The organism is Aquimarina latercula DSM 2041 (assembly GCF_000430645.1).
GTDB lineage: Bacteria > Bacteroidota > Bacteroidia > Flavobacteriales > Flavobacteriaceae > Aquimarina > Aquimarina latercula.
Genome location: NZ_AUMK01000011.1, coordinates 173,014 through 230,684, shown reverse-complemented (window position 1 = coordinate 230,684; position 57,671 = coordinate 173,014). Strand labels below are relative to the sequence as shown.

The window sequence follows — 57,671 nt, the reverse complement described above, 5'->3', positions numbered from 1 at the left end:
TTTTCTGTAGGTTCTATTTCCCATAGTTATATAAAATTTAATTGATGAATCTGAATATTTTTTCCCAATACAAGCCCGTGAAAAGCCGTTGTTAGTTTTGGAATCCCCACTGCTGTAACTTCCTTGCTGCACTTTGTAAACACCCCTAATCTGGAATCGCCATCCCCAGTATCACACTGCTCGCTACGCTTTATTTCCTGTACTTTTTTTCTTAAAAAATGCTGCAATTTCCTGTTGAAATATTTTTTTTGAGCCTTTTTAAACCAGTCTTTTGTACCTCTAAAACCATCGGGGTTTTCCAGATCAAAATAGATGGATGGAATCGGAATGAAACGGTTTTGACGATCCCTTTTTACATAGCTGCTTACCATCTTGATTCGCTTCACGAACTGGGTATGGGCTTTTTCAAGGTGAGGTGTTTTTACAGCTTTGTAATACTGGTAAATTAGATCCACAGCGATCCGGTGTTGATTTTTAACCAGTCGTTTGTCTGGATAGAGTTCTTTTTGAGCCAGTTCCCACAGTTTTTTTGCATAGGATACAAGGAAAGAGTGGCGGTCTGGGTCGCGCTCAGGGCTAGTTATCAACAATGTAACGGATTTTTCTGCGCCCGGTGTACTGGGTTTGCTTGAAAATCCGCCCCTGTTTACTTCCACATTCCGCCGGGGCTCTTTCAACTGTGTATCTTTTTTTTGTGGGTCTTTCAACTGTGTGTCTCCAGTAACGTCGCCTGTGACGTCGCCAGTCTTATAAAAGGCCGTTTGCGGTAGCAAACTCCTTATTGTTTTAATCGATTCTGTAAAACCTGTATCCTTTAATGCTTCGCTTTTCCACAATTTTCTGTACTTATCAACAGCTATTACTTTATTCTTTTTGTTTCTAGTCAAGTCTCCAGTATCCGATTGAGGACAGTTTGTCTTTTTTGTTTTTTTAACCACTTGTTTTTCAAGGGATAAACTTTTTTTCAATACCTTGTCAAAATCAGGCTCTTTATAGGTTATAAACCGACTTATCCACAAAATTTTTGAGGTTATCCACAATTCATAATTTCTCTTACGACCATGGGTCACCTTTTTAGTAATGATCCCTGCTGCTTTTAGTTTAATAATATGACGTTGTATGGTTCGTCCACTGGTTTTGGTAAGCGTTGCCAGTTGTATATTATTGGTGCGTAAAGAAGGAATCGTCTCTGGTGTAAAAGGCTGTCTTTTATATGCCTTTGAAAGAGAAACTGCATAGATACGCATGATCTCTTTTAGGGTATGCAGCAAAGGACCTCTTAGTTGGCTGCCCAGCGCTTTCTGATCTTTGTTGTAGTGTGCTGCATACCCATCGATTTGCTTTAAGGTAAGACTATAATTAACTAACATACTGATTGTTTTTTGATATAGGATTGATGATAAAAGTGATCGATAAGAAATAGTGACAAGGCATCTCTGGTAAGTAGTACGCCAATCAATGCCAATAGCCCCCATAAATAATCTAGGATGAATTGTTTCGTTTTTTGATAATACCTTTCAATGAAACCCGATGCCGATGCATTCCGAGTCGATAGGCTACACTGGGCGAGTGACCATCTTTACTTTTAATAAAGTGATCGCAAATAGTAGTAGCCCGCTGGTTTTTAATAAGTGTGATTTTCATGCTATTTCCCCAAATTAGCTGTGTGATACATCCTATTTTTGATGCTTTACGCTCTCAAATTCCAATTGCGTTTGTAAAATTCGTGTACTTTCTTTTTTTAAGTACAATTGACGCTTCTGATGCGCATCGAGAAGCTCCAGACAGCTTGCAAAAATGATATCTGCAGTATCCTGCCGAACAGGCGTTCCTGAAAAATAACGATGGATCGTACTTCTACTAAGTCCTGTTTGTTGCCTGATTTTTTGTAAAGGATTGGCAAAATTCTGCCGAACCCTATGAAGCACCCTCTGAATATCGTCTTCGCTATACATAGTTCGTTTTTTAAGGATTGATGATTCCTGTTTGTGAAAAGCAATATTGCAAGAGCATAGTGTACCAGAAAGGTGTCTTACTGGGTTACTTTAGGGTTAAATTTTAACTTATTTTAAAATACTTTTTTGACGAATACAAAAAAATTAGTTACTTTTGACATCGAAATAAAAGTTTAAAATACTTTTTATTTATCCCTAAACTCATAAAATATGTGATCCTCTTTTTGTTTAGGTCAAATTTATAGAATAATAATTGAATTACACTAATAAAAAGAAGTAAAAAATACTTTTATTTTGTAATTTACAGATTTACAACAAACTAACTTTAATAAAAAAAGTAAAAAATACTTTAATTATGAAAAATCATCCCGCTTTAGACTGTATTGATCATCAATTTATTCTTGCTGTGGATCAGATTAAGGCAGCTTATAAAGAGAATAAGAACACAAAACATATTAGTGACCACGGAATAGGAGGGATTATTTATCCAACTAATAAAACGATTGTAAAGAATGTAAGAGATCGAGAAAAACACCTGCCGCATTTAGTCATGATTGCTTTTGCAGAACACTTCAATATAGAGATCGGATATTTTTATGACAAAAACAAAACCTTTACCTTTTCCTTTGAGCAACATGACCCGAATAATTTTTTATCCAATATCAATGAAAATGGAATCGATACTTTTATCACAAATAAAATTACCTTCTTTTTAGAAGAGTTAAAAGAACAAGGATACACCACCTGTGATCAAATTAGTGAGAAGCTAAACGAATTTAAAAAGACAACCATTGAACGCTTAATAGGAATTCCCTACGAAAAAGCGCTGGGAGCTTTAGACTCCTTTTTTGATTTAGCTTTTACCGAGATTAGAAAAAATTACAAACCCACCGCTAATAAAGAAATACAGCCCACCGATAACCACAACACAAATGCAGCAATGCACCATGTGAAAATTGATCTATTAGAAGATTTATTAAAAGCTACCAAAGCAACTATTGCTGCTAAGGACAGTGAAATAGAAACCCTAAAACGCTATAACACAACACTGGAAGGGCTTGCTAAAACAGTACACAATAGCTAACCTATGGTAGAAAACTACTATAATTAAATTCTTTTTTGTTAAAAAAATAAAATAAGTTACAATATTGTAACTTATTTTATTTATATTCGCTGTGTTGGATTATAAAAACACAGATATGGATACAGAACAACATTCTCTGGATTACCGCATGTATCATTTATTATTAAATGAAAAACAGTTCGGAATTAAAGAGGTGGGAGACATTAGTAAACGAGTCTTAGTACATTGGAGAAAAACAGGACTCTTAGAAGATCATCGCGAAAATCAAAAATCCGGACACCGAAATTACTTTAGCGTGGTGGATCTTATCTGGATTAGCATCATCGGTGATTTAAGAAAGATGCAGATTGAAGCCAATCGGATCAAAAAATGTAAAAAGGGGATTTTCGCTATGGTAAAAGCAGAAAATGGGATTTCTTATCCTGCCCTAGAATATTATATAGCCCACGTCATTCAAACCAATGTGCCCGTGTATATTATACTTACCGATACTGAAGAATTATTAATAGTAAATGATTTAGTATATCTGGATAAATTAAAATCAGCAGAAATCCAGAATCATACGGCAATATCCCTAAACAAGCAAATAAAGGATACCTTATCCGATGTGTATGAAGTTCCGGATTTCGATGAATTTGCAGGATTATCCATAGAGGAAATACAAGTATTACATATCATCCGCTCCAAAACCTATAAGTATATCAATATTACGCAACAGGACGGTAAAATCACCCGATTAGAAGGTGTAGAAGAAATAGATGGGAAATTTAGTATTGATGATGTAAAGGCACTCCTTAAAAGCGGGAAATACCAAAATTTTGAGATCAAGCAACACAATGGGCAAATCGTTTGTGTTCAGCGAAGAGAACGAAGAAAAGTAGTAAAATAGAAATATAAATAACGTATCGTGGCCAATGAAAGCCAACCCAATACACACCCGTGTTATGACTGCCAGTGAAGCAGAATACCACGAATTGTATATAAAATGTTATCAATTGAACATTGCAGAAAAAAATTAGAGAAATACGGAAAAAAATATACAGATAAGGAGATCGTAGCTATCAGGGAGCAATTGTATCTTCTTGTAGATGTAGAGTTAAATCACACTATAAAAAAAGCTAAAAAATGAACAACGTAATTATTTATACAAGGGTTTCAACAGATGATCAAGCTGATCATGGATTTAGTCTTCCTTATCAAAAAGAAGTACTCGAGCGTTACTCTCAAATTAAGAACAAAAATATTATACAACACTTCCAAGAGGATTACTCTGCCAAAACGTTTAATCGACCAGAGTGGATTAAATTAATGGAATACTGCAAAGTGAACAGAAAACTGGTGGATGAAATTATTTTTACCAAATGGGATCGATTTTCTCGAAATACTGGAGAAGCATACCAGGTAATAGCTATGCTTAGAAAAATGGGGATCAAGGTGAACTCTATTGAGCAACCCTTGGATTTTGATCAACCAGACAATAAGATTATGTTAGCTATATATCTGGCTGTTCCAGAGGTAGAGAACGACAAAATATCCATTCGAACAACAGAAGGTTCAAGAAGAGCAAATAAGGAAGGGTGCTGGACTTCAACCGCTCCAATTGGATTTAAAAATCAACGGACTCCACTTGGAAAAGCATCTCTTATTCATTCGGAAAAAGCGCCATTAATTGAAGAAGCCTTTACATTAATGACCAAAGGTCTTCCAGCTGATGAAGTCCGCAGGATGATGTATAAAAAAGGGTTAAAAATATCCCGATCACGTTTTCATTTGTTAATAAGGAATCAAGTCTATATTGGTAAAGTGAAGGTGCCTGCTTATAAAGATGAAGATGAATTTTTTGCAGAAGGATTACACGATGCAATTGTTTCTCCCGATCTTTTCTGGAGAGTGCAGGATATATTAAAAGGCAGGAAAAGAAAAACAAAGGAATGGTCTACAAAAGATGAAAATCTGCCATTACGAGGGCATATTACTTGTTCTAAATGTGGTAGACCTTTAACAGGTAGCGCCTCAACTGGAAGGCACGGAGGTAAATATTATTATTACCACTGTAGGCTAGGTTGCAGAGAAAGATTGAAAGTAAAAGATGCCCATCAAATGTTTGATAAGATGATGGAGAAGTGCACCATAGATAAAGGAATGAGTGAGCTATACTACGATGTGTTTGAAGAGAAATTTGGAGAGGACAAAAAAGTGAGAACACGGAAAATGAATAAATTAAAAGAAGAAATTCAAGGATTAAAGGAGATAATAGATAATGCAGAAGACAAACTTTTTCAAGGTACTATCGATTTGGTAACTTTTGAAAAAGGAAAAGCTAGATATGTAAAAAAAATAGCTGATTTAGAATATGAATATAATGAGCTAAAAAGTTTTGGAGCCGGATTTATGAAGCGAATTAAAATAGCGCTAAAAGTTTTTGAGAACCTCAAAGAACTCTACGACAGGGCGACTTGGGAAGGAAAACAAATGATACTTGGTTCGACATTTTCAGAAAAACTAATTTTTTCAAAAAATGAGTGTCGAACCCCTAAACTAAACATAGTTCTTGAAGATATATTATTGAAAAATAACATCTTAGACAAAATAAAAACAGGACAAAATTCGATAATTTCGAACTTGTCCTGTCGAGTGACCCAGGAGGGATTCAAACCCCCAACCCTCAGAGCCGAAATCTGATGCGCTATTCAGTTGCGCCACTGGGCCCATTATTTTTTTAAGACAACTTAGCTTTTACAATAGTAGAGATCGTTTTTCCATCAGCTTTACCAGTTAATTGTCCGGACGCCATTCCCATCACTTTTCCCATATCTTTCATACCAGAAGCACCAGTTTTAGCAATTATATCTACAATTACCTTTTCTATTTCTTCCTCGCTCATTTGCTCAGGTAAAAACTGCTCGATTACTTGTGCTTGATCAATTTCTGGTTGCGCAAGATCATCTCTTCCTTGTTCGGTAAAAATACTTGCACTATCCTTACGTTGTTTTACTAATTTCTGTAGTAGTTTTAACTCTTGATCTTCTGTTAATTCCTCTTTTGCTCCACTTTCGGTTTGAGCTAGTAAAATAGCAGATTTAATAGCGCGCAATGATGTTAAAGCATTAGTATCTTTGGCTTTCATCGCTTCTTTCATGGCTGTCATTACTTTGGCCTGTAAACTCATAACTAGTGGTTTTAATCTTTTGGATTGCGAAGATAAAAAATAAACCGATAATCCATTTTAGATTATCGGTTTATCTTAAAAACTATTTCTTTAATTCTTAGTCTACATTATCATGTAAAAAGGAATTGTTTTTTCGTAATTGAATATCATCATTGCTATCTGTACCTAATGAAGTTCTAGACAATTCAGACGACCCAGGCTTAGAATCTACATCTAATCCGGCACGTTTATAAGCAGGTTCTTTTTCGATATCATCAATATTAGAAGCATTATTTCTAAACTTATAATTAAACTCCTTCATTTTAGCTCTGCGTTCTGCAGCTCTAGCTTTTAGAGTTTCTGAAATCGGTTGATCTACAGGATCAGCGTTTTCTGAAGGTTCTTGTTCTGGAGTTGGAGCAACAGTCTTCTTTTCAAAAGCTACTTCCTTATCCTCCTCTATTACCTCAGCTGCAGGTTTAGCATCAGTAAGTCTTTTCTCTTCTTCCATGTACTCTTCAAGACTATACTTACGAACTCCTCCCGCTACTGTTTCGCTTACTGGAACTACTTCTATAGGTTCATTTACCTCAACTTCTAAAATATCATCTGTTAGATCGAAAACAATTGGTTTTTCTTCTTCTTCCTGTTTTACAACAGGAGGTGTAGGATCAATCGCTTCTATATTTTGCTCTTCATTTCCACTTACAGGCATATCAAAAGCCAATGTAAATTGGTCTTCCTCCTTCTCCTGTTCTTCCTTAGCTAATGCTATTTCATTTGCGTCATTAACCTCTATTTGATTAATAATATCTTGAGCATTAATAATCACAAAATCACTATCTACGGAGAAAGGGCTTACCTCTTCATGATCTACAACATCTATATTCTTTAAAAATTCTGTTGTCGGTAATAACAAAGATTCATTAATGTCCTCTTCCTCTTCTTCTATTAACTCATGTTTAATAATTATCGGTTCTTCCTTAACCGCTTCTTTTTGTGGTACAGGAGTTATCTCAGGAGTACTTTTAGAAGTTGATTTAGGTGTTAAATCTTGGGTTGTTGCTCTTTGTTCTTCTTCTAATGTATGAATTATTCTTTTTGTTTCAGTATTAACAATTTCATCTTGTTGTTCTACATCAAAACCAGTCGCAATAACAGTTACAGAAATTGCATCTTCTAATGACTCATCTTCTCCAACTCCCATAATGATGTTGGCACCATGACCAGCTTCTTGTTGAATATGATCATTAATTTCTCCAATTTCATCAATAGTAATTTCTTCTTTTCCAGAAACAATTAGCAATAATACATTTTTAGCTCCTGTAATTTTATTATCATTAAGTAATGGCGAATCCAATGCTTTTACAATAGCATCGTGAGCACGTTTAGCTCCTGAGGCATTAGCAGACCCCATTATTGCTGTACCACTATTACTAAGTACTGTTTTTGCATCACGTAAATCTATATTCTGCGTATAGTGATGTGTTATTACTTCTGCAATTCCTCTAGATGCTGTAGCTAATACCTCATCTGCTTTAGAGAAACCTGCTTTAAAACCTAAGTTACCATATACTTCTCGTAGTTTATTATTATTAATAACAACTAAAGAATCTACGTGCGCACGAAGTTTTTCTACACCTAACTGTGCTTGTTCATTACGCATTTTTCCTTCGAACTGAAACGGAATAGTAACAATCCCTACCGTTAGAATATCTAACTCTCTTGCCATTTTAGCAATAATAGGCGCCGCACCTGTTCCTGTTCCTCCACCCATACCAGCAGTGATAAAAATCATTTTGGTATTAGTGTCTAACATTCGTTTTATCTCTTCATAACTCTCTACAGCTGATTGCTCACCCACTTCTGGATTTGCACCAGCTCCTAATCCTTCTGTAAGAGACACTCCCAACTGTATCTTATTCGGAATAGGACTATTTTCTAATGCTTGCGCATCTGTATTACAAATAACGAAATCAACTCCTTTGATCCCCTGCTGGAACATATGATTAATGGCATTACTACCACCTCCTCCAACTCCAATAACTTTAATTACATTTGATTGATTCTTGGGTAAATCAAAAGAAATGTTTTCGAACTCCTCGTTGTCACTCATAATTGCTAATTTTCTTGTTCTCTTACTTTTATTTTTAAATATCTTAATTTTTTATTCTAAAAAGAGGCTTACTTATCTACATCTTCAACGCTCGGTTTTACTCTGCGTTATCAAGAAACTCCTTGAACTTTTCCGTCCATTTCTCCAGAATATTTTTTCTAGGTCTGCTATCAACTACTGGCTTTTCTTCCTCGATACCTTCTCCCTCAATAGTTGCTGTTTCTTTTTTCTGCTCCTCTTCTACTACAGCTTCTTTTACCGCTGCTTTTTTCTGTTTACTAATATGTACAAGACTATCCATAACCAAACCAACTGCTGTCGCATACATTGGACTTGTAGTTTCTGGATCACTATTACCTGCTAAATGCTCATTTGGATATCCAATTCTGGTATCCATACCTGTTATATATTCTACTAGTTGTTTTAGATGTTTTAATTGTGATCCTCCACCTGTTAATACAATTCCTGCAATTAACTTTTTCTTTGGTGACTCATGACCATAATTTTTTATTTCTAAAAAAACCTGTTCTATAATCTCCACTACACGGGCATGAATAATTTTAGATAAATTTTTTAACGTAATCTCTTTTGGTTCTCTTCCTCTTAATCCTGGAATGGAAACTATTTCATTGTCCTTATTTTCTCCTGGCCAAGCAGATCCAAATTTAATTTTAAGCAGTTCTGCTTGTTTTTCTATAATGGAACAACCTTCTTTTATATCCTCGGTTATTACGTTCCCTCCAAACGGTATAACCGCTGTATGACGTATAATTCCATCTTTAAAAATTGCTAGATCTGTAGTTCCACCTCCTATATCAATTAATGCTACACCTGCTTCTTTTTCTTCTTGACTTAACACAGCGTTTGCAGAAGCTAGCGGCTCTAACGTAACATCCGATAATTCTAATCCAGAACTTTTGACACACCTTCCGATATTACGAATAGAAGTTACCTGACCAACTACCACGTGGAAATTAGCCTCTAAACGCCCACCATACATTCCAACAGGTTCTTTTATTTCTGCCTGCCCATCGACTTTATATTCTTGCGGAAGTACATGCAATATTTCTTCTCCTGGTAGCATTACCAGTTTATGAACCTGATTACAAAGTGTATCAATATCATCTTCATCAATAACCGCATCTGCATTAGGACGTGTGATATAATCACTATGCTGTAAACTTCTTATGTGTTGACCAGCTATTCCTACTGTTACTTCACTTATTTTTACTCCAGAAACACTTTCTGCTTCCTGAACCGCTTGTTGTATAGATTGTATTGTTTGTGTAATATTATTTACTACACCACGATGTACCCCAAGGCTTTTGGACTTACCAACACCTAAAACTTCCATCTTTCCATACTCATTATACCGCCCGACCATAGCAACAATCTTAGTTGTTCCTATATCTAATCCTACCGCTATTTCATGTTCTTCTCTTGCCATATTGGTATCATTTTATTGTACACACAACTTGATTCCTAAACTGTAAACTAACTTTCTTATATTTTTCTAAGCTTTTATCTTTTAAAGCTTTTTGATAAAAGGCTTTAAAATTTCTAACCTTACTACCTAAATTTTCAATTTTTCCAAAAACTACGTCGAAATCATAAACACGCAATCCTAATTCATAATGTCCGCTTACATTTCGATAAACACTCACTACGTGTTTTTTTAAAAACTCATCTTTCTGAATTTTTCGTAATAATGGAAAAACTTCTGAAACTTCTCGTTCTGAAACATTGCTTACTAGAGGAACATGAGCTGAATAATTATCCGATAATGGCATCGTATTTCCAGTAACATCAACATAAAAAGGAATAACCGCATTTACCCTAGCTATTGGAGTACGCTGTTTAATTCTCGCCTTAAGTTGCCCGTTTACTGTAAGATACACATCTGAATCTTCTATCATTTTGTGTGTATCCAGCCCCTTCTCTACAATATTCAAAACTAAAATTTCTTTACCTACATCCGTCACCCCTACCTGATTTTGTATTAACAATTTATTAACCGTTAATTCATTTATGTAAGGATTCTGTTCTTCAACGAATTCTATTTCTACTTCTTTTATCTTTCTTTTCTCGTTTCTACCCCCTGTAAAAGCAAAAAGAAATATGATCAATCCAACGAGACCAATAAACTTTGCGTATGTCAAAATCTTCTTCATACCGTCAACAATGCTTCTTTTATAACACTTACTTCTTCTCCTATATCTCCTGCTCCAATTGTGGTAATCACCTGAGCATTACTTTTCAAAATTTCATCTACTAAATGATTCTTTTTTACTAATTTTTTATCGTCGAGATGTATCATTTCCAATAACCATTCTGAAGTCACCCCCTCTATTGGCAATTCTCTAGCAGGGTATATATCTAACAATAATAATTGATCAAATTGCCCTAAGCTTTCTGCAAACTCTAATCCAAAATCTTTTGTTCTGGTAAACAAATGTGGTTGAAAAATTGCCAAAACTTTTTTTCCAGGATGCATTTCTCTTATCGCTTGATGTAGTGCATTAATCTCTGTAGGATGATGTGCATAATCGTCTACAAATACAAGATCATCGGATTTAATTTGATAACTAAAACGTCTTTGAACTCCTTTAAATGAAAATAAAGCCTTTGCTAAGGCAGCGGTCGGGGAGCCGTAAAGCATTGCCATAGCAAAGGCTGTGATAGCATTTAACAAGTTATGTTTACCTGGCAGGTTTAAATGCAAATCCTTAATAACTTGAGTTGGTGTTTTTAAGTCAAAAATATAGGTTCCATTATCAATCTTAATATTTTGAGCACAATAATCAGCTCCATCTTCTACCCCAAATGTACTGCCCGATAAAGGCAAACCATTACAGACTAAAAGATGATCCTTAGCTCTAGAAGAAAACTCAATAAAGGATTCTTCTAATGCATTTGCTTCTTTATAAATATCAAGATGATCAGCATCCATAGAGGTAACAGCTACAACATCTGGATACAACTGTAAAAATGACCTATCAAATTCATCTGCTTCTACCACTACCACATCATTTCCTTCTAGAACTAGGTTCGAATTATAGTTCTCACTTATGCCGCCTAAAAAAGCGGTAACTTTTGCTCCACTCTCTTTTAATAAATGTGCTAAAATAGCAGTGGTTGTTGTTTTTCCGTGAGTTCCAGCCACTGCTAACGTATACGTTCCTTGCGTAATAACACCTAAAACTTCTGCTCTCTTTTTAATTACAAAATCATTACTCTTTAGATAATTTAATTCTGAATGAGTAATAGGAATTGCAGGAGTATAGACAACCAATGTTTCCTTAACATTTAAAAATGAGTCTGGAATTGCCTTGATATCATCTTCGAAATGAATAGAAATTCCTAGATCTTCTAAATCTGATGTTATTTGTGTGGAGGTTTTATCATACCCTGCCACATTTTTTCCTAAAAACTTAAAATATCGAGCAAGCGCACTCATACCGATACCACCGATACCGATAAAATATATATTCTTTATATCTTTTAGTTCTTTACTCATTATTCAACCTAACCATTATCTTTTCTAATTAGTTGCTCTATTTCATCAACTATATCTTTCGTAGCATTTGGTAATGCCATTTTTTTTATTGCGTGTGTTAACTTAATTTGCATTGCCTCTGATGACAGTAATTGAGAAACAGTTTTCTGAAACTTTTCATCTAGCTCAATTTCTTTTAACATCTTAGCCCCATTTTTACTTACGATTGCATCAGCATTTTTAGTCTGATGATCCTCAGCTACGTTTGGAGAAGGAATAAACAAAGTTGGTTTTGCTACAATACATAATTCTGAAACAGAACTAGCTCCGGCTCTAGAAACAATTACATCAGCTGCCGCATATGCCAAGTCCATGGTATCTAGAAATTGGTGAACCTGAACATCTTTATTACCATCGTATTTTCTATATTCATCGTAGTACAACTTTCCACATTGCCAAAGTATTTGAACTCCTTTTTCCTCAAAAAACATCAATTCTTTCTCTACTAATTGATTCACCCTCCTAGCTCCAAGACTTCCTCCGATCACCAAAATTGTTTTCTTTTCAGAATCTAAATTATATTTAACAATCGCATTCTCTCTTTTACTTTTAATTTCTAACAAATCTTGCCGAACGGGATTGCCTGTTTTCACTATTTTATCTTTAGGAAAAAAGCGATCCATATTATCGTAAGCAACACATATTTTATTAGCCCCTTTTGCTAACCATTTATTCGTAATACCTGGATAAGAATTTTGTTCCTGAAGCACTGTTGGGATTTTTGCTGAATTTGCTTTCTTTAACAAAGGTCCACTTGCAAATCCACCTGTACCTATTACTACATCAGGAGCAAACTTTTTAATAATCTTTTTTGATTTCCAAAGACTACTCAACAACTTAAAAGGAAACAACAAATTACTCAATGATAATTTACGTTGGATACCACTTATCCACAATCCCTCTATCTCATAACCCGCTTCTGGAACCTTTTGCATTTCCATACGATCCTTAGCTCCTACAAATAATATAGCCGCTTCTGGGTACCTAGCCTTTAATTCATTAGCTATAGAAATTGCAGGATAAATATGTCCTCCTGTTCCTCCACCTGATAATATGATTCTTGGTTGTTGTTTCATATTGCTTCGCTCAACACCTCTAACGGGTTTTGTTCTTTAGTATCTAGATTATCTTTTACAGTATCATCAGTAGTTCCTTCTTCTTCTGACACACTTCTTTTACTACTTATACTTAACACCATACCTATTGCCATACAAGTCATCCAAATTGATGTCCCTCCGCTACTAACCAAAGGAAGGGTCTGACCTGTAACTGGAAATAATTCTACAGCAACGGCCATATTAATTAATGCTTGAAATACGATGGGCAATCCTACACCTATTACTAATAATTTCCCAAAAACATCTTCACTTTTATGGGCGACAATAACCAATCTAAACAACAACATTAAGTAAAGAAACATTAGAAAAACTCCTCCAACTAATCCCCACTCTTCTATAATAATTGCATAAATAAAATCCGAAGAAGATTGTGGCAAAAAATTTCTTTGCACACTTTTGCCAGGACCTTGACCTATTACTCCGCCTCTTGCAATAGCTATTTTTGCTCGTTCTATCTGATAATCTTCTGGCGTATCCTTATCATTAAAAAAGTTTTCTGCTCTACTTACCCAAGTATCAACCCTATTAGGAAAAGCATCCGGAAACGCTTTTGCGGTAAGAATAAAGAATGTTAGTGCTAACAAACCTGTTCCTAATACAACCACAATATGTTTCATTGGATATCCTCCCAAAAAAACCAACATGATTACCATAGAAAAAATAATGGCAGCAGTAGAAAAATTAGCAGGTAAAATCAACATCAAAATGACAAATACAGGCAACCAAAGCGGTATTAACGACTCTTTAAAAGTTATTTTTTTATCTCTTATTTTAGATAAATATCTCGCCACATAAGCCATCAACACAACCGCAGCTAAGGTGGAAGTTTGAAAAGTAACACCAACAAATGGCAAACGAATCCATCTACTTGCATTAGCACCTCCGATAGTATTATTCTGAGCCATAGTAAACAACAACAAGACTACAACAACTGGCAACATAATAATCGAAAGTCCTTTAAAATAATGATATGGGATCTTATGGACCCAATACATAATTCCAAACCCTAAAAGCAAATGTGCAAAATGCTTTACCAAAAACACAAAGGTGTTTCCATTCCCATATAAATATGCTAAGTTACTACTCGCACTATAAACAGGTAGAAACGAAAATAATGCCAACAGAGCAACGATTGCCCATATTACCTTATCCCCTTTTATATTTCTTAAAACCTTTGTCACTTTATATTTCTATTATTTTAATATTACAATTCTCGAACTGCCTCTTTAAACTGTCTACCACGTTCTTCATAGTTTTTAAAAAGATCAAAACTTGCGCAAGCAGGCGATAATAAAACATTTTCGTTTCGTTCCGCAATCTTATACGCCATATTCACAGCTTCTTTCATAGACTGCGTCTCTACAATATTATCTACGCAATTACCAAAAGCATTAATTATTTTAGAATTATCTACTCCAAGACAAATAATTGCTTTTACTTTTTCGTTAACCAAAGGATACAACTCTGTATAATCATTTCCTTTATCAACACCTCCAACTATCCAAACTGTCGCAGACTTCATGGCATCTAATGCATAAAAAGTAGCATTAACATTTGTGGCCTTCGAATCATTCACGTATTGAACATTATTAATTTTCAATACATTCTCTAATCGATGCTCTACTCCATGAAAATTCTCAAGACATTCTCGTATAGTAGTCTTTCTTATTTTCAATAATTGTGATACAGTGGCAGCAGCCATAGCATTTTTCACATTGTGATTTCCTTTTAATGCTAAATCTTTTGTTGGCATAGTAAATTCGTTGTTGTCTATTGTTATTGTTATTTTTTCTCCTTCCAAATACGCTCCATTTTCTACTTTATTTCTTAAAGAAAATGGTAGCAATCTTGAACGAACAGGATGTTTTTCTATATACTTTTTGATTACTTCATCATCTCCATCATAAATAAAATAATCCCGCTCTGTTTGATTCATCGTAATCCTAAATTTTGAAGCGATATAATTCTCAAATTTATAATCATATCTATCCAAATGATCAGGAGTTATATTAGTCAGTACAGCAATATGAGGCGCAAAATCTTTAATACCATCAAGCTGAAAACTACTTAGTTCTAGCACATAACATGGAGCATCATGTTCTACAACTTGTTTAGCAAAACTATCTCCAATATTTCCTGCTATATTCACATCTATCCCTCCATTTTTAAGCACATGATGTGTAAGCATTGTGGTGGTAGTTTTTCCATTACTTCCAGTTATACCTACAATTTTTGCAGATGTAAATTCTGAAGCAAATTCAATCTCTGAAATTACTGGAACTCCATTTTGATGTAGTTTTTTTATCAACTCTACCTTATCCGGGATTCCAGGGCTTTTCATGACTACATCGGCAGTAAGAATTTTATCTTCTGTATGCTTTTGCTCTTCCCATTCAATTTCAAAACTTCTAAGAACGTTTTTATAATGATCTGTAATTATTCCTTTATCAGAAACAAATACCGTAAACCCTTCTTTTTTACCAAGAATAGCCGTTCCAACCCCACTTTCTCCTGCTCCCAATACAACTAGTCTTTTCACCTTATCTAACTTTTAAAGTAATCACCGCTATAATTGCCAGAAAGATTCCAATAATCCAAAATCTAGCTACAATCTTACTTTCATGAATTCCTTTTTTCTGATAGTGATGATGCAATGGTGACATTAGAAATATTCTACGTCCCTCCCCATATTTTTTTCTTGTATACTTAAACCAACTCACTTGCATCATTACAGATACGACTTCTATAAAAAAGATTCCACATACAATAGGGATCAAAAACTCTTTTCTGATAGCAATCGCGATCACAGCTATTATTCCTCCTATTGTTAAACTCCCCGTATCGCCCATGAAGACCTGAGCTGGATATGTATTATACCATAAGAAACCTACTAAAGCACCGGCAAATGCAGCAATATAAATGGTCATTTCACCAGAATTTGGTATATACATAACATTTAAATAATCCGAAAAGACGATATTACCAGATACCCAAGCAAACAATGCTAGTGTGAGCACAATAATTGCAGATGACCCCGCTGCTAACCCATCAATTCCGTCGGTTAGATTAGCGCCATTAGACACTGCTGTCACAATAATAATTACGATTGGTATAAACACCAACCAAGCATACTTACCTAAATCAGGGCTAATCCAAGTAATTAAACTTGAGTAATCAAATTCATTATTCTTAAAAAAAGGAATTGTAGTTTTTGTAGATTTAAATGCAGGATTAAAATCCGATTCTCCATCTACATTAGTAATTTGTGCAATATCTGCTCCAGGTTTCTCTTCTTTAATAGTGATATCTTCGTGGAAATACATTGTACAGCCTACGATAAGACCTAGACCGACTTGACCGATAACTTTAAACCTACCTGCTAAACCTTCTTTATCCTTCTTTTTAATTTTTAAATAATCATCAGTAAACCCTATAACACCCATCCATAAAGTTGTAATAATCAACAAAATGATATAGATATTATCCAGCTTAGCAAAAAGTAATGCAGGAACAAGTGTGGCTAAAATTATTATTATCCCACCCATTGTTGGCGTACCTGCTTTTTCTGCTTGCCCTTCTAACCCAAGCTCTCTGATACTTTCCCCCATTTGTTTTTTTCTCAAAAAATCAATGATACGTTTACCATATATAGTAGAGATCAATAGCGATAAAATAATTGCCATGGCAGCTCTAAATGTGATAAACTGAAACAAAGATGCTCCAGGAAACTGGTACTCATTTTCTAAATATTGAAATAAATAATATAACATATGTATCTTTACCTTTTACCCTAATTCAAATCAGACTTAATGCAAAGGATTTATTTATTTTCCTATTTTTTTTAGTTCTTCTTTTACTATTTCGAAATCATTAAAATCTATCCGTTCTCCATTAGTTTCCTGATAGGTTTCATGACCTTTTCCTGCTATTAAAATAATATCATTCTCTTCGGCAAACTGACAAGCAGTTCTTATTGCTTGTTTTCTATCGGAAATAGATATTATTTTTTTATAATTCTGCGGCTCAACTCCCTTTTCTATATCTTCTATAATCTGCTCAGGATTCTCCGTTCTAGGATTATCACTAGTAAAAACAACCTTATTACTTAATGTTGTAGCGATATTACCCATTACTGGTCTCTTTCCTTTATCTCTATCTCCTCCACAACCTACTACCGTAATCAAAGTTTCGTTATTAGTACGGATGTCATTGATAGTCTCCAAAACATTTTTAAGCGCATCTGGAGTATGAGCATAATCTACTATAGCTGTAATTTTTTTACTAGAAATCAAATATTGAAATCTACCACTAACACTCTCTAGATCACTTAATAACTGTAGAGTCTCCAATGTTTCTAACCCTAGCAATTCTGCTGTTCCAAAAATTGCAAGAAGATTATATGCATTAAAGCTTCCTATTAGTTTCGTCCAAACATCATTATCATTTATTTTTAACAACAATCCTCCAAGACTATTTTCAAGAATCTGCCCTCTAAAATCCGCATAGGATTTAAGAGCATAAGTATATTGTTTTGCTTTTGTGTTTTGAAGCATGAAGCTTCCATTCTTATCATCCTTATTAGTTAAAGCAAATGCTTTGTTACTTAACTCATCAAAAAATACTTTCTTCACATCTCTATATTCTTTGAAAGTATTGTGGTAATCCAGGTGATCATGTGAAAGGTTTGTAAATACTCCTCCTTCGAAAACCAATCCAGATGTACGTTTTTGATCAATTCCATGAGAACTTACCTCCATAAAACAATACTCAACTCCAGTATCATTCATTTCCTTTAAATATTTATTGATAGTCAAAGAATCCGGCGTAGTATGTGTCGCTTTATATGGGGTATCATCTACTAAAATTTTTACCGTAGACAAGAGACCAACTTTATAACCTGCTTTCTTAAAAAGCTGATACAATAATGTAGCAATAGTTGTTTTTCCATTAGTTCCCGTTACTCCAACAAGTTTTAAATTTTCTGAAGGAGATCCATAATAATTAGCAGCAATAATAGCAAGTGCCTTTTGAGCGTCTTCTACTTGAACATACACCAAACCATCTACCAAAAATTCCGGCATGGTTTCGCATACAATAGCAATAGCTCCTTGATTGATTGCTTTCTCTATATAATCATGACCATCTAAAACAGTTCCTTTAATTGCTACAAAAACATCGTCATGTTCAATTCTTCTAGAATCAAATTCTACCTTATTAATACTCGTTGCTGTGTTTCCAACAACGGCATTCATAGAAACTTTATATAAAATATCTTTTAATTCGATCACGATAATTCTACCCTAATAGTTTGATTTATTTTTACTTTAGTGCCTGGTTCAATTGATTGACTTTTCACTTTACCAGAGCCTTTTACCTCTACTTTTAATCCCATATTTTCTAAAAGAGAAATTACATCCATCGCCGGCATTCCTTTTAAATTTGGCATTATGGTTTTATACTTTCTTGCTTTCTGAAAGTACTCCTCATAACTCTCAGATATCTCTTCACTTTCTACGATATTAGCAGAAACTTCATCAATTACAGGTATATCATTATACACTTTTAAAGCAATGGTTTTAAATACAGGCGCTGCCACTATATTTCCGTAATACCCTTTTTCTTTATTTGGTTTATGAATAACCACAATACAAGAATATCTAGGATCATCTGCTGGAAAATATCCAGCGAAAGAAGATATATATTCTCTTTCCTTATCTTTTCCATAATTACCCCAACAAGTCCCTGTTTTTCCAGCTATCTGAAAACTCTCTGTATGTATATTATCAGCAGTTCCTCTCACTACAACATTCCTCATCATCTCCTGAACAATCTTTGCTGTTTCTTTAGAACATATTGCTGAGTTAAGAACTTCCTTATCAAATCTTTCTTTGGTTTTATCCCAAGCTTTTACTTCTTTTATAAACCTAGGTTTCACCATCTCTCCGTCATTTGCAATAGCATTATAAAAAGCTAATGTTTGCAGAGGAGTTACAGCTACTCCATATCCATGAGCCATCCAAGGCAATGTAGTACCGTACCAATCTTTATCACCTGGATATGGAATCTTTGGCTTACCTTCTCCTTTAATAGATAGTCCCAATGTTTTATGTAATCCCATATTCATTAATCGGTTTACAAATTTCTTTGGATCATCTTTATAATTTGCATCTATAATCTTAGCAAAAGCTGTATTGGATGATAATTCAAATGCTTTTGCAGCTGATATCTTACCATACCCTCCCCATTTAGAATCTTTTACAACTCTATCATAAAACTTAACACGACCATTCTCTGTATCTACTATATAACTAGAATCAATAACCTTATCCTCTAAGGCTGCTACCATTGCCATCAACTTAAAGGTAGAACCTGGTTCGTGTGATTCTCCAACCGCATAATTCAGCTTCTCATAGTACTTCCCAGATTTTGTTCGTCCGAGATTAGAGATTGCTTTAATCTCTCCTGTTCTTGTTTCCATAACAACTACAGTTCCATGCTCCGCTTCGAATTTCTCTAATTGAGCCAACAAGGCATGGTGAGTAATATCCTGAACATTAACATCAATTGTCGAAATCACATCATACCCATCTTGAGGTTCCACTTCATTAGCATCACCAATAGGTTTCCATTGATTTTTTGCTATTTTTTGCTTTTTACGCTTCCCTTCTTTCCCTCTTAAAAACGGACCGTATGCACCCTCTAATCCAACTCTAGTATAATACCCTTGCTCATCTTGGCGCTCATAACCTACCGTTCGTTCTGCTATTTTTCCAATCGGATGTTCACGAATCGTGCGTTGTTCTACAATAAGCCCTCCTCTATTAGCCCCATATTTAAAGAGAGGAAAACCTTTAACTCTTATGTATTGAGAATATCCTAAATTTCTTTTTATTAAAAAATATCTATTCTTATTATCTCTTGCTCTTCTTAATTTATCATCATAATATTCTGATGATCTTCCAAACTCTTTTGCTAATGCTATAGACAACTCCTTAATATTCTCTCTAAAATCCTTATCCGTAACCGTTACAGCATCAAATCTAATATCATACTTAGGTACTGATGTAGCTAATAAATTACCTTTACTATCATATAAGTTACCGCGATTAGCAGGTATATCAAATGTTCTAAAAACACGCTCCTCTGCTTTTGCACGATACATATCCCCTTCTACAAATTGTGTTTTCACAAGCTTTACCAAAACCAAAATTGCGAAGATGAACATACACCCCGAAATGAAGTATAATCTATTTAATATGTTCTTATCCTTTACTGCCAAAACAACTTACTTTTTTACTATTATTTTTTGTGGTGGTTTCGTTGGTCTTTTAATTCCTTTTTTTGTCATTTTTTCGATTACAGAAGATTCCATTTTTAACTGCATCAATTCTGTTCGTCCATCTACAAATTGCGTTCTTAACTCCCTAACTTCATTATTAAGTTTTGCAATCTCATGAACTTTACTTTCTGCATTATGCGAACTAGCAATCATAATAATTGCCAAAAACGACAAAAAGAGTAGCATACGCCAATTCTTCATCGCATCATCAGCAATAAGAAATTTTCCTTTTAATATATCGTATACCGTTTGCTTCAAATCTTTTCTGCTATTCTTAGTTTAGCACTTCGCGCTCTATTATTTATTTTAATTTCTTCTTCATTTGGAACAATCAAACCTCCTACTTTCTTAAAAGGAACTGACACATTACCATACAAATCCTTTTCTGGTTCTCCCTCAAATAATCCGCTTCTGATATACCTCTTTACTAATCTATCTTCTAAAGAATGATATGATATCAAACTTATTCTTCCTCCTTTACCTAATACTTCTTCCGTTTGTATAAGAAACTCCTTAAGAACCTCTATTTCTTGATTTACTTCTATTCTTATAGCCTGATATATCTGTGCTAAAATCTTATGTTCTTTATGTCTAACCATAAAAGGTTTCAACACCTCTTTTAGCTCCGCACTAGTTTTAATCGGTTTATCGTTCCTAGAATTAACAATTGCTCTAGCTAGTTTAGGAGCATTTCTTAATTCTCCATACTGCAAAAACATTTTTCTTAAGTCTGATTCATCATATTCATTAATCACATGATAAGCCGATAATTCGCCATCTTGATTCATCCTCATATCCAAGTCAGCTTCAAATCTGGTAGAAAATCCTCTTTCTGCAACATCAAACTGATGAGAGGAAACTCCAAAATCCCCTAAGATTCCATCTGCTTTTTTAACCCCATAAAAACGCAGAAAACGTTTAATGAACCTGAAATTCTCATTAATTAAAACAAATCTATCATCATCGATTGCATTTAGTAACGCATCTTTATCTTGATCAAAAGCATATAATTTACCATTTACTCCTAATCTCTTTAAAATCTCTCTAGAATGTCCTCCTCCCCCAAAGGTGACATCCACATATACACCATCTGGTTTTATCGCAAGACCATCAACGGTTTCTTTTAGTAAAACCGGGTTATGATATTCCATCTGTTTCATCATCTAATCCCATTACTTCTTCTGCGAGATCTGCAAAATCAACAGCGGTATCATCTATCACTTTTTCATATTGAGTTTTATCCCATATCTCAATAATATTGACAGCAGATGACAACACTAACTCCTTAGTAATCCCAGCAAAACTGACTAAATCCTTTGGTATCAAAAGGCGCCCTGTTGAATCTATTTCAACAACTTTAACTCCTGCCGTAAACCTTCGGATGAAATCATTATTTTTCTTTTTGAAGCGGTTTAACTTATTCATCTTTTGCATCAGAAGATTCCATTCTTCCATCGGATACAATTCTAAGCAAGGCTGAAAAACAGCTCTTTTTAGCACAAACCCCTCCTGCAAAACAGGTGAAAGTTGTTTTTTAAAAGCTGCAGGTATCATCAGACGCCCCTTAGCATCTGCTTTACATTCGTATGTACCTATAAGATTTACCACTTTTTCTTTCTTACCTCTATAATTAGTCAAATATATTGAAAAATTTACCACTTTTTACCACAATCTACCACATTGTTAATAAGTTGTCATCAAAAACCAGTCAAAGAAGCATGGATCAACATTAATATTTTGTTAATCAACAGAATATTCTTTTAGCTATAAAATCTTGGTTTTGACGTATTCAGGATCAAAAAAAATGACCGATTAAAAAAAACTAAAAAAATCATATCGCACTATTGATAAAAAATCTTCAAACTAATTATGAAAATGCTATATTTGCTTTTAATTCTTGTAAGAACTATTAATGAAGCACGAATTAAAAAAAGACGGAAAATTTAGTTATCTGGAACTCGGAGAAGGCACGCCAATAGTTATTTTACATGGACTTATGGGCGGTTTAAGTAACTTTGATGGTGTAAGTAATTATTTTCCAGAAAATGGATACAAAGTATTGATACCAGAACTTCCTTTGTATGAAATGCCGTTGATAAAAACCAGCGTAGGTACTTTTGCTAAATACCTTAAAGATTTTATCGATCAACTTGGATACAAAGAAGTAATTCTTTTAGGAAATTCTCTTGGGGGACATATAGGATTATTATGTACTAAGATGTTTCCTGAAAAAGTTAAAGCTTTGGTAATTACAGGGAGCTCAGGTCTATATGAAAGTGCCATGGGAGAAAGTTATCCTAAGCGTGGTGACTATGAATACATTAAAGCTAAGGCAGAAAATGTTTTTTATGACCCTGCAATCGCTACCAAAGAAATTGTTGATGAAGTGTACGCAACAGTTAATGATAGAAATAAGTTAATTAGAACACTTGCTATTGCAAAAAGTGCTATTAGACACAATATGGCTAAAGATCTTCCTAATATGAAGACGCCAACATGTATCATATGGGGTAAAAACGATAATGTTACTCCTCCAGAAGTTGCAGACGATTTCAATAGACTATTACCAGATTCTGACCTTTACTGGATTGACAAGTGTGGACATGCCGCTATGATGGAACACCCTGAGGAATTTAACACTCTATTACATTCCTGGCTTAAAGAACGTAATTTCTAAGCAACAAAATTTATGAAGATTAGCAGTGCTGAATTTGTAATGAGTAACAGCGATGTAGCGAAATGTCCTAAAAACAATTTGCCAGAGTATGCCTTTATAGGAAGATCAAATGTTGGTAAATCCTCTTTAATTAACATGCTAACCAGTCGAAAAAGTCTAGCAAAAACTTCTGGTCGACCCGGAAAAACTCAATTAATAAATCATTTTCTAATTAATAAAAATTGGTTTTTGGTAGATTTACCAGGATATGGCTACGCAAGAGTTTCTAAATCATCTAAAAAAGTATTTCAGAAGTTTATTACTGCATATTTTTCTAAAAGAACGCAACTAGTATCTGCATTCGTATTAATAGATTCGAGACATGAGCCACAAAAAATTGATTTAGAATTTATGCAGTGGCTTGGAGAGAATCAAATTCCTTTTTCCATAATTTTTACTAAAGCTGATAAACTCACAAAAACTAAGTTACCAAGCAATATTGAAGCGTACAAAAATGAAATGTTACAATATTGGGAAGAAATGCCTAATTATTTTATCACCTCCTCTTCATCTGGACTTGGCAAAGAAGAAGTACTAAATTACATAGAAGAAATCAATCAGCAAGTCGCTAAATCTTAGATTAGCTTAACACTAAGAATTTCTATTAGATCTTCTACCGATTTAATAGATTTTAATTCTTCGGATTTAACCAGAATTTCTAATCCACTCTTTTTTTGCTCTAAGATTACCGGAAATATAAGCTCTTGGTATTTAGGTTTTTTATGCTTTTTCAAAAATTCATTTTTATATGAAAAAATCATTGTATTTGAAGATTTCTCTCTAAATACTTTCCAGACTTTCTTTTCCAAAAAATTCCCATGAGTCAAATTACAAAGGTCACAAGAATACGTGGATGGGCTTATTATCTTATGAGCAAAATCCAAATATTTATTCCAACTACTGGAATCCGCATTATAAACGAATAAAATTGTCCTTTTCAAAATCAATATTTCATCTATTCATGATAGCAGCAGGCCAATCAAACTCACTGAACACACAAAAATTACTTTTGTTTAAGCTCTAGTTTCTCTGCAAAATAATCACAGAAATCTTTCATTGTAGCTGACATTTTTTCGTCTTGTGTCGCTCTATTAAAAGTTTCACTCATAGAAACTAATGTCTGATGAAAAAATACTTTCATTTCATCCACAGGCATATCTTTTGTCCACAAATCAATACGAAGACTTTCTTTATTTTTATTATCCCATACTGATAATAACATAGCCTTAGTTTCTTCATTCTCTATCCCTCCATCCTTTGCGGTCCAATTTAGTTTTTCCGGAACTTTATTCTCATCAAGTTCTATTTCAATTTTGATTTCGGATTTATGCGTGTTTGCCATTATCTTGCAGGTTTATATTTAGAAGCGTTAAAAATTGTTTCGGCGTCTGTTAGTAATAATTGACGCAAAGATACATTGTTATTTTTCATATATGAACTAACAATCTTCCAACCTATATACTGACCAACCCTATCTGGTGCTTCTTGATCAATTTCCTCCAAATAAAACTTAGAAAAAGGTCCTGGATATAGAAATCGAGGTAGAAGATCTGCCTCTGTACTATATAATAATTGACGATCAATAAAGTACCTCCAAATTTCTTCTTCATTTGCTTCTATCCAAGCAAACTGATCATCTTTATACGCCATTTTCTCGCTATCCTCAAAATCCGGCAAAAACAGGTCTTTCAGATACATTTCTTTCCCATAATATATCATATTTGCTAAAAAAGTTCTGTTTCTAGGAAATTCTACTAATTGTCGAGCATAGATTGTAGCCACATCAGGTAAAATCTGAATTCTAACAAAACGATCCTTTAAATATGCCTGAATACCGCTATAAAAATAATGATCTGATCCTAAATAAGTATCAAGAGAAATAATCAATAAATTATCTGACAATATTACTTTACGCTGGTAATCTACATTAGAGGTAACAGTAATAACCCTAGGCACTGTAACTTCTGGGAAATAATATTTTATATGCTGCAATAGCGATTTTAGTTCCTCTTGCTCATTTGTGAAGTTACTGAACTTCTTTTCTACTTCTCGATTAATCTCTAATTGCAACGTATCCTTAGTCTTCTGTATCCAAATACTATCGTCATATTTTTCTGGAAATAAAAAGGGATATTTAGACTTTACATCTGCTAAATTCTCAGGTGTTACATCCGCAAAAACTCTGTCAAAACGTTCAATTCCAATTTCTACAGGTATTTTTGCTATCTCTTCTTCTATTTTATTTTCATCAGCACAAGACCATATTATGCAAAAAATCACTATTATTTTTAAAAATTTACTATACTTCATTCAAATATTATAATATCTATATAAATAATTACTCTTACTCTTTAACGCTAGCTTTTTTTATTAATTTTATAACCACAAATGTACTATTATCAAATTAGGTTTTATACACTAGTAATAGTTTAAAGACATATCATCTTAATAAAGAATTAAAAAATATAAAATATGCAAACTGAAAAAGTAATTGATCACATTGTAAATTGGCTTAAGGATTATGCTACGAATGCAAATATCAATGGTTTTGTTGTAGGAATAAGTGGTGGAATTGACAGCGCAGTTACCTCTTCTTTATGCGCCAAAACGGGTCTTAATGTATTATGTGTAGAAATGCCTATACACCAGGCTCAAAGTCAAGTAAATCGTGCACAGGAACACATTTCTCAGTTAAAAACTCGTTTTAATAAAGTATCCGATACACGAGTTGACCTTACACCCGTATTTGAAGGGTTTAAAAAATCTGTTCCGGAAGGTGATTCTGAAAGCCGGTTAAACCTTTCTTTAGCTAACACCAGAGCCAGATTAAGAATGACCACATTATACTATTTAGCAGGTCTAAATAGCTACTTGGTTGCGGGTACTGGAAATAAAGTTGAAGATTTTGGTGTTGGTTTTTATACTAAATATGGTGATGGTGGCGTTGATATAAGTCCAATAGCAGATTTATTAAAGAGCGAAGTTTATGAATTAGCAAAGGTATTAGAAGTACCGGAATCGATACAAACTGCTACTCCTACAGATGGTTTATTTGGAGATAGTAGAAGTGATGAAGATCAGATTGGAGCAAGTTACGACGAACTGGAATGGGCTATGAAAATGAAGGATTTAGGTAAGAAAAGTGATGATTTTTCTGACCGAGAGCAAGAAGTTTTCAAGATTTATTCTCGTCTAAATACGGTAAATCAACATAAAATGATACCGATTCCTGTCTGTGAAATACCCGTTAATCTGATTTAATTAACGCTTTATCGATAACTTCATAAAAACAAGTTTACGACTGGTAGTTCTTATTAATTTTGCATGGAAAACAAATATCAGAATTACCCCTAGAGATGTTAACCCTTTAAAACAAAAAATTAACATTTATCAATTGTAAACAAGAATGACAAACGTACTAATCGCAGATCATCATCCTATTACTAGAAAAGGGATCGTTTCTTTACTTAGGAACTCTGAAGATTTTGAAATCATCGGAAAAGTAAGTAATGGAAATGAAATGTATGATATTTTGAAATCTAATACTCCAGATATTTTAATCATGGAATTAGACTTGCCGCAGATCAATGGCATTATGGCATTGCGAACCATAAAAAAAGAATTCACAGGAATTAAAGTTATAATTTTTAGCTCTCACCCTGAAGAAATGTACGCACTAAGTGTGCTATTAAAGCAGGTGCTTCTGCATATTTATCAAAAACCGTTGCTACAAAAACGCTTAAAAAAGCTATCGAACGTGTAGCGCGTGGTGGTATTTATCTTAATGACAACTTAACTCAGCAGTTGGCGAATGGGAACACCAACGAAAATAACATGGTTGTTAAATACAAAAAGCTTTCTTCTCGAGAAATAGAAGTTTTAAATCTATTATCCTCAGGAAAGCGTAATAAGGATATTGCCAGTACTTTATCTATTAATGAAAAAACGGTAAGTACATACAAAACAAGATTATTAAAGAAACTTAAAGTAGACAATCTAGCTGATTTAATCCATCAATCTAGATTACTACATATCAATTAGATAACTCTATTAAGTTTTCGGTATAATAGTCTTCTTAGAGTATAATAATTATTTATATCCTCTAGGATGTTCCTATTATCTTCAAAATTTTGAGCTTTCACTTCTTGTGAAAGCTCATTTATTTTTTTATTTATTAAGTATCTGCGTAAATTCAGGATTGTATCTGACACATATTGAGAAACAGAATGTTCTTTTTTCTTAACATGTATCTCCATATCCGACCATCTATGAAGTGCATGGCGTTCTTCGTCCATCATAATCTCCGTAATTTCATAAGCTACTTCTGGAGGTATTTGATTTATAAAATGATCAATCTTAAAATTTTCTTGCTGATTTAATTGATCTATTAATATTCTATACACTTCTTTAAAAGTGCTTTGAGTAAACTCAATTTCATCTTCTTGAAGATCCAAGTATATTTTCTCAAAAACTTTGGTAGTGTATAATTCTGGTTCTAAAAACAACTCTCCCTCATCATTTTCTTTCATCACTAAATCCTCAAATTCCTCTTCATTAGTGCCATATAATAGTAGGATTTCAATAATTTTTTTCTCTAAACCATTTTGCTCATTAATCTTAGGTTGTTGCTGAGTTTGCTGTTTTACAACTTCTAAAGGTTTCTCGGACTGCTTCTGCTGTTTTCGTTGATCTTTGATATCAACATTTCTGAGTTGAGCTAAAGTATCAAATAACACATCTTCTGAGATATCCATAATGCGAGAACACTCTTGCACATAAATTTCTCTTTTAATTACGTCAGGAATTTTAGAAATACTAACAACCATATCCCTTACCAATTCTGCTTTCTTAATCGGATCTGTTTTAGATTCTTCCTGAAGCAATGAAGCTTTAAACCTAATAAAATCTTGAGCATTTTCCTGAAGATAAATAGTCAACTCCTCCAAAGTATTCTGTTTCGCAAAACTATCAGGATCCTCGCCATCAGGAAAGCTACAAACTTTCACATTCATCCCTTGTTCTAGAATCAAATCGATACCTCTGATTGATGCACGCATACCAGCAGCATCACCATCAAATAAAACTGTAATATTTTTAGTAAGTCTATTTATTAATCTGATTTGATCCGAAGTCAGGGCTGTTCCAGATGAAGAAACAACATTCTTCACTCCTGTTTGATGAAACTGAATTACATCAGTATACCCTTCTACAAGAAAACAATTATCTTCTTTTGCTATCGATTGTTTTGCATGGTAGATACCATAAAGCACCTTACTTTTATGATAAATATCACTCTCAGGAGAATTTAAATATTTTGCGGCTTTTTTCTCGTTGGTTAAGATCCGCCCTCCAAAACCTAATACTCGACCAGACATAGACTGAATAGGAAACATAACTCTTCCCTTAAATCGATCAAATTGTTTTTCTTCCTTAATTATAGTGAGCCCAGTTTTTTCCAAAAACTCGAGCTTATATCCTTTTCTTATAGCTTCAGAAGTAAAAGCATCCCAGGTATCAGGAGAATATCCTAGGCCAAACTTTTGTATAGTTTCAGTCGTAAATCCTCTTTCTTTAAAATAAGATAATCCTATAGCCTTACCTTGTTCTGATTTATGTAAAATATTCTGGAAGAAAGTATTAGCAAATTCACTAACAAGATACATACTTTCTCTTTCATTAGCTTGTTCTTTTTGCTCATCAGTTTGCTCTGTCTCCTCTATTTCTATATTATATTTTTTAGCCAAGTATTTTATAGCTTCAGGGTAGGTAAAATGCTCATGTTCCATAAGAAATGCAACGACATTACCACCTTTTCCACTCGAAAAATCCTTCCATATTTGTTTAACAGGCGATACCATAAAAGAAGGTGTTCGCTCTTCACTAAAAGGACTCAATCCTTTAAAGTTACTACCCGATTTTTTTAGCTGAACAAAATCCCCTATCACTTCTTCTAATCGTGCAGTTTCAAATACAGCATCTATGGTTGATTTATGAATCATTAAGTAAAAAACATAACGTTATATAGCCAACAAAAATAACATAATTAATAGATTCATTCCTTTCTAATAATATAAACAAAGAGGCTGCCTTAAAAAAGACAGCCTCCTTGTGGCTAAATTATATTTTTAAATAATTTATTATTCAGCAACAACAAACTTTCTAGTTATCTCTAATTCTTCTTTATTAGAAACAAAACGAATAAAATATGTCCCTGAAGCTAAGTTACTTATATCAATTTGCTTTTGAGTTCCTTGGTTAGAAATTTCTTTCACCAATTGACCATACATAGAAAATATCTTAACATTATCGATTGATCTATTCCCTGTAGCTACATTAAGAGTTCCTGTAGCAGGAATAGGATAAATTTTGAAAGCATCAGCGTCTTCTGATCTAAGATCACTTAATGGATAAGTATCTATTCTAGCTCCTGATCCTTCTACACAGAAATCAGTAGCCTCTGAAGCTGCAAATTCTCCTCCACTTACAATAGTACCAGCATCACTAGATAGTGTATATGAACCGTTTCCAAATCCACAGCAAATTCCATCACCAAATGAATCAGAAATTGTAAATGTGTAGGTACCATTTCCTAAGTCAGAAATAGTCTCAGTAACAGTAGATCCGTCAGGATTAGCAGTAGAATAACTCTCAGAAGCAACCACACTTCCTTCAGAATCTGTTAACGTCCAAGAAGTTTCTTGTGGATAGTTATCAAAAGTAATACTTAAGGTAACATCTCCAGAAACACAATCTCCACCGCCTGTTCCACCATCAGCTGTTACTTGCACATTATCTATTGCTGCATCAGCTCTCCAAGTACCACCAGTAACTCTATTAAATCTTAATTGCACACCTGTACCTGCATAATCAGCTAAATCAATACTAGCAGTTTGCCAAGAATTACCTTGGTTTCCACTTCTTGTCCAAATACTAGCCCAAGTTACACCTTCATCATTACTTGCTTCTACACTAAGAGATCCAAAGTCATTTGCACCAAACATATGATACTGGAATGAGAAAGAAGCAGAAGTAGCTCCTGTAAGATCAAAACAAGGAGATGTTAAAATTGCTTGCTTATTAGGGAACCCTGTACCACTACCTGAAGCTTCTACATATATATAATTAGATCCATCCACAGCACTAGAAGGACCTGTTCTATTTGATGGAGTTCCATTAGCATCTACAGTCCAATCAAGATCATCACCTGAATTTTGTGTCCAATCTCCAAGACCAGCCTCAAAACTTTCTGCGTATGGAGGCAATACACCACCTAAACATCCTGAAGCCGCTGGTGTTGTTACACTCGTTGCATCACTTGCTACAGATTCATTTCCTGCCGCATCTTTTGCTATAACAGTAAATTCATAGGTAGTTTCTGCAGTTAACCCTGTAATTACAACAGTAGTATCAGAAACTGTAGCTACTACTACACCATCTTGTAATACATCATACTCTGCTACACCAACATTATCGGTTGAAGCATCCCAACTAAGCGTTGTTTGACCTGCAGTAGTATTCGAAGCAGTCAAATTCGCAGGAGCAGTTGGAGCTTCCGTATCAGGAGCTTCTGTAGTTACTGATAGCGCTGCACTAGCTGCAGATTCATTTCCTGCAGCATCTTTAGCTACAACAGTAAAGTCATAAGATGTAGATGGTGTTAATCCAGTTATATCTGCAGAAGCCGTAGCAACTGTAGTTACTAAAGTTCCATCTTGAAATACATCATATGCTGTAACTCCGATATTATCTGTAGAAGCATCCCAACTAATTGTTGTAGAAACATCTGTAGTATTAGAAGCCACTAAGTTCGTCGGAACTGTTGGAGCTTCTGTATCTGGAGTGTCTGGTTCTAGCTTAAAGGCAACTACATGACTTCTTCTAACATTAGGAGCTGGCCCTTTCATATATTCACCAATATGCCAGAAGGTCATATCATCCGTAGGATCTATTGTCATTTGAGCATAATCCCCATAACGTCCATCACCTCTGTTATTTTGAGCATCCCCATCAACAACACTTTGTTCCACTAGTGTCATTGTTCCTGAAGGATCACTTGCTAATCGTCCAGTATATCGTATCGATGTAAATACAGTACTACTTACTACTGTATAAGCAAGACCTATATTACCCTGTGCATCTTGTGCTATACTACCACAAAAAGCACTCAAACCATCTGGTTGCACATAAGTACCTTCTTGGAAAATAGTCCATGGTTGACCATCACCAGTTTGTCTTAATTCATACCAACGAATACCTGCAAGACTATCCGTACCATCTAAATCTACTACAAAATTTAGTACAATAGAGTTATGCGTTCCAAAACGTCTATAATTTGTCATATACATCATAGTAGCTTGTAATGCATCTATATCAGGTCCATTGCCTGGTTCATCCAAATTCTGGAAAGACCCACCATCAAATACACTATCAAAAGGTGTAGTATCAATTTCTTGAGGTTGAGAAATAGTTGAATTAGCAATATTTGTCCAATCTACGTCGGTTGTCCATACTTTTATATGATCCTGAGATACTCCTGCCCATGCATCATCTTGTAAATATAAAATTGAATGCCCTACTCCCACTGGTGGTAAGTTAGGACCTGTAGAGTTTGATCCACCTGGGCTATAAAAACCGCTCGTTGAAACGCCTGGCAAAGGAAAACCTACAAATTGAGCATTTGGATCTCCAGCTAACATTAAATCTCTTTCTAAAGCATATACCACTTGACTAGTATCAGCCGAGTTTTGATCTTTATTAGCTGTGATATAATATCCATCACTCCAAATAGATAATTTTTCATAATCCGGAAACGATCCTGTATTAAATCGATAAGTAAACCATCCGTCATTCACTGGATCAGGTCCTTGTCCTATCGCTAGTAAAATACCATTTGGAGTATTACTAAATTCCATAATGATAAATCTATCAGCATAGTTATCATATACCACTATAGGATCTCCTAAAGTTTCGCCAGGAAATAAAGTACCTAAAGATGCTTCTGGCACTAATACATTACCTGATCTATCCAAAATACCAAAACCTGAGTTAAATGCATACACATAATGATTTGGTCCAATAGCACCTGTAGGATCATTTAGTACTGTTCCAATATGAGCATCAAAAGAAGCAACTTGAGTACTAGTAGCGGTTCTGGTAGTGTTATTTTTTTGTCTAGCCATTAAAGGATCATTCTGACCAACGGCCGGTACTCCTTTTCCTGGAACAAAAGTATTAGAGCCTAACCTTTTTGGTGGAGCGGTATGTTCCATTCCTTTCGCAGCAATGATATTATCCATTTTTGACAATGCAGGTACGCTTCTCACGTATTCAGCTTTACCTAACAAGCTGGCTTTTTGGGGGTTTTGTTGAGCTATAAGCCCAAGACTACAAAGCATAAAAAATGCTACATAATAGAATTGTGTTTTCATATCTAAAATTTGGTTAACAGTTACATAGTTATACACCAATTTTTAGCATAAGTAGTATTTCAAAAACTTGTACTTGGGCAAATACAAGCCTGACTGGACTATTAAAAAAACCTTTATAATTTGACTATCAAAAGGGATTCTAAATATATACTATTTAGATTAAGAATAAAAAAAAATACATGTCATAAAATACTTACAATCAATAACTTACTTTAAAACCGTAACGTTTTTAAGGTATATATCTTCATTTTTATATTTAACAGTTAACGATTTATTGTTTATTATTTAACAAAAATAAAACTACTCTACTTTTCATAGTATTTTAATAGAGTATTCTTGACACCCTGCTAAATCTCAATAAAATAACTCACATATTTTTTTAAAAACAAAAAAGAGTTGTGATTACACACAACTCTTTTCCCCATAAAAAACGGTTAACACTTAAAAAATAAATTATAATAAAATTTGCTCTCGTTCTAATTCCAAAATAAAAATTGAATAGAGAACCTTACCGATTATGGTTATTATCAAAGGTCAAAACGCAACCCCAACGACACATTGTTCTGATCAACGGTCGCATTTTTGAATATTGGAGATAAATCATACTTAGCATATATAGACATATCACCAAAACCAATATAGGTACTTAATCCATATATTAAATCGCTAGTATTATAATCTCTTTTTATTTTATCTTTAATTCTATCTCCATCTTCCTTATATTTTAATTTTTGTCTTGTACTAATGTTCGCTCCTACATATCCTCCCAATCCAATTCTAAATTTTCCATGTGTTTCGAACCTTAATTTTTCTTCAGTTTCTACTTTTTTTGAAGCACCAAACTCTAAATGTAAAGGCACTACGATATTATCCATTCTAAATTTAGATTTATCCAACTCCACTCTAAACTCTTCTAATTCCGTTTGATCTCCGTTTTGCACAAAGTATCTATTATCTGTAGGCTTTAACCCGTTAGATTGATATGAAATCCCGTATTTAACCCTCATAAAGTTTGAATTCTTAAAAACCCTTGTTTTCCAAGCTAATCCTATCTCAAAAAACCTACTACCGGCTATTTTATAGTCAGAATCATCCAACGATTGCCCATCGACTATTGCATTATTTAGTCCAAAAGCTACTACTAAATCTGAATATGTTCTTCTATCATATCGTACCTTGGTCTTCTTTCCATTTTTTACATTAATCCCAAATAAAATGTCTCCATCATCTCTATCTTTTGCCCCTATACCAATGGACAATTTGGTTTTACCATTTAAATAATTAGTATCATTTCGTTCTAATAATGCTATTTGATTATCAACAATTACCAATCTATTTTCGATATTTAAAGCATGTTTTTGAGCTGCAATTTCTTTTAACTCTTGCGCTTCTGCTGTAGTTAACTCTCCTTTTACCAATCGCTCGTTAATAGCTTCTACTTCTTTCTTTAAACTCTCTTTTTCCGATAATACTATTTCTTCTTTTTGCTGTTTTAATATTTCTATTTCTTCTGAATTATTTACATCCTGCGCATTTAAAAAATGGACACTAAGTGACATGGTCGTTAACACGACATACATTATTATTGTTCTCATAAAAAATTTGATTTCCACTTACTTTCCCCTCTCAAATTAGAGAGGGAATTAGTAAGAATTGATTGATGAATGTTTATTAATTATCTCTCTCAGCAACGGTTGTTTTTAATTTTTCAAAACCTGTTTTAAGTGCTTCAAAAACACGATTTTTAAAAGACTCATCTAGTTCTGATTCTACGTCTAGAAGCAGAGCTGATGCACTTACCGTATTTGATTTTAAAATTTGTTGTGTTGTGATTTCGAGTTGAGCTTTTCGGAGTAATGCTTCTATCTCTTGATCAGTAACTTTTTTATTATTTTTTTCAAGTTCTTTTATTTGAGCTACCAAACTAGAAACCTTACTTTCTATAAGCTCTGTAGTTATATCCAGCGAATTGCTTTCTTCAGTTAATTTACTATCAATTGTATCTGTTCGCAAGGTTATAGCTTCATTTGTTTTTTCATCAAACATATTTTCTGGAATTACTATTTGGTCACTCTTAGGAGTTTCCTTTTTAACATTCTCATGTTTTTCCGTTCTCTTAGTTTCTTCCTTGTTTAGATCTGCTACAACAATTTCGGTTACTTCTTTTTTAGTTTCTTGTTTATTCTCAATAATATTAGATACTTGTTCGGACTCTATAATCTCCTCTACTACGGCATCTTTTAACATATCTTGGTTAAAATCCTCTTCTGTAACATTAACAAATTGAGGGTTTGATGGTTTTATTTTATTATTAGATCGAATTAGAAATGTGGTTACAATTAATAATCCTACAAAACTAGCTGCAATACCAACCCACCAATATTTTTTAATTTTTTTTTGACCTAGTTGATTATCTAACTTATCCTCTAATTTATCCCAAGACCCGTGAGACGGACGTATTGAACGCTGCTCCAACTTCTCTCGTATACTATCTTCAAATTTTAATGGCGCCATTACTAATCTTATTTTGTTGGTTTAACTTTTGCTGTAACATTTTCCTTGCTTTAAAAAGTTGCGACTTTGATGTACCTTCACTAATTTCAAGCATTTTGGCAATCTCGTTATGTTTATATCCTTCTACAGCATACAATACAAACACCATTTTATATCCTTCTGGCAGACTATCTATCAAATCCTGAATTTGTTCTACTCCTAACTCTATATTTATATTATTCCAAGATTCTTCAGTATGATAAGCAATATCTTCTGTGAAAACTACTTGCTTTTGTTTCCTTAAAAACGATATTGATTCATTTACCATTATCCTTCTTATCCACCCTTCAAAACTTCCTTCGAAATTAAACTGTTTTAAGTTTGTAAATACTTTTAAAAAGCCACTTAACATTACTTCTTCTGCGTGATGAATATCTCTTACATAACGACGACATACTCCCAACATTTTTGCCGAATGTTTTTCATACAACTGATGTTGAGCATCTCTATGCTTATTTGCAGCCTTTTTTATCAGCTGTGTTTCGTTTTTATAAAACTGAATAACTTTCAAAGTAAAATCAATTATTTAAGACTCTCTATTTACATAGACGCAATTAAATTCAAAAAGGTTGTCTGGCTCTAGAAAAAAAATATTTTTTCTAATCAAGCTTTTCGATATCATCTATAATCCACTGTAATTCCTCGTCTTTATCATTTAAAGTTTTTTTGATAGAGATATCCGGCTTAATCCCATAACCATCAGGCTCTATTTGATAAGGTGCATTTATTTTCATTAACCCTACTCTCATATTAATCCTGGAATTAGGCAATTCCACTTTTGCATAAACCCCTGCCACTGTTCCATTATAAGCTCCTCCGGTTTCTTCTCCAACAAACGTAGCTCGCTTAGTTGCTTTTAAATGAGTAGAAAGAATACTACTTGCCGAAAAACTTTCTCCATCAATTAAAACATATACCTTACCACTAAAAGAATTTGGCTTAGGCTTTCTTAATTTACTATACTTAAATTTAAAATAAGCTTCACCATTTTCCTGCTTTACTTTAAACATTTGATATATCCCTAATATAGGTGATAGTATTGTAGCCATGGTTTTTGTTCCCCAAGACTTTGTATGAAAATATGGATATAAAAAACTTAAACGTCCAGTCATTTTGGATTTTTCTATAAACACATATTCTTTATCTGTTAAATAAGAATATAAATCATCAATTTCCGTAAGTCTACCTCCAAGATTACCTCTTAAATCAAGTACTAAATTTCTACATTTCGCAGAATCAATTTTAGCAAAACTCTCTTTATAAAAATCTTTATATCCTCCATTGGTAAAACTTCTAATATTCATATATCCAATTAGTGTATCGGATTCTAAAAACGAAAAATTTCTATTATAATCTTTTGTTTTTTTGTTATATCCATATTTGAAATTTTTCTTCCGCGTCTTCTTTTTAAGTTCTTTAGCTATTCTCCTATCTACTTTACTCCATTTTTCATTTTGAACACTAGTAGAATCTTTTTTGGTTGAAGCTTTAAGTTTATCATAATCCGCATATATATATTTAGAATATAAACTATCTCTTAATTTTAAATGTAACAATATGCTATCATTCTGTTTATGAGTATTTGAATAAAAAAAACCGAAACGACTGCCTACAAACTCCGGCATAAATGTCTTATTAAAACCATCACTGGCGTGTAATTTATTAAAAGAATCAAGCAAATCACTTACATTTTCATTCTCTACTTTAACAACTTCTGACCCTTCTATTATAGTGGTATCACCTTTAAAAAATTTTCTTATAAATAGTTTTTTATCGGATGCTTGAAATGATAAAGAATGAAAAGGTGAAGACCTTTTACCTTTTTCTTTTATCTGTTCTTTAGTTTGTTTTATAGATGGAACATGTATTGATAAATGACCTTGCTTTATGCTGGTAAAAACTGGCGCAAATGAATTATAAAACTCTTTTGTAGTTAGTGGCTCGGTAAACTCACTTTTTAATCTATTTATACTTTCTTCCAACTCTTCTTTAGGCACATACCAATAAACATCTGGGTGTAACTTTACCAGTTTTTTATATGCATAATCAACATCTTCTCTTAAATCAGTAGGGTTGTGAGTTTTATTTATTTGTTGGTTGTATTTCTCTACAGATGCACAACTGGACAATAATAAAATTGAGAGGTATAAAAATAGTTTTTTTTTCATAGATGTTTTTATTTAAAGACAAAGGAACTTTATTCTAAATGATAGACGTCTAAAAGAATAAAAAGGTTGTCCTATTACAAAAAAATGATTAATTGTTAGTATCAAAACCAATACCATAGTCATATTTTTTGGATAAAAAATACGGTAATTACTTGATTTTGGATACTGGAAATTCCGTTTGGATTATTTCTTACGGTCAATAACGTAATTAACCATTAATTGTAAAGAGGATTTATATTCGGATTCTGGATATTCTGAAAGTATAGTCAAAGCCTCTTCTTTAAACTTGTGCATTATTTTTGTAGCATATTCTAATCCTCCACTTATTTTCACAAAATCAATAACTTCTTTTACCCGTTTTTTATTCTTATTATGATTTTTAACAGAGTTAATTAGCCATTTCTTTTTTTCTTTGGAGCAATGATTTAAAGTATAGATTAAAGGCAACGTCATTTTTTGTTCTTTAATATCTATTCCCGTAGGTTTACCTATTGCTGTATCTCCATAATCAAATAAATCGTCTTTTATCTGAAACGCCATACCAATAAGCTCTCCGAACTTTCTCATCTTTTCTACTGAATCAGAATCTGGTTCCACAGAACAAGCACCGACACTACAACATGCTGCGATTAAAGTAGCTGTTTTCTGACGAATAATCTCGTAGTAGATTTCCTCTGTAATATCAAGATTTCTTGCTTTTTCTATTTGTAACAACTCCCCTTCTACAATCTCTCTAACCGCAACAGAAATAATTTTTAGTAAATCAAAATCATCGTTATCAATACAAACTAGCATCCCTTTTGAGAGTAGATAATCACCAATTAGTACAGCTATCTTATTTTTCCAAAGTGCATTTACTGAAAAAAAACCTCTTCTACGATTAGAATCATCAACTACATCATCATGAACAAGACTTGCTGTATGTATAAGTTCTATAACTGAAGCTCCTCGATAAGTCCGTTCTTTAACTTCTCCTCCAGATACCATCTTAGCAACGAGAAAAACAAACATAGGACGCATCTGCTTCCCTTTTCTGTTTACTATATAATGAGTAATTCTATTAAGTAAAGCAACTTTGGAATACATTGATTGAGAAAACTTTTGTTCAAAAAGCTCCATTTCATCAATTATAGGTAATTTTATTTGCTCAACAACTTTCAATCCAAAGTAGATTATTTTGTTTTCTAACTAGTTGCGAAGATAGTACAATCCATAATGAGGGTCAAAACAGTTGATAAATAATTTACAAGGAAGATATATTCTAAGATTTATTTGCCAATTGTCCACAAGCCGCATCAATATCTTTACCTCTACTTCTTCTAACATTTACCACAAAACCCCTAGATTCTAAGGCATTAATATATTGCTCTATAGCAGAATCAGAAGCTTGCTGAAACTCTCCATCATCAATTGGATTATATTCTATCAAATTAACCTTACAAGGGACATAAGAACAGAATTTTAATAAAGCGTTTATATCTTCTTTCCTATCATTTATACCCTTCCAAACAACGTATTCATATGTAATCCTACTTTTCGTTTTCTCATACCAGTACTCTAGTGCTTCTCTTAAATCTGTAAGCGGAAAATTCTCATTAAACGGCATAATAGCAGTTCTAACTTCATCTATAGCCGAGTGCAACGAAACAGCTAACTTAAACCTCACTTCGTCATCAGCCATTTTTTTTATCATTTTTGGCACTCCCGATGTGGAAACAGTAATTCTTTTCGGAGACATTCCTAGTCCTTCTGAAGAAGTAATTTTATCAATTGCCTTAATAACATTATTATAGTTCATCAACGGTTCACCCATCCCCATAAAAACAATGTTCGATAATGGACGGTTGTGATATAATCTACTTTCATTATCTATAGCTACAACCTGATCATAAATCTCGTCTGGATTAAGGTTTCTCATTCTCTTTAGACGCGCAGTAGCACAAAATCTACAATCTAAACTACAACCAACCTGAGAAGAAACGCAGGCAGTAGTTCTGGTAGGCGTAGGAATTAAAACAGATTCTACTACTAATCCATCATGGAGTCTAACGGCATTTTTAATCGTACCATCAGTACTTCGTTGCATTTGATCAACGCTGATATGATTAATAACAAAATTATCTTCGAGTATTTGTCTTGTAGTTTTTGAAATATTAGTCATATTATCAAAACTATGTGCTCCTTTACTCCATAACCATTCGTATACTTGATTCCCGCGAAAAGCTTTATCTCCGCTTTCTACGAAGAACTCGCGCAATTGCTCTTTAGTTAGAGCTCGTATATCTTTTTTTTTTGACTTCATTTATATGCAAAAGTATGTAAAAGATATAGGATCTCTAATAGATCGTAAAACTATTTAAGAATATCACTAGGGGAGATCTAGTATTAGAATTTTACAGTACGAAAATCTTCTCTGTTATCTTTTTTAGATGATTTAATACGTTTCCATTGATGCACTCCACCGCTACCTCGATACTTAACATTAAGCACATCGCTGTCATCTTTATCAATCCAAATCTGACATTCGGATATTTTTCCAGTTCTTATATCAGTAAATTTACCATTAATGTACTTAAATTCACTTTTATTCTTCAAGTGTTTAAGTATAACTAGCCCTTCTACTGGTTGATTTTTATCATCACCTTGACATTCATAACAAACTGCATCTCTTTCTGATTGACGCAACATCTGTTGGATAGAACCAAAAACCTGATTTTTGATCATATATAATTGAACTATATTGATCGCTACTCCAGTTTTTTTATCATATGCTTTCCATTGTCCTAGTACTGGATTGGCGTCATACGTTCCTAATAAATCTTCTTTAAGTTGTACATCAACAGGATTCTCTCCTAACCATATTTTAAAAAGAGCTTGCTTAAACTCTAAACTATTGGTAACAGCTCCAAGTCTTTCTTTGTTTTTATACAAAGTTAGCTTTTGATCTTTTGTATATATAATTTTAAAGATCTCATACTTATTAATTGTTTTAGGAAGAAGTTTGATAAAATCTCTTATTTGATCTTCCATCAAATAGCTGTTTCCATCTGTAGCTCGCTCTAATCCATTTCTAATAATTTCTTTTAAATCATCATTAGTAATATCAGAAATTGTCTTGATGGTAAGTGCCATCGTAGCATCTTTATCGGCTACCATAAGACCATCTTCCACTCCGTCAACTTCGAAATCCAAATATAAACCAATAGTATACAGTTTCTCTCGCTCTCCTGCTCCATTAAGCATTAGCTCATTATTTTCAAATACATCTATATCATTATAGTGAAGATTACCTACCTTGGTTTGAGAAAATGAAAATAAGGTTACAAAAAATAAAACAATGTGTAATATTCTGTTCATAGGTTAATTTTAAATTTACTTAGGGTGCACACAAGAAACGATTAATTTTTCAAAAAAATAGGACCAACAATTAGCCTTATTCATTTTTTCGATAAAAAACCAAATTAATCGACATCTTACTCTTTTTTAAACTACGGTAAAACCGTATTTTTTCAAAAAGCTCCGCAAAATACTTATTTTTTATGAAATAAACATTATAACTGATTAATTTTAAGATTTCTACAATAAATATTTAAATCTATACTTTATGTACTCACAATACAAAATGTAGGATTTACAATACATAAGCAAACAAAAAGGCTCCACTTTTAAACAAAATAAAGTGAAGCCTTTTAGTATACATTTTACAAAAATGTTAGATGATTAACATTGCATCACCATATGAGTAAAACTTATATTTTTCTTTTACAGCTTCTTCATAAGCTTCCTTAATAAAATCATGACCAGCAAAAGCAGACACCATCATTAACAGTGTTGATTTTGGAGTATGAAAGTTTGTGATCATACTATTCGCTATACTAAAATCGTAAGGAGGAAAAATAAACTTATTTGTCCATCCTCTAAATTCATTTAAAGTATTATCTGAAGAAACAGAGCTTTCTAATGCTCTCATAACGGTAGTCCCCACCGCACAAATTCGTTGCTTATTAGCAATTCCATTATTAATAGTCTCTGTTGCACGAGCAGTAACATATGCCTCTTCACTATCCATTTTATGTTTGGATAAATCTTCTACCTCTACCGGGTTAAAAGTACCTAAACCAACATGAAGTGTTATTTCTGCAAAGTCTACTCCTTTTATTTCCAAACGCTTCATTAGATGTTTAGAAAAATGCAATCCAGCGGTTGGAGCTGCTACCGCACCCTCATTTTTTGCATAAATCGTCTGATATCTTTCTTCATCTTCTGGTTCTGCATCTCTTTTGATATATTTTGGCAGAGGAGTTTCTCCTAAGTCCGTCAGTTTTTGTCTAAACTCATCATATGATCCATCATATAAAAAACGAAGTGTTCTTCCTCTAGAAGTAGTATTATCAATAACTTCAGCAACTAAACTTTCATCATCACCAAAGTATAATTTGTTTCCTATTCTGATCTTACGGGCAGGGTCTACCAACACATCCCAAAGACGTGTTTCTGAGTTTAATTCACGTAATAAAAACACCTCAATTCTAGCTCCAGTCTTTTCTTTGTTACCATACAATCTAGCAGGAAAAACTTTAGTATTATTTAAAACCATAACATCATTAGGCTCGAAATAATCTATAAGATCTTTAAACTGTTTATGCTCTATTGTTTGATCCTTTCTATTAAGAACCATTAGACGTGCCTCATCCCTGTTTTCTGAAGGATATTCTGCTAATAGATCTTGTGGAAGGTCAAAATTGAAATGCGATAACTTCATTAGTGTCTGTTTTTTTTGGAGGTGCAAATATACAATCTCGACATAGGGGTTGTCAAGTAAATCACCATTTAAATTTTTATTTACAGTACTTTAAAATCTAATTTTTTCAAATCATTCCAAAAATCAGGGTACGATTTTGATACCACATCTGCATCATTAATAAGCAATGTTTCTCTTAGTGCTAAAGGAGCAAAAGCCATCGCCATACGATGATCGTGATACGTATCTATAGATATTTCTGACTTAATTGATTTGGAAGCTGCCAACCTTAAGGAATCATCAGTAATTGCAACATTTCCTCCTAATTTTTCTATTTCTATCTTTAGCGCTTCTAATCTATCTGTTTCTTTAATTTTTAATGTATGCAAACCAGTAAGATAACACGATTTACCTAGCCCAAAACAAGTAACAGCAATAGTCTGTGCAATATCTGGAGAATTAGATAAATCTAATTGTAACTCATCTGACTCGATAGCCGCAGAACTTTTGGTTAGTGTTATTTGATTGTTATGAAAAGTAGTTTCTACCCCTAGTTTTTTGTATATCTGCGCTAATGCAGAATCCCCTTGGTAACTATTTTGCTTATAACTACCCAAAGTAACACTCCTATTGTCCGACAAAGCCACAATACTATAAAAATAAGAAGCAGAACTCCAATCTGATTCTACAACAACCAATTTTGGTGTAGCTACTTTTAAAGGATGTATATTAATAACATTATTTTCGAAAGTTCCTTGAATCCCAACATCCTTAAGCAAACTTAAAGTCATTTTTATGTAAGGAATCGAGGTTACTTTTCCCTCTAAAACGATCTCCAAACCTTCCAGCAAAGAAGATGCAATCAACATTAAAGCAGAAATATACTGGCTGCTTACATTCGCGGCTAAAGAAACCTTATTTGTTTTTGGTTCTTTTCCAATAATTCTAATTGGCGGATATCCTTCTTCTTTCTCATAAGTTATTTCACATCCTAATTGCCTAAGTGCATCTACTAGGATTTTTATTGGTCGCTCTTGCATTCTTTTACTCCCAGTCAGAATAGTTTCTCTACCATTCTTTACTGCAAAATAAGCTGTAAGAAACCTCATTGCTGTACCCGCATGGTGAATATCGATTACCTCATCAGTACTTGCCAATGCCGCCTGCATTAATTCTGAATCATCACTATTTGATATATTCTCTATTTTAATTTCAGGATACAATGATTGTAAGATTAACAATCTGTTTGTCTCACTTTTAGAACCAGTAATTTGTAGAACATTATCCTTAATATTCGAAATGTGATTTAATTTCAAATTCATTTTATCTATTGGATTTACGTTTTTTTAATTCAAAATAATACCCTAGAATCATCCCATATGTTAATCCTCCTACAACTCGAGAACTGATATACCTTACCCAAAGACCATTATTTATTTTTTCATCTATAAAAGTATCGAATGCCAAGCCACCATATTGCATTAAATGTTCAATAATACTAAACAACACAACAAAAACAAGACCTAAAAGAAGTACAGATTTCCAATATCTTTTTGAGGAAATAATTGATTTAAACATTATTTTAATTTATCATTATTATGGTGACGATCGTGATCTCTTTTTGTCTTAATATCCAACTTTTTATTGAACGCTTCTTGAAGATCGATACCCGTTTGATTTGCTAAGCATAATACTACAAACATAACATCTGCTAGTTCTTCTCCTAAATCTTTATTTTTATCACTTTCTTTTTCACTTTGCTCACCATATCTGCGCGCTATTATCCTTGCCACTTCTCCTACTTCTTCGGTAAGTTGTGCCATATTGGTAAGCTCATTAAAATATCTTACTCCATGATTCTTAATCCAATCATCTACCGCTTTTTGCGCATTTTGAATATCCATTCTTTATATTTTTTCCTTCTCTCAAACAAATTATGAGAAGATTATTATTCTTTGTTCTTAGTATCAATAATTATGGTTACTGGTCCATCATTAAGTAATGAAACCTTCATGTCTGCTCCGAAAACTCCGGTTCCTACTTTCTTTTTTAAGTTTTTTTCTATCTCTTTTATAAACTCTTCATATAAGGGAATTGCTTTTTCTGGTTTTGCAGCTTTAATAAAACTCGGCCTATTTCCTTTTTTAGTACTTGCATGTAATGTAAACTGACTCACTACTATTGCATCTCCACCAATATCAAGAATACTATTATTCATCATATTATTCTCATCACTAAATATTCTTAGTCGACTTATTTTTCTTGATAGCCATAATACATCATCTTTAGAATCTTCTTCTTCAACTCCTAACAAGATGAGAAGGCCTAAACCAATCTCCGAAATCTTGTCTCTTTTTACTTTAACTGATGCTTCAGAAACTCTTTGAATTACAGCTCTCATTATGTATGTGTCTTTTATAGAGGAAATGTTATCCTGAAAAATAAAATTTTATTCTTCATCGTAATTATTTTTTCGATAATGCTCTTCTTCTCCTTCGAGGATTTGCAAATAACTTTTATATCGAGACCAAGCGATCTCTTCCTTATCTAGTGCTTCTTTAACAGCACATTTTGGTTCATTTATATGTAGACAATTATTAAACTTACATTGTTGTTTTAGTTCGAAAAATTCTGGAAAATAGTCTCCAACTTCTTCTTTATCCATATCGACGATTCCAAAACCTTTGATACCTGGAGTATCAATAATCTTAGCATCAAAACTAAGATCATACATTTCAGCAAAAGTAGTAGTATGTTGTCCTTGTTGATGTTGATCACTAATCTCGGCTGTTTTAAGAGATAAATTAGGCTCTATTAAATTAACCAATGTAGATTTTCCCACACCACTATGTCCAGAAAACATACTCACTTGACCTTCCATTAAGGTTTTAACTTTGTCAATATTTTTTCCTGTTTTTGCAGATATCCCTATACACTCATATCCTATATTTCTATATAAAGCAGCTAGATACTTTATTTCTAGGAGTTCATCTTCATCATAAGTGTCAATTTTATTAAACAATAAAATTGCCTTAATATCATAGGCCTCTGCAGTAACTAAAAAACGATCTATAAAAGCCGTAAAAGTTGGTGGATTATTAAGAGTTACTAATAAAAAAACCACATCAATGTTTGCCGCAATGATGTGAGTTTGTTTAGAAAGATTTACTGATTTTCTAATAATATAATTCCGGCGTTCTCTTATATTTTCTATAACACCGGTTTCTCTATCATTATTAGTTTCTACCTTAAAATCCACCCTATCGCCTACAGAAACTGGATTGGTACTTTTTATACCTTTTATTCTAAATTTACCTTTTATACGACACTCATATACAGTGCCGTTATCAGTTTTAACGGTATACCAACTTCCGGTAGATTTATAAACGGTTCCTGTCATAAACGCAAAGATGCAAATAAATCTCTATACCCAATAGGTATTATACACATTTAAGATTTAGCTACTTTTTTCTGGTGATTTATAGACTCTTGATGGATTGCTTTATAAATTCTTAACATGAACTCTTCACTTAATCCCTTTTCTTCTCCTTCAAGAATCATTTTACCTAAAATTTCATTCCAACGTTTAGACTGCAATATCGCAACATTCTGTTTAGCTTTGGCTTTACCAATCTCATCAGAAATTTTCATTCTTCTGGACAAAACATCTAATAATTGATTATCGGCTACATCGATTTTTGCACGTAATTCATTTAAAGTTCTTTGGTATGCTTCATCTACTCCTACTTCTTTACGAATTCTTAAATCTTTCATATGTTGAACTAAAGTTTCTGGTGTAATCTGTTGCGCGGCATCACTCCAAGCATTATCTGGATCATAATGCGTTTCGACTATTAATCCATCAAAATTTAGATCTAAAGCCGTCTGCGAAAGGTCAAAAATCAAGTCTCTTCTTCCCGCAATATGGGATGGATCTAAAATAAGTGGTAAATCTGGAAAACGATTTTGCAAATCAATTGGTATTTGCCATTCTGGGATATTACGGTACTTCGTTTTTTCATATGTCGAAAACCCTCTATGTATTACCCCCAAATTTTTAACATCGCACGTATAAAAACGCTCTACAGCTCCTAACCAAAGTGATAGATCTGGATTAATTGGATTCTTGATCAATACTGGATTATCAATCCCTCTACAAGCCTCTGCAATATCTTGCACTATAAAAGGAGAAACTGTACTTCTGGCACCTATCCATAATACATCTACTCCATGTTCTAGGGCCAATTCTACATGATGAGGATTTGCCACCTCAGTAGCTATCTTCATTCCTGTTTCTTCTTTAGCTCGCTGTAACCATTTCAACCCTAAAGCTCCAACACCTTCAAAATTACCTGGTCTAGTTCTTGGTTTCCAAATTCCAGCACGCAACACTGTAGCGTCAGAATCTTTAAGTTGATGCGCTATCTTAACTACTTGTTCTTCTGTTTCTGCACTACAAGGCCCTCCTATCACCAATGGGTGATCCAAGTTGTATTCGTCTAACCAGTTTCTAAGTTCTTTTTTATTCTCCATTTTTATTTTTTTATTCTCTATTAATAATCTGTTTTTAAGTGGTTATTTTATGAAATTCCTTTCAAAATTGTTCTTATATGATTAGTGTCTTCCATTTCTTTATAAATTTCTACAAAATTATCTTCTTCCATCAACTCTTTAAACTGTGTGAGATTTGCTATATACTCAGTTAAAGTTTCGACTACATTTTCTTTATTGTGTTTAAAAATGGGTGCCCACATTTCGGGAGAACTTTTAGCTAATCTTACCGTAGATGCAAACCCACTACCTGCCATATCAAAAATATCACGTTCATTCTTTTCTTTCTCAATTACGGTTTTTCCTAACATAAAAGAACTAATATGTGACAAATGAGATACATATGCAATATGTTTATCATGAGAAGCAGGGTCCATATATCGTATCCTCATTCCTAATCTTGTAAAAATCTCCATTCCGCGCTCCTGTAATTTAAAAGCCGTCTTTTCTACTTCACAAATAATGTTAGTTTTACCTCTATACAAATTAGCAATTGCTGCCTGCGGTCCTGAAAACTCTGTTCCGGCTATCGGATGTGCCGCCAAATAATTTCTTCGTTTCGGGTGATCACTTACTGAATTACATAATTTCTTCTTAGTAGAACCTACATCAAATACCAAACAGTCATCATGTATAATATCTAAAATTTCCGGTAATAGTTTCACGGTTACATCTACCGGAATCGAAGTTATAACAACATCTGCTTTTTCTAATGCTGAAAAATTTGCTTTCTCATCGATTAACCCAAGAGAAATTGCTTTATCCAAATGCTCTTCATTTTTATCTATACCGTAAATTTTCGCTTCATTGAATGCCGCTTTGATATCAATTGCAAACGACCCTCCTATCAACCCAATACCTATTATGAATACTTTCATGCTTCTACTTGTAATCTTTTTATTGCTTCGTTTATATTCTCTTTAGTAACACATAAAGAAAAACGAATATAACCTGCTCCATTACTTCCAAAAATATCACCTGGAGTTATAAAAACACTATTTTCATATAATATCGTATCGATAAACTCAACAGCGTTAATTCCTTTTGGTAGTTTTGCCCAAACAAACATTCCTGTCGCTGTTTTATCATAGTTGCAACCAAGAATTGAAGCTAATTCCCAGATTAACTTTCTACGTTCTTTATAAATAGCATTCATATTAGAATACCAATCATCAGATATATTCAATGCAGCTATAGCTCCTTTCTGAATCCCTTGAAACATACCACTATCCATATTACTTTTTACTTTTAGAATAGCTTCAATTTTTTCCTGACTTCCATTAACCATTCCTACTCTCCATCCGGCCATATTAAATGTCTTACTCAACGAATTTAGCTCAAGTGCAACATTTTTAGCTCCAGGAACAGATAGAATACTTATTGGGTTATCATTTAGAACAAAGCTGTAAGGATTATCATTAATCAATAAAATATTATGATTTGTTGCAAAATCTACTAACTTTTTAAACAAATCCATACTACCATTGGCTCCCGTGGGCATGTGGGGGTAATTAATCCACATAATTTTCACCTTACTTAAATCATTTTTAGCTAAAGCTTTTAAATCTGGTTCCCACCCATTCTCCGCCACCAAATCGTAATAAACAGGTTTGGCTCCAACTAAATTAGTTACAGATGTATATGTGGGATATCCAGGATTGGGAACCAAAACCTCATCTCCTTCATTAAGATACGTTAATGATATATGCATAATTCCCTCTTTGGATCCCATCAAGGGTAAAATTTCATTTTCTGGATCTAGAACTACCTTATATTTATTTTCGTAAAAGTTTGAAATAGCTTCCCGTAATTCTGGGATCCCCTGATAACTTTGGTACTTGTGAGCTCCATCTAAAACAACGGCATTTTGAATAGCTTCTACAACTTTTTTAGGTGGATCCAGATCGGGACTACCTATAGCCATATTTAGAATTGGCTTACCTGAAGCCGCTAGCGCCCTTACCTCTCGTAATTTTTTAGAGAAATAATATTCCTCAACCGTTTCTAATCTTTTTGCAGTTTGAATACTCATCCGTTTTGATTTTTATATTCTCCTAAAATTTTAAATTCTAATGCCATTATTTTTAATAAAGAAACAGCTTTTTGATAATCCTCATATGCACTAAACGTAACATCTACAAAAAAGGAATATTTCCAAGGCATGTTAATTACCGGCAATGACTGAATCTTAGTAAGGTTCAAACCACAATCGCTCATAACATTAAGAACTGTTGCTAAACTTCCTCTTTTATGATCCGTTAAAAATTTTAAAGATGCTTTATTAATTTCTTTACTATCCACTCCAGAATCTTCTCTAGTTGTTAGTATAAAGAATCGTGTACAATTTGATTTAATTGTCTGAATTTCTTTTGCTAAAACATTTAATTGATAAATATTAGCAGCAGTTTCTCCTGCCACAGCAGCAACGCCTTTTAATCCTTGTTCTTGAATTCTTTTTGCAACATCTGCAGTATCTGAATCTTCTACTAATTTAATATGTGGTTGGTCTCTAAAAAATTCTTTGCACTGAAGCAAAGCCATAGGATGAGAATATACCTCTTTTATATCGGAGATTTCTTGTCCCTCTAAAGCCATTAAACAATGATGAATTGGCTGAAAATACTCCCCACATATTGTTAGATTATGTTCATCAATATATGCATAATTAGGAATAATCGAGCCTGCGATAGAGTTCTCTATTGCCATCACAGCATCAGTACTTTTCTTTCTCTCTAGACTATGAACCAGTTCTTGAAAAGACATACATTCATCTACATCTATTTGATCACCAAAATACGCTTGGGCAACCCCATGATGATATGATCCCTTTATTCCTTGTATAGCAACTTTCTTTCTCAAACGTTTTAAATTTTGATTTCAAAAAAAAATCCCGATTTTTCATCGGGATTCTAATTTATAAATTTTGGCTTATTCATTTACATAGCGATCCCGATCTTACTTTTAAAATAAAAGAAGAAAAAATAAAATCGGTTCCAAGTAAACAAATTGCTCATTGTTGTTTCTTTAATACGTTGCTAAATTAGCTAAAACTATTACCATACAAAATATTTTTTCATTTTTTTCATTGATTCAAACCTATTATCATCAAATATCAAATTTTTAATATGAATCAATGAAATATTTTAAACAAACCAACCTGTACAATAAGAATCTTTTAAGTTTTTAAACACTAACAAACGTTAGTAATTATATTACTCCCAGCTCTTTACCTACTTTAGTAAATGCTTTTACTGCTTTTTCTAAGTGATGTCGATCATGTCCAGCAGATAATTGTACTCTTATACGAGCTTTACCTTTTGGTACCACGGGATAGAAAAATCCAATAACATAAATTCCCTCATCTAATAATTTTGCAGCAAACTCTTGCGCTAAAGTAGCTTCATAAAGCATCACAGGAACTATAGGATGATCTCCAGATACTATATCAAATCCTGCAGCAGTCATTTCTGATCTAAAATATTTAGTATTCTCCTCCAATTTATCTCTAAGTACAGTTGAAGAACTTAACAAATCAAGTACATTAATCGAAGCTCCTACAATTGATGGTGCTACTGTATTAGAAAACAGATAAGGCCTAGATCGTTGCCTTAGCATATCTACAATTTCTTTTCTTGCTGCTGTAAACCCCCCAGAAGCTCCACCAAGCGCCTTACCATAAGTACCTGTTATAATATCAATTCTTCCCATTACATCCCGGTACTCATGAGTTCCACGTCCAGTTTTTCCAAGAAAACCAGTAGAGTGACACTCATCTATCATCACCATGGCTTCGTACGTATCAGCCAAATCACAAATTTTATCCAATTGCGCAATGGTTCCATCCATAGAAAAAGAACCATCTGTTACAATCAATATCCTTCTAGATCCTTTTGCTGCTTGTAATTGTTTTTCTAGATCCACCATATTATTATGTTCATATCTAAAACGCTTTGCCTTACACAATCTTATCCCATCAATTATAGAAGCATGATTCAATGAATCTGAAATAATAGCATCCTCCGCCGTAAGAATAGGTTCAAAAACTCCTCCATTTGCATCAAAAGCTGCTGCATATAGAATACAATCTTCCATTCCAAGGAATTCTGCAGTTTTCCGTTCTAATTCTTTATGAATATCCTGGGTACCACAAATAAACCTTACAGAAGATAATCCATATCCATGAGAATCTATAGCATCCTTACCCGCTTTTATAACATCTGGATGAGAAGAAAGTCCTAAATAATTATTTGCACAAAAATTTAAAACATGTTTTGTGTTTGTAGTATCTATTTCTGCTCCTTGTGGAGTAGTTATTACTCTTTCTGATTTATACAAGCCAGCAGATTTAATATCATCTAACTCTTTTTGTAAATCGTCTTTAATATTTGAAAACATTACGGTATTCTTTATTTTATTATTTACTAATTAAACTCAAATTATAAGTCTATAAAACAAAATTTCTAAAACATTAGAAGTTCTTTACTTTTTGAACCTGTTTTATATTTCTGTTGTAGTTTTTCAATCATAATTTCAGTAATATCTTTGAGATCATAACGTGGTTGCCATCCCCAATCTTTTTTAGCAGAAATATCACTAATTGATTTTGGCCATCTAGAAGCTATTTCTTGTCGGAAATCAGGGGTATAATTTACATTAAAATCAGGGTATAATTTACGAATTTCGGAGACTACATTTTCCGGAGAAAAACTAATTCCCGAAATATTATAAGATGTTCTTACTGCTATATTTTCTTTTGGAGCTTCCATTAATTCTATAGTAGCTCTAATAGCATCCTCCATAAAAATCATTGGAAGCATCGTATCTTCTTTTAAGAAGCAATCAAAGTCTTCTCCTAGTACCGCTTTATGATATATATCTACCGCATAATCGGTTGTACCTCCTCCAGGTAACGATTGATAACCAATCACACCAGGATACCTTATAGACCTAACATCTAAACCATATCTAAGAAAATAATACTGTGCCCAATTTTCTCCCGCAGCTTTACTAATACCATATACTGTAGCAGGATTAAGATATGCATCATCTGGTGTATTTTCTAAAGGTGCACCTTCTCCAAATACCGCAATTGAACTTGGGAAAAATACTTTATCGATATCATTTTTTCTTGACACCTCTAGTACATTAAACAAAGTCTTCATATTAATATCCCAAGTAGCTAATGGTGTTTCCTCTCCTTTAGCTGATAAAATTGCCGCTAAATGATAAATTTGGGTAATCTTATATCTTTCTATAACTTCTTGAATTCTATTCCTATCAGTAGCATCAACAATTTCAAATATGCCTTTAAAATCCTCACTTTGTCTAAGGTCTGAAGCTATTACATTTTCTATTGTATACTTTTTTTGAAGCTCTTTTGTCAATACGGAACCTAATTGTCCATTTGCTCCAATTACTAAAACTTTTGTATCCATATTCTTCTTAAAATTTTAACACACAACAAGCAATATTCACTTACTAAAGTAGCAAATACAACTTTTATATCCGATATATATCAATATTTAAGTAATTATTCCTTTATATTGCGCATTATATCGTTTTAATTACTTTAAAGGATGTGTAACTCTCTGTTTTAAAGTAATTTTTAATTAACATACGTGGACCATTTAGATCAAACTGACATCACAATTCTTAGAATTCTTCAAAAAGATTCTAAAAAAACGGCTAAAGAAATTGCTGCTATTCTTAATTTAACACCATCTCCTGTTTATGAAAGAGTTAGAAGGCTAGAAAAACAAGGGATTATAAAAAAGTATGTAGCTATATTAGATAAAAAACTAATAGACAGATCTATAACTACTATTTGTCAAGTGTCTATGAGATATCACAATGAAGCATTTATTGAAAAATTCGAAGAACAAATTCAAAATTTAGAAGAAGTGCAAGAATGTTACCATATGGCCGGGCAAGTAGATTTTATCTTAAAAATCCACACTAAAAGTTTAGAAGAATACCATGATTTTGTAAAGACCAAACTTTCTAAAATTGAAAATATTGGGGTTTTAAATAGCACATTTGTTTTAAAAGAAATCAAACATTCATCAGAATTCTATATTTAACCTGAACGATTGGATAAATAATCTTTAAGCCAAAATGCTGTTTTTTTCATTTTTCTATTGAGTGTAATTTTATCCATACCAATTATTCCGAATTTTGGAATATATCCTTCGGCCCATTCAAAATTATCTACAAGCGTCCAAAGTAATATCCCTTTTAAGTTGATTTCTTGATCAGAAACCTTTTTCATACCCTCTATAATATGTGTGTAGTATTCTATCCGTTTAGCATCATCTTCTTTTTCTGATAAGGCCATTCCACATTCTGTAAGCCACAATGGTTTTTCTGAATCATATATCGAAAATCTTTCCAAAAAATACTGAATCCCATCTGGATATGTTTCCCATCCCATAATAGAAACAGGTGCTTTTCTTTTGCTTGGTTTAACAGGGATACTACCTAAATAAGGAATGTACCACGCACTTTTAACCACTTCTCGAGCGTACGTCTGAATTCCCCAAAAATCAAAATCAACTTTCATTTCTTCCATATCACCCTGTTGTACAAACCGCTTAATTCTTTTTACGAGAGGAAGTTCATTCTCAGGGTACCCCAAACCTATATAGGGTTCAATACATAAACGATTCATTAATGCATCTATTCGACTCGCTGCTCTTAGGTCTTTTTTTCTTTTGGAATGCGATTCAATTTTTGTGCAACTAATAGCGGTGCCAATTTTTATATCTTTCTTACCTTTTAAAACTCTATAACCTCTGGCCTGAGCTAATAAAATATGATGAATACTAGCACTAAAACTTTTAATCCCTCGCTTGCCAGGAGCGTGTATTCCTAGAAAATATCCTGCTCCAATACACACAATCGCTTCATTAATAAGTATCCAATTTTTTACTCGGTCGACAAAATAAAGCTTAAGTACTTTAATATAATTTTCGTAATCAGTAATTATATCTCGGTTTTTCCAACCACCTTTATCTTGTAATTTCTGAGGTAAATCCCAATGATATGTAGTAATCCATGGTTCTATACCAACTTCTATACAATAATCAATTACTTTATTATAGAATGCAATTCCTTTTTCATTAATTACTCCTGATCCATTGGGTAAAACTCTTGACCAAGAAATTGAAAAACGAAATATTTTCAACCCTATTTTAACAGATAAATCAATATCTTCCCTATATCGTTCGTAAAAATTTGTTGCAACCTGGTTATTTGATTTATCCTTAATACTTTTTGGTTTATTAGTAAACGTATCCCATATAGAAAGGCCTCTACCATCCGCATTAAAACCACCTTCAGTTTGGGCTGCTGCAGTTGTGACTCCCCAAATAAGATGGTCAATATTACTCATTGATAAATAAAACTCAAGGAAAGAATAGTTACTAATGCTTGAATAAGCTCTTCTTAATGTATGGATATATAATAAAGAAAATTACCTTTTGAATATTATAAATCACCTTGGTAAAAAAACGAACTATGTTATTATTTATTCTACTAACTAACATATAAATTGGTTTTGATTTTTAAAGTTAATAAAACAGATCCAACATATGTTTACCTAAATATTATCTAAATGTTATGATCAGTTTTTTAATTTTTTATTGGTTATCGATACAATAAATATCGTTTTATGTACTTTTGAACATAACGGGTAGTTATAATATGTGTTTATGTCAATTTCAGTTTCAAATATTACGAAAATATATGATAATCAAAATGCTTTAAAAGAAGTTTCTTTTAAAGTAAGTCAGGGAGAAATTGTTGGTTTTTTAGGACCTAATGGTGCTGGAAAGTCTACGATGATGAAAATCCTAACTACCTATCTAGACCCAACTGAAGGAGAAGCTTTAGTCAATGGTTTTGATATACATACGCAGCCCATAGAAGTACAAAAAAGTGTTGGATATCTTCCTGAACACAATCCTTTGTATTTGGAAATGTACGTTAGAGAATATTTATTATTCAATGCACAGGTGTATAAAATCCCAAAATCTAGAATAGAAGAAGTAATTACATTAACTGGTCTACTACCAGAGTCAAATAAAAAAATCAGTCAATTATCTAAAGGATATCGACAACGTGTAGGGCTAGCATGTGCTTTGCTACATGATCCAAAAGTTTTAATACTAGACGAACCAACAACAGGTCTTGACCCCAATCAGTTAGTAGAGATCAGAGAACTTATTAAGTCAGTCGGCAAGGAAAAAACAGTTTTTTTATCTACACACATTATGCAGGAGGTGGAAGCAATGTGCGACAGAGTGATTATAATTAATCAAGGTGAAGTTGTCGCTGATAAAAACTTAAATGAAATGACTGATCAAATGGATCAACTCATAGAAGTTGAATTTGATTATAGAGTAGAAGAAGCTTTTTTATTAAAATTTGAACATATAAAAGATGTACAAAACATCCATGGATTTGTATATCAACTTACATTTGACACTACCACAGATATGAGATCAGCAGTTTTTGATTTTGCTCATGATAATGAATTAAAAATTCTTCAACTTTCAAGAAAAAATAAAGATTTAGAAAGTCTATTTAGAGAATTAACTAAATAGTATTTTTTAATAATAGTATTAAAAAGCACTTTCAAAATCATTCAAAACCTCCTTCAATTTTGCAACTGATATAGGTTTTACTATATAATCACTTACTCCTTCGTAAGATGTAGCTTTAAGAACATCCTCTGGATCAACTGATGAAGAAACAACATAGATAAGTATTTCTTTCTCGCAAGGTATCTTAATGAACTCATCCAAAAATTGCCATCCATCCAATACTGGCATATTTAAATCCAACAAAATAATATCTGGTAGCTTTTCCTTTGCCGAAATAATCGCTCTTAAATTATTTAATGCCTCTTGGCCATTTTTAAAAACCAATATTCCTTCACAAAAGTCAATGAGTTGCATAACCTTTTTAATCCCAAAAACAAAAATAGGGTCGTCGTCTATAACACAAGCAATATCAATTCTTCTCATATTTCATATAAATTTTAAAAGTTGTTCCTTGATTAACCGTACTAATTACTTCTATCTTTCCTCCAATTGCTTCTACTTGATTTTTAGTAATAAACAATCCTATCCCTCTTGAGTTTTTAATATTAGGATGAAAGGTTTTATACATTCCAAACAGCTTAGATCGATGCTTAACCAAATCGATTCCTAATCCATTATCCTCTATAGATAAAACTACATACTTCCTGTTTTTAACTGTACTGAGGGTTATATGACTTTTTCGTTCCCTTGATCTATATTTAATACCATTTGTAATAAAGTTGAGCAATATACTATCTAAATAAGCCGGAATAGCTAATACATCAATATCATCATCAACTAAATTATTAATTTCCACTTTGGACTCTAATGCTATAGCAGCAATACCTCTTACCACTTCGTCAACAACATCTTTAAGCTGTATTGGCACCAAACTTTTATCTAAAGAAGTATTAATTAAGACAACCTCATTTAAATGAGCAATAGTATCAGAAAGATTACTTGAAGCAGTTTTAAAAAGTTTAATAATTTCATTGTCTTCTATTTCTGGGTTTTCCTGTAAAAATAAGTCCAACAACATTTCGAAATTTCCAGAATGAGATTTAAGATTGTGAGAAACAATATGAGCAAAGTTTTTTAGCCTTCTGTTCTGATCTTCGGCTACTTTTAATAAAGATTTTAGTTCTTCCTCTTTTTTTATTCTAGTAATATCAGAAACATGAATTAACAAACCGCCTATCTCATTCTCATTAGAATACCAAGGGCGTAATTCCCAAGATAACCACTTAAATTTGCCACTTTTAGTTTCTATCTTCTCTTCATAGTTTTTAACAACATTTCCTTTTAAACAGTTAACAATATTTGTTTTCCTTGCTTCACTGATTTTAGAAAAAATCTCATAATATGATTTACCAATAATTTCAATATCTTCTATTTCATACACTTCTAGCCATTTTTGAGAAGCTGCTAAATAATTCATTTTATAATCTAGCATTGCAATTGCACTGGGTGTTTGCTCTATAAAAAGTCTATTACGTTCAAAATCTTTTTTCTTTTCAGTTATTTCCTGATGTGATCCAACCATCCACTCCGGATTTCCATCAGAATCCCAACTTACAACTTTACCTTTATCTAGCACCCAAATCCATTCTCCATTTTTATGTTTCATTTTAAACTCACACTCATAAAAAGGTGTTTTTTTTAGAAAATGATCTTTTAAAAGTTTATTTGATCTATCTTGATCTTCTTTAGTTGAATGTTTTAACCAAGTACTTAAAGAAATTGGTTCTAATTCTGAAAGTGAGTATCCAATCATTTCTGCCCAACGTTCATTGAGAATTGTTTCACCTGTTTTCACATTCCACTGCCACGTTCCCAAACCCGTACCCTCAATAACATGTTCAAAATGAAACATTTGCTTCTGAAGATCCTCTTTACTTTTACGTAACTCGGATTCTATCAATTTCATTCTAGTAATATCCGCTGTATACATTAAAATTCCACCAATTTCTTCATCATTAATGTACCAAGGTCGAAGTTCCCAAGTAATCCATTGGATGGATCCATCCAATCTTTCGAAACGATCTTCATCGCTCTTTAATATTTTTCCTGTCAAACATTCTTGATAATCAGCTTTCCATCTATCGCCTATTTCAGGAAACACTTCATAATGTGATTTTCCAATTATATTTTTATCTTGAATATTATAATCTTCAATCCACTTCAATGAAGTTGCCAAATACCGCATATTAGTATCAAACATGGCAATTGCTGTTGGTGCTTGCTCTATAAAAAGACGATTTTCCTCATATGCTTTTTTTCTGTCAGTAATTTCTTGGTGAGATCCTATCATCCATTCAGGGTTTCCTTGATCATACCAACTCACCACTTTACCTTTGGTCAACACCCATACATACTCTCCATTTTTATGTTTCATCCTGACTTCACATTCATAAATGGATGTTTTACCTTCAAAATGTTCTTTTAAACATAAATTAGATTTCTCAACATCTTCAGGGTGTGCATATTCAAACCAAGTATTGATAGAAATTGGTTCTAGTTCCGAAAGAGAGTATCCAATAATTTCTGCCCATCTTTCATCAAAAATTGTTTCTCCTGTTTGCGCATTCCATTTCCAAGTCCCTAGACCTGTACCAT

54 protein-coding genes and 1 tRNA gene (2 of these 55 only partly in view) are annotated in these 57,671 nt (G+C 33.1%); 10 read left to right on the top strand and 45 right to left on the bottom strand.

Going from position 1 to position 57,671, the window contains the following annotated elements; genetic code table 11:
• The 3 genes from H526_RS0111440 to H526_RS0111430 form a co-directional block, all read right to left on the bottom strand.
• Positions 1-24 carry the beginning of a hypothetical protein gene (locus H526_RS0111440; RefSeq protein ID WP_027393130.1) on the bottom strand. 468 nt of this gene lie to the left of the window's left edge, so 24 of the gene's 492 nt are visible here — the first part of the coding sequence; the start codon lies at positions 22-24; its stop codon lies off the left edge, out of view.
• Between the two features lie 2 nt (positions 25-26).
• Entirely contained in the window at positions 27-1,370 is a 1,344-nt protein-coding gene (locus H526_RS0111435; RefSeq protein WP_027393129.1) for a hypothetical protein, read from the bottom strand.
• 306 nt (positions 1,371-1,676) lie between these two features.
• The gene (locus tag H526_RS0111430) at positions 1,677-1,955 is read right to left on the bottom strand and encodes a hypothetical protein (protein WP_027393128.1); all 279 of its coding nucleotides are present in this window, start codon (positions 1,953-1,955) and stop codon (positions 1,677-1,679) included.
• Positions 1,956-2,310: 355 nt separating this feature from the next.
• Here H526_RS0111430 and H526_RS0111425 point away from each other — a divergent pair, with 355 nt between their 5' ends.
• The 3 genes from H526_RS0111425 (at position 2,311) to H526_RS32645 (ending at position 5,721) form a co-directional block, all read left to right on the top strand.
• The gene (locus H526_RS0111425) at positions 2,311-3,039 is read left to right on the top strand and encodes a hypothetical protein (protein ID WP_027393127.1); all 729 of its coding nucleotides are present in this window, start codon (positions 2,311-2,313) and stop codon (positions 3,037-3,039) included.
• A 115-nt stretch (positions 3,040-3,154) separates the two neighbouring features.
• The gene (locus H526_RS0111420; RefSeq protein WP_035085279.1) at positions 3,155-3,928 is read left to right on the top strand and encodes a hypothetical protein; all 774 of its coding nucleotides are present in this window, start codon (positions 3,155-3,157) and stop codon (positions 3,926-3,928) included.
• Positions 3,929-4,164: 236 nt separating this feature from the next.
• Entirely contained in the window at positions 4,165-5,721 is a 1,557-nt protein-coding gene (locus H526_RS32645; RefSeq protein WP_425387475.1) for a recombinase family protein, read from the top strand.
• Here H526_RS32645 and H526_RS0111410 read toward each other — a convergent pair.
• The 15 genes from H526_RS0111410 to mraZ all read right to left on the bottom strand — a co-directional run bounded on the left by H526_RS0111410 (position 5,675) and on the right by mraZ (position 21,924).
• Positions 5,675-5,748, bottom strand: a tRNA-Arg gene (locus H526_RS0111410). The genes H526_RS32645 and H526_RS0111410 overlap by 47 nt on opposite strands.
• Positions 5,749-5,758: 10 nt before the next feature.
• The gene (locus H526_RS0111405) at positions 5,759-6,208 is read right to left on the bottom strand and encodes a GatB/YqeY domain-containing protein (protein ID WP_027393125.1); all 450 of its coding nucleotides are present in this window, start codon (positions 6,206-6,208) and stop codon (positions 5,759-5,761) included.
• A gap of 97 nt (positions 6,209-6,305) precedes the next feature.
• Positions 6,306-8,303 (bottom strand): cell division protein FtsZ, encoded by a 1,998-nt coding sequence (ftsZ, locus tag H526_RS0111400; protein ID WP_027393124.1) that lies wholly within the window; start codon positions 8,301-8,303, stop codon positions 6,306-6,308.
• Positions 8,304-8,400: 97 nt separating this feature from the next.
• The gene (ftsA, locus tag H526_RS0111395; RefSeq protein ID WP_027393123.1) at positions 8,401-9,750 is read right to left on the bottom strand and encodes a cell division protein FtsA; all 1,350 of its coding nucleotides are present in this window, start codon (positions 9,748-9,750) and stop codon (positions 8,401-8,403) included.
• A 7-nt stretch (positions 9,751-9,757) separates the two neighbouring features.
• On the bottom strand, positions 9,758-10,474 hold the full coding sequence (locus H526_RS0111390) for a cell division protein FtsQ/DivIB (RefSeq protein ID WP_027393122.1): 717 nt from the start codon (positions 10,472-10,474) through the stop codon (positions 9,758-9,760).
• Complete coding sequence (murC, locus tag H526_RS0111385; protein WP_035085262.1) at positions 10,471-11,820, bottom strand: UDP-N-acetylmuramate--L-alanine ligase; 1,350 nt, start codon at positions 11,818-11,820, stop codon at positions 10,471-10,473. Before murC ends, H526_RS0111390 begins: the two co-directional genes overlap by 4 nt.
• 8 nt (positions 11,821-11,828) lie before the next feature.
• A complete protein-coding gene (gene murG / locus H526_RS0111380) occupies positions 11,829-12,935 on the bottom strand; it encodes an undecaprenyldiphospho-muramoylpentapeptide beta-N-acetylglucosaminyltransferase (RefSeq protein WP_027393120.1) in 1,107 nt (368 codons plus the stop codon).
• The gene (locus tag H526_RS0111375; RefSeq protein ID WP_027393119.1) at positions 12,932-14,158 is read right to left on the bottom strand and encodes an FtsW/RodA/SpoVE family cell cycle protein; all 1,227 of its coding nucleotides are present in this window, start codon (positions 14,156-14,158) and stop codon (positions 12,932-12,934) included. The genes murG and H526_RS0111375 overlap by 4 nt, the downstream gene beginning before the upstream one ends.
• A gap of 23 nt (positions 14,159-14,181) precedes the next feature.
• Positions 14,182-15,516: a UDP-N-acetylmuramoyl-L-alanine--D-glutamate ligase gene (gene murD / locus H526_RS0111370; protein ID WP_027393118.1), complete on the bottom strand. Its 1,335-nt coding sequence runs from the start codon at positions 15,514-15,516 to the stop codon at positions 14,182-14,184.
• A gap of 1 nt (position 15,517) precedes the next feature.
• On the bottom strand, positions 15,518-16,747 hold the full coding sequence (gene mraY, locus H526_RS0111365; RefSeq protein WP_027393117.1) for a phospho-N-acetylmuramoyl-pentapeptide-transferase: 1,230 nt from the start codon (positions 16,745-16,747) through the stop codon (positions 15,518-15,520).
• A 54-nt stretch (positions 16,748-16,801) separates the two neighbouring features.
• Entirely contained in the window at positions 16,802-18,265 is a 1,464-nt protein-coding gene (locus tag H526_RS0111360; RefSeq protein WP_027393116.1) for a UDP-N-acetylmuramoyl-L-alanyl-D-glutamate--2,6-diaminopimelate ligase, read from the bottom strand.
• Positions 18,262-20,202: a penicillin-binding protein gene (locus H526_RS0111355; RefSeq protein ID WP_081415606.1), complete on the bottom strand. Its 1,941-nt coding sequence runs from the start codon at positions 20,200-20,202 to the stop codon at positions 18,262-18,264. The genes H526_RS0111360 and H526_RS0111355 overlap by 4 nt, the downstream gene beginning before the upstream one ends.
• Positions 20,203-20,262: 60 nt before the next feature.
• Positions 20,263-20,574, bottom strand: coding sequence for an FtsL-like putative cell division protein (locus tag H526_RS0111350; protein ID WP_027393114.1), 312 nt, complete (start codon positions 20,572-20,574; stop codon positions 20,263-20,265).
• Entirely contained in the window at positions 20,571-21,467 is an 897-nt protein-coding gene (gene rsmH, locus H526_RS0111345; protein WP_027393113.1) for a 16S rRNA (cytosine(1402)-N(4))-methyltransferase RsmH, read from the bottom strand. The genes H526_RS0111350 and rsmH overlap by 4 nt, the downstream gene beginning before the upstream one ends.
• Entirely contained in the window at positions 21,454-21,924 is a 471-nt protein-coding gene (mraZ, locus tag H526_RS0111340) for a division/cell wall cluster transcriptional repressor MraZ (RefSeq protein ID WP_027393112.1), read from the bottom strand. Before mraZ ends, rsmH begins: the two co-directional genes overlap by 14 nt.
• Positions 21,925-22,228: 304 nt before the next feature.
• Here mraZ and H526_RS0111335 point away from each other — a divergent pair, with 304 nt between their 5' ends.
• Together H526_RS0111335 and yihA are read left to right on the top strand one after the other, a co-directional pair.
• The gene (locus tag H526_RS0111335) at positions 22,229-22,993 is read left to right on the top strand and encodes an alpha/beta fold hydrolase (RefSeq protein ID WP_027393111.1); all 765 of its coding nucleotides are present in this window, start codon (positions 22,229-22,231) and stop codon (positions 22,991-22,993) included.
• Between the two features lie 12 nt (positions 22,994-23,005).
• Entirely contained in the window at positions 23,006-23,611 is a 606-nt protein-coding gene (yihA, locus tag H526_RS0111330; RefSeq protein ID WP_027393110.1) for a ribosome biogenesis GTP-binding protein YihA/YsxC, read from the top strand.
• On the opposite strand, the gene H526_RS0111325 is transcribed toward yihA, so the two are convergent.
• From H526_RS0111325 to gldB, 3 genes are all read right to left on the bottom strand, one after another.
• Entirely contained in the window at positions 23,608-23,973 is a 366-nt protein-coding gene (locus H526_RS0111325; protein WP_027393109.1) for a hypothetical protein, read from the bottom strand. The two genes, yihA and H526_RS0111325, sit on opposite strands and share 4 nt — an antisense overlap.
• Before the next feature lie 62 nt (positions 23,974-24,035).
• Positions 24,036-24,374 carry a gliding motility protein GldC gene (gene gldC, locus H526_RS0111320; RefSeq protein WP_027393108.1) on the bottom strand — a complete coding sequence of 113 codons (339 nt, stop codon included), beginning with the start codon at positions 24,372-24,374 and terminating at the stop codon, positions 24,036-24,038.
• The gene (gene gldB / locus H526_RS0111315; RefSeq protein WP_027393107.1) at positions 24,374-25,342 is read right to left on the bottom strand and encodes a gliding motility lipoprotein GldB; all 969 of its coding nucleotides are present in this window, start codon (positions 25,340-25,342) and stop codon (positions 24,374-24,376) included. The genes gldC and gldB overlap by 1 nt, the downstream gene beginning before the upstream one ends.
• A gap of 162 nt (positions 25,343-25,504) precedes the next feature.
• Here gldB and nadE point away from each other — a divergent pair, with 162 nt between their 5' ends.
• The 3 genes from nadE (at position 25,505) to H526_RS32560 (ending at position 27,073) form a co-directional block, all read left to right on the top strand.
• Complete coding sequence (gene nadE, locus H526_RS0111310; RefSeq protein ID WP_027393106.1) at positions 25,505-26,293, top strand: NAD(+) synthase; 789 nt, start codon at positions 25,505-25,507, stop codon at positions 26,291-26,293.
• Between the two features lie 145 nt (positions 26,294-26,438).
• Entirely contained in the window at positions 26,439-26,795 is a 357-nt protein-coding gene (locus tag H526_RS32565) for a response regulator (protein ID WP_342667685.1), read from the top strand.
• A gap of 71 nt (positions 26,796-26,866) precedes the next feature.
• A complete protein-coding gene (locus tag H526_RS32560) occupies positions 26,867-27,073 on the top strand; it encodes a response regulator transcription factor (protein ID WP_342667684.1) in 207 nt (68 codons plus the stop codon).
• Here H526_RS32560 and dnaG read toward each other — a convergent pair.
• The 21 genes from dnaG to H526_RS28940 form a co-directional block, all read right to left on the bottom strand.
• The gene (dnaG, locus tag H526_RS0111300) at positions 27,070-29,031 is read right to left on the bottom strand and encodes a DNA primase (protein ID WP_027393105.1); all 1,962 of its coding nucleotides are present in this window, start codon (positions 29,029-29,031) and stop codon (positions 27,070-27,072) included. The genes H526_RS32560 and dnaG overlap by 4 nt on opposite strands.
• A gap of 138 nt (positions 29,032-29,169) precedes the next feature.
• Positions 29,170-32,460: a fibronectin type III domain-containing protein gene (locus H526_RS31480; protein WP_155839669.1), complete on the bottom strand. Its 3,291-nt coding sequence runs from the start codon at positions 32,458-32,460 to the stop codon at positions 29,170-29,172.
• A 527-nt stretch (positions 32,461-32,987) separates the two neighbouring features.
• Positions 32,988-34,055 (bottom strand): hypothetical protein, encoded by a 1,068-nt coding sequence (locus H526_RS0111290; RefSeq protein ID WP_027393104.1) that lies wholly within the window; start codon positions 34,053-34,055, stop codon positions 32,988-32,990.
• Between the two features lie 76 nt (positions 34,056-34,131).
• The gene (locus tag H526_RS30840) at positions 34,132-34,974 is read right to left on the bottom strand and encodes a hypothetical protein (protein WP_027393103.1); all 843 of its coding nucleotides are present in this window, start codon (positions 34,972-34,974) and stop codon (positions 34,132-34,134) included.
• The gene (locus H526_RS0111280) at positions 34,955-35,524 is read right to left on the bottom strand and encodes an RNA polymerase sigma factor (protein ID WP_027393102.1); all 570 of its coding nucleotides are present in this window, start codon (positions 35,522-35,524) and stop codon (positions 34,955-34,957) included. Before H526_RS0111280 ends, H526_RS30840 begins: the two co-directional genes overlap by 20 nt.
• Before the next feature lie 88 nt (positions 35,525-35,612).
• Positions 35,613-37,181, bottom strand: a complete 1,569-nt coding sequence (locus tag H526_RS0111275; protein WP_027393101.1) for a S41 family peptidase — start codon at positions 37,179-37,181, stop codon at positions 35,613-35,615.
• A gap of 183 nt (positions 37,182-37,364) precedes the next feature.
• Entirely contained in the window at positions 37,365-38,342 is a 978-nt protein-coding gene (locus tag H526_RS0111270; protein WP_027393100.1) for a polyprenyl synthetase family protein, read from the bottom strand.
• A gap of 100 nt (positions 38,343-38,442) precedes the next feature.
• Entirely contained in the window at positions 38,443-39,483 is a 1,041-nt protein-coding gene (gene rlmN / locus H526_RS0111265) for a dual-specificity RNA methyltransferase RlmN (RefSeq protein WP_027393099.1), read from the bottom strand.
• Between the two features lie 83 nt (positions 39,484-39,566).
• Positions 39,567-40,538: a chalcone isomerase family protein gene (locus tag H526_RS30835; RefSeq protein WP_051336115.1), complete on the bottom strand. Its 972-nt coding sequence runs from the start codon at positions 40,536-40,538 to the stop codon at positions 39,567-39,569.
• Between the two features lie 355 nt (positions 40,539-40,893).
• Positions 40,894-41,943, bottom strand: a complete 1,050-nt coding sequence (gene queA, locus H526_RS0111255) for a tRNA preQ1(34) S-adenosylmethionine ribosyltransferase-isomerase QueA (RefSeq protein WP_027393098.1) — start codon at positions 41,941-41,943, stop codon at positions 40,894-40,896.
• 80 nt (positions 41,944-42,023) lie between these two features.
• A complete protein-coding gene (locus tag H526_RS0111250) occupies positions 42,024-43,244 on the bottom strand; it encodes a 3-phosphoshikimate 1-carboxyvinyltransferase (RefSeq protein ID WP_027393097.1) in 1,221 nt (406 codons plus the stop codon).
• 1 nt (position 43,245) lies between these two features.
• Complete coding sequence (locus H526_RS0111245; protein WP_051336114.1) at positions 43,246-43,500, bottom strand: hypothetical protein; 255 nt, start codon at positions 43,498-43,500, stop codon at positions 43,246-43,248.
• Positions 43,500-43,826, bottom strand: a complete 327-nt coding sequence (locus tag H526_RS0111240; RefSeq protein ID WP_027393095.1) for a nucleotide pyrophosphohydrolase — start codon at positions 43,824-43,826, stop codon at positions 43,500-43,502. Before H526_RS0111240 ends, H526_RS0111245 begins: the two co-directional genes overlap by 1 nt.
• Positions 43,827-43,870: 44 nt before the next feature.
• Positions 43,871-44,323, bottom strand: a complete 453-nt coding sequence (gene dtd, locus H526_RS0111235; RefSeq protein WP_027393094.1) for a D-aminoacyl-tRNA deacylase — start codon at positions 44,321-44,323, stop codon at positions 43,871-43,873.
• 48 nt (positions 44,324-44,371) lie between these two features.
• Positions 44,372-45,322 carry a ribosome small subunit-dependent GTPase A gene (gene rsgA / locus H526_RS0111230; protein ID WP_027393093.1) on the bottom strand — a complete coding sequence of 317 codons (951 nt, stop codon included), beginning with the start codon at positions 45,320-45,322 and terminating at the stop codon, positions 44,372-44,374.
• A gap of 50 nt (positions 45,323-45,372) precedes the next feature.
• Positions 45,373-46,455, bottom strand: a complete 1,083-nt coding sequence (locus tag H526_RS0111225) for a bifunctional 3-deoxy-7-phosphoheptulonate synthase/chorismate mutase type II (protein WP_027393092.1) — start codon at positions 46,453-46,455, stop codon at positions 45,373-45,375.
• Between the two features lie 47 nt (positions 46,456-46,502).
• Positions 46,503-47,351: a prephenate dehydrogenase gene (locus tag H526_RS0111220; protein WP_027393091.1), complete on the bottom strand. Its 849-nt coding sequence runs from the start codon at positions 47,349-47,351 to the stop codon at positions 46,503-46,505.
• Positions 47,348-48,505 carry a pyridoxal phosphate-dependent aminotransferase gene (locus tag H526_RS0111215; protein ID WP_027393090.1) on the bottom strand — a complete coding sequence of 386 codons (1,158 nt, stop codon included), beginning with the start codon at positions 48,503-48,505 and terminating at the stop codon, positions 47,348-47,350. The genes H526_RS0111220 and H526_RS0111215 overlap by 4 nt, the downstream gene beginning before the upstream one ends.
• A complete protein-coding gene (locus H526_RS0111210) occupies positions 48,502-49,332 on the bottom strand; it encodes a prephenate dehydratase (protein ID WP_027393089.1) in 831 nt (276 codons plus the stop codon). The genes H526_RS0111215 and H526_RS0111210 overlap by 4 nt, the downstream gene beginning before the upstream one ends.
• Positions 49,333-49,680: 348 nt before the next feature.
• Entirely contained in the window at positions 49,681-50,868 is a 1,188-nt protein-coding gene (gene kbl / locus H526_RS0111205; RefSeq protein WP_027393088.1) for a glycine C-acetyltransferase, read from the bottom strand.
• A gap of 65 nt (positions 50,869-50,933) precedes the next feature.
• Positions 50,934-51,908, bottom strand: a complete 975-nt coding sequence (locus H526_RS28940) for an NAD-dependent epimerase/dehydratase family protein (RefSeq protein ID WP_035085258.1) — start codon at positions 51,906-51,908, stop codon at positions 50,934-50,936.
• Positions 51,909-52,091: 183 nt separating this feature from the next.
• Here H526_RS28940 and H526_RS0111195 point away from each other — a divergent pair, with 183 nt between their 5' ends.
• Positions 52,092-52,553 carry an Lrp/AsnC family transcriptional regulator gene (locus H526_RS0111195; protein WP_027393087.1) on the top strand — a complete coding sequence of 154 codons (462 nt, stop codon included), beginning with the start codon at positions 52,092-52,094 and terminating at the stop codon, positions 52,551-52,553.
• Here H526_RS0111195 and H526_RS0111190 read toward each other — a convergent pair.
• Entirely contained in the window at positions 52,550-53,863 is a 1,314-nt protein-coding gene (locus H526_RS0111190) for a glycoside hydrolase family 1 protein (protein ID WP_027393086.1), read from the bottom strand. The genes H526_RS0111195 and H526_RS0111190 overlap by 4 nt on opposite strands.
• 319 nt (positions 53,864-54,182) lie before the next feature.
• Here H526_RS0111190 and gldA point away from each other — a divergent pair, with 319 nt between their 5' ends.
• Positions 54,183-55,076 carry a gliding motility-associated ABC transporter ATP-binding subunit GldA gene (gene gldA / locus H526_RS0111185; RefSeq protein ID WP_027393085.1) on the top strand — a complete coding sequence of 298 codons (894 nt, stop codon included), beginning with the start codon at positions 54,183-54,185 and terminating at the stop codon, positions 55,074-55,076.
• 18 nt (positions 55,077-55,094) lie between these two features.
• On the opposite strand, the gene H526_RS0111180 is transcribed toward gldA, so the two are convergent.
• Both H526_RS0111180 and H526_RS30830 read right to left on the bottom strand, forming a co-directional pair.
• The gene (locus tag H526_RS0111180) at positions 55,095-55,499 is read right to left on the bottom strand and encodes a response regulator (RefSeq protein WP_027393084.1); all 405 of its coding nucleotides are present in this window, start codon (positions 55,497-55,499) and stop codon (positions 55,095-55,097) included.
• On the bottom strand, positions 55,486-57,671 hold the 3' portion of the coding sequence (locus tag H526_RS30830; protein ID WP_051336113.1) for a PAS domain-containing sensor histidine kinase. The gene runs 508 nt beyond the window's last position; 2,186 of the gene's 2,694 nt are visible here — the last part of the coding sequence; its start codon lies beyond the right edge, outside the window; it ends in the stop codon at positions 55,486-55,488. Before H526_RS30830 ends, H526_RS0111180 begins: the two co-directional genes overlap by 14 nt.

Coding starts and splice junctions, on each gene's coding strand:
- H526_RS0111435 (WP_027393129.1), bottom strand. CDS start 1,370: ATGTTAGTTAATTATAGTCTTACCTTAAAGCAAATCGATGGGTATGCA.
- H526_RS0111430 (WP_027393128.1), bottom strand. CDS start 1,955: ATGTATAGCGAAGACGATATTCAGAGGGTGCTTCATAGGGTTCGGCAG.
- H526_RS0111425 (WP_027393127.1), top strand. CDS start 2,311: ATGAAAAATCATCCCGCTTTAGACTGTATTGATCATCAATTTATTCTT.
- H526_RS0111420 (WP_035085279.1), top strand. CDS start 3,155: ATGGATACAGAACAACATTCTCTGGATTACCGCATGTATCATTTATTA.
- H526_RS32645 (WP_425387475.1), top strand. CDS start 4,165: ATGAACAACGTAATTATTTATACAAGGGTTTCAACAGATGATCAAGCT.
- H526_RS0111405 (WP_027393125.1), bottom strand. CDS start 6,208: ATGAGTTTACAGGCCAAAGTAATGACAGCCATGAAAGAAGCGATGAAA.
- ftsZ (WP_027393124.1), bottom strand. CDS start 8,303: ATGAGTGACAACGAGGAGTTCGAAAACATTTCTTTTGATTTACCCAAG.
- ftsA (WP_027393123.1), bottom strand. CDS start 9,750: ATGGCAAGAGAAGAACATGAAATAGCGGTAGGATTAGATATAGGAACA.
- H526_RS0111390 (WP_027393122.1), bottom strand. CDS start 10,474: ATGAAGAAGATTTTGACATACGCAAAGTTTATTGGTCTCGTTGGATTG.
- murC (WP_035085262.1), bottom strand. CDS start 11,820: ATGAGTAAAGAACTAAAAGATATAAAGAATATATATTTTATCGGTATC.
- murG (WP_027393120.1), bottom strand. CDS start 12,935: ATGAAACAACAACCAAGAATCATATTATCAGGTGGAGGAACAGGAGGA.
- mraY (WP_027393117.1), bottom strand. CDS start 16,747: ATGTTATATTATTTATTTCAATATTTAGAAAATGAGTACCAGTTTCCT.
- H526_RS0111355 (WP_081415606.1), bottom strand. CDS start 20,202: ATGTTCATCTTCGCAATTTTGGTTTTGGTAAAGCTTGTGAAAACACAA.
- rsmH (WP_027393113.1), bottom strand. CDS start 21,467: ATGGAATATCATAACCCGGTTTTACTAAAAGAAACCGTTGATGGTCTT.
- H526_RS0111335 (WP_027393111.1), top strand. CDS start 22,229: ATGAAGCACGAATTAAAAAAAGACGGAAAATTTAGTTATCTGGAACTC.
- yihA (WP_027393110.1), top strand. CDS start 23,006: ATGAAGATTAGCAGTGCTGAATTTGTAATGAGTAACAGCGATGTAGCG.
- gldC (WP_027393108.1), bottom strand. CDS start 24,374: ATGGCAAACACGCATAAATCCGAAATCAAAATTGAAATAGAACTTGAT.
- gldB (WP_027393107.1), bottom strand. CDS start 25,342: ATGAAGTATAGTAAATTTTTAAAAATAATAGTGATTTTTTGCATAATA.
- nadE (WP_027393106.1), top strand. CDS start 25,505: ATGCAAACTGAAAAAGTAATTGATCACATTGTAAATTGGCTTAAGGAT.
- H526_RS32565 (WP_342667685.1), top strand. CDS start 26,439: ATGACAAACGTACTAATCGCAGATCATCATCCTATTACTAGAAAAGGG.
- H526_RS32560 (WP_342667684.1), top strand. CDS start 26,867: ATGGTTGTTAAATACAAAAAGCTTTCTTCTCGAGAAATAGAAGTTTTA.
- dnaG (WP_027393105.1), bottom strand. CDS start 29,031: ATGATTCATAAATCAACCATAGATGCTGTATTTGAAACTGCACGATTA.
- H526_RS31480 (WP_155839669.1), bottom strand. CDS start 32,460: ATGAAAACACAATTCTATTATGTAGCATTTTTTATGCTTTGTAGTCTT.
- H526_RS0111290 (WP_027393104.1), bottom strand. CDS start 34,055: ATGAGAACAATAATAATGTATGTCGTGTTAACGACCATGTCACTTAGT.
- H526_RS30840 (WP_027393103.1), bottom strand. CDS start 34,974: ATGGCGCCATTAAAATTTGAAGATAGTATACGAGAGAAGTTGGAGCAG.
- H526_RS0111275 (WP_027393101.1), bottom strand. CDS start 37,181: ATGAAAAAAAAACTATTTTTATACCTCTCAATTTTATTATTGTCCAGT.
- rlmN (WP_027393099.1), bottom strand. CDS start 39,483: ATGAAGTCAAAAAAAAAAGATATACGAGCTCTAACTAAAGAGCAATTG.
- H526_RS30835 (WP_051336115.1), bottom strand. CDS start 40,538: ATGAACAGAATATTACACATTGTTTTATTTTTTGTAACCTTATTTTCA.
- queA (WP_027393098.1), bottom strand. CDS start 41,943: ATGAAGTTATCGCATTTCAATTTTGACCTTCCACAAGATCTATTAGCA.
- H526_RS0111250 (WP_027393097.1), bottom strand. CDS start 43,244: ATGAATTTGAAATTAAATCACATTTCGAATATTAAGGATAATGTTCTA.
- H526_RS0111245 (WP_051336114.1), bottom strand. CDS start 43,500: ATGTTTAAATCAATTATTTCCTCAAAAAGATATTGGAAATCTGTACTT.
- H526_RS0111240 (WP_027393095.1), bottom strand. CDS start 43,826: ATGGATATTCAAAATGCGCAAAAAGCGGTAGATGATTGGATTAAGAAT.
- dtd (WP_027393094.1), bottom strand. CDS start 44,323: ATGAGAGCTGTAATTCAAAGAGTTTCTGAAGCATCAGTTAAAGTAAAA.
- rsgA (WP_027393093.1), bottom strand. CDS start 45,322: ATGACAGGAACCGTTTATAAATCTACCGGAAGTTGGTATACCGTTAAA.
- H526_RS0111225 (WP_027393092.1), bottom strand. CDS start 46,455: ATGGAGAATAAAAAAGAACTTAGAAACTGGTTAGACGAATACAACTTG.
- H526_RS0111220 (WP_027393091.1), bottom strand. CDS start 47,351: ATGAAAGTATTCATAATAGGTATTGGGTTGATAGGAGGGTCGTTTGCA.
- H526_RS0111215 (WP_027393090.1), bottom strand. CDS start 48,505: ATGAGTATTCAAACTGCAAAAAGATTAGAAACGGTTGAGGAATATTAT.
- kbl (WP_027393088.1), bottom strand. CDS start 50,868: ATGTTTTCAAATATTAAAGACGATTTACAAAAAGAGTTAGATGATATT.
- H526_RS28940 (WP_035085258.1), bottom strand. CDS start 51,908: ATGGATACAAAAGTTTTAGTAATTGGAGCAAATGGACAATTAGGTTCC.
- H526_RS0111190 (WP_027393086.1), bottom strand. CDS start 53,863: ATGAGTAATATTGACCATCTTATTTGGGGAGTCACAACTGCAGCAGCC.
- gldA (WP_027393085.1), top strand. CDS start 54,183: ATGTCAATTTCAGTTTCAAATATTACGAAAATATATGATAATCAAAAT.
- H526_RS0111180 (WP_027393084.1), bottom strand. CDS start 55,499: ATGAGAAGAATTGATATTGCTTGTGTTATAGACGACGACCCTATTTTT.